We start from the raw sequence: 57,671 nt of genomic DNA on the forward strand, positions 1-57,671 counted from the left end.
ATTTTATCTCTAAAGAAGAAAACGATAGGAATATCTTCGTTTTTCAGCAGCTTCCCTAATTTGAAAGTAGTTTTTTATAACTGGGCTAGCTGGATTCGAACCAACGATGACGGAGTCAAAGTCCGTTGCCTTACCGCTTGGCTATAGCCCAATATTAAAAATGGAGGAGAGTGGATTCGAACCACTGAACCCTAAGGAACGGATTTACAGTCCGTCGCGTTTAGCCACTTCGCTACTCCTCCAAGACAGGTTGTTTTAACCCGACTTCAATATAATAACCAATTTCCAAGAAAATTTCAAGTGTTATTTGCTATTTTTTTTATTTTTTTCAAAATTTAGTGAATTTTTTCAAAATAACAACACTTTTATTTCCCCAACAAATCGCTGTATCCCTTCTACTGGAAGAGATTCCAGTGACTAATTAAGGTTTCATAACCTTCGTCAAAAGATTTCACATATTTAGGACCTTCACCCTCAATAGTCACCACAAACTTACCGGATTCTAATTTTTCTACTTCACCAATAACTTTTTTACCAATATTCAGCTCATGAACATCTGCAGCCTGTCCTTTTGCATTTTGTTTTTTTTCTGTCACTGATACTTCGATATCTTTATTTTTTTTCATGCAATCAACTCCTCTTTTCAATTAACTCGGATAAATGGGGATCGAAATACTCCCAATAAATTTTCCATCCTATACAAGATACCACATATCCACCAAATTGTTAACTATCTAGTTGCAGATTCTTCTCTTTAGGTTGATAATAGTTAATAGGAGGTTAATTATGTCTACTATTCTATTAAATGCGTTTGGCTTGTTTTTAATTATTTTAGTTGGTTTTTTTCTAAAAAAAATGGGACTCGTCTCGAAATCAGATGGCAAAGTTTTGTCCAATATTATTGTAACGATCACATTACCTGCTACTGTCATCATTGGTATGAATACCATGGCAATCACGTCTGATTTCATTTTACTAGCGACAATTGCTGTGGCTATGAATCTTATCTTAGTGTTAACGGCTAAGTTCCTTTGGCGAAAAGACAGTTATTTAGATAGGGTCTTTTTTATGTATTGTATTTCCGGTTATAATGTGGGAAATTTCACCCTCCCTTTTATTCAAAGTTTTTACCCCCTAGCCCTACCGTATTTATTTATGTTTGATGTGGGGAATTGTATTATGATTGCTGGTGGTTCCAAAATACTCGTAGAAAGCAGCCATCCAGATTTTGATAAAAAGCAAGCGACTCAGTTACTGTCTCAGGCCTTGTTGCGCTCCATTCCTTTTATGACTTATTTGATCATGGTGATTTTAAGAGTGTTCGCCATCAGTTTGCCTGATTTTTCAATTGATATTTTCCAACTATTTTCCACGGCCAATGGGTTTCTTTCATTGTTGATGATTGGTATTTATTTAGAGTTGCGATTGCCAAAAACAGCCATGATGAAAGTGGTTGAAATATTATCATGGCGATATGCCTTTGCGGCCCTGTTTGCGGCTCTCTTCTACTTTGTCCTGCCTTTTGATAACCCTTTAGTTAAAATCGTCTTAACCGTCCTAGCATTCGCTCCTATCCCGACCTTCGCGGTCATTAACAGCGTAGCTGCCGGCATCAAGGAAGAAGTCACAGGCTTTATCTCATCGGTCAGCATTCTCCTTAGTCTCGGGATTATGACCCTTGTTATGATTTTAATCACCTAAAAAAAGCGATTCTCACCTTAAGATGAGAATCGCTTTTTTAGACGGCTTCTGTTTTGATTGAAGATAGTACGTTATAGCCTTTTTCTTTTAGAATAGTTCCGATCGTTCCTTCTTCGGCATTAGCCAATTGAACCACAATAGTCGGCTGTTTCTCGTTGCGATATACCACAATTTGAATCACATTGATATTATTCTCAGCAAATGTTTGGGCCAAATCAGCTAAAATTCCCTGATGGTCGTCTTGAACTTCGATGACCAGACGAACGCCATCTTGGTTGTAACCGGTGATTTCTAGAAAAGCATCAAAAATATCGTTGTTAGTAATAATCCCAACGATTTTGCCATCGCCACCACAAACAGGCAAGACGCCAACATTTTTCTGACGCATTTTATAGATGGCGTCTTCAAGTAAGGCACCCGCTTCAATCGTCTCTACTTGTTTAATCATCACATCGGCAACCGTTGTTTTATTTAGTAAGTAAGTTGCTTCATAAACACTTAAACTAGTCGCTTTAGATGGCATGGCTTCCTGAATTGTGCCTTCCGTCAACAATCCAATCATCTTGCCATTTTCAATCACAGGTAAGCGATGGATCTGATGTTCGTTCATCAGTTCTACGGCATCATTGATCTTCGTTTCTTTTGTGACCGTAATTAAATTGGTCGACATGTAATTTTCAACAATCATTTTTTACCCTCCTAAGTATGCTTTCTGCACGTCTTCACTCGCCAATAATTCTTGCCCCGTTCCACTTAGTACGATTTTACCTGTTTCCAAGACATAGCCGCGATTGGCAATTGACAATGCCATATTGGCATTTTGCTCAATTAACAAAACGGTTGTTCCCTGTTTTTGGATATCTTGGATAATATTAAAGATCTCTTTAATAAAGATGGGCGCCAATCCCATTGAGGGCTCGTCTAAGAGGAGTAATTTAGGTTGTGACATTAATGCTCGTCCCATCGCTAGCATCTGTTGTTCGCCTCCTGAGAGGGTCGAGGCGTCTTGCCCTTTTCGTTCGGCTAAAATAGGGAAACGCTCGAATACTTCTTTCATCATCCGTTTGTTTTCTTCCTTATTTTTTCGCAGGAACGCCCCCATTTCCAAATTTTCCAAGACGGTTAGACCTGGAAAAATATGACGTCCTTCTGGCACTTGGGACAGACCAGCAGCCACAATTTTCTGTGGTGGCACTTTTTCAATGGCCGTTCCTTCAAACTCAACAGTTCCAGTCGTTGGGCGAATTAATCCTGAAATAGTTCGCAAAATAGTCGTTTTGCCAGCGCCATTAGCTCCAACTAACGACACTATTTCACCTTGATTCACTTCAAAATCAATTTGTCTGACAGCCTCAATGACGCCGTAATGAACGGAGATATCTTTTACTTTTAACATTATAACTCACCGCCTAAATACGCTTGAATAACTTTTGGATTATTTTTAACTTCATCTGGTGTTCCTTTAGCGATTAATCTGCCGTATTCTAAGACATACAGTCGTTCACACACATCCATCACTAAAGACATGTCATGCTCGATCAGCAAAATGGTAATGCCGAATTCCTGTTGAATTTTTCGAATTAATTTGGTCAACTCAGCTGTTTCCTGCGGATTCATTCCTGCTGCTGGTTCATCAAGAAACAAGACCTTTGGCTCAGTTGCCAAAGCTCGAACGATCTCCAATCGTCGTTGCTCACCGTATGGCAGATTTTTAGCCAAGGTATCAACCTTGTCTTCTAAATCAAAAATAGCTAATAATTCAATGACTTTCTTACGCATTTCGGCTTCTTTCGTATAAAAGGCCGGTAAACGTAGCATACTCGTAAAAAGTCCCACTTTATTTTTACCATTCATGGCAATCAGAACATTATCCATCACCGTTAAGTCTTTAAATAAACGAATATTTTGAAAGGTTCGACTTAGTCCTAAGGCCGCAATCACATAAGGCTTTTTACCATTTAAGACTTCCTCATGGCCATCGACCATTAACTTGACCGTTCCTTCAGAAGGCTCATAAACGCCCGTCAATAAATTAAACAGCGTTGTTTTTCCAGCGCCGTTAGGGCCGATCAAACCGACTAATTCATTTTCAGCCAGTTCAATATTCACATTGGAAACAGCCGCCAAACCACCAAAGTTTTTAGTTAAATTACTTACTTCCAGTAGTGACATGGTCATCGCCCCCATCCTTTTTACTCAATAATTTTTTTACAGAAAATTCCCAGGTCCCAAGTAAACCACCTGGCTTAAAAATCATAATAATAATCAGCAATAATGAATAGATAATCATCCGCAGCTCACCAATATCACGTAGGAAATAATTTAAAATTCCTAATAAAATTGCCGCAACAAAGGTTCCTGTCAGGCTGCCAATCCCACCAAAAACGACGATGATTAGGATATCAACTGATTTCATAAAACCAAAATCTTTTGGGATAATCATTTGGACGTAACTGGCGTGCAGTGAGCCAGCAATACTGGCCGTCATAGCACCAATAATGAAGGCTGTTACTTTGTACTTAGTCGTATTAACACCCATTGATTCAGCAGCAATCTCATCTTCGCGAATGGCCAAGGTCGCTCGACCTGGTCCACTGTGAATATAGTTGGCAATCACCACTGTCGTTATGACCATAAAGACAAAGACCATTTGCCAATCAGCAAAGGCAGGAATCCCAAAGATACCGGCCGCGCCTCCTGTGGCAAACACACCTCCGGCTGACTGATCATTACCGTTAACAATCACAATTCTGATAATCTCCGAAATTCCCAGCGTGGCAATCGCTAAATAATCGCCTTTTAGACGCAAGGTTGGCACGCCTACCATACCAGCGACAGCGCCAGCAATCAACATACCCACTAAGATACTGACAAAAAAACCTAGAAGTCCTGGCAGTTTATTAGCGACCATACCAGTTGCATAGGCACCAATTGCCATAAAACCAGCATGACCTAATGAAAACTGACCTGAAAACCCAATAATCAAGTTCAAACCACTAGCCAAAATTACGTTGATTCCAATTGTAATCAATAAATCTTGAATAACCGGATTGACTAAGCCTACTTGTTGAAAAATAAAGATAATCAAATAAACAGCAACCGCTAGGCCTAGCCAGACAATGTTATATTTTAAATTCTTTTTCATCTGTCATCACCTAAACTTTCTCTTTAACATTTTTACCGAGTAAGCCCGCAGGTTTAATCAATAAAATGACGATGAGGATGCCGTAAACAATCGCATCCTTATACTGTGCCATACCTTCAATCGGCGAGCCGCTAATAAAGGTTTCAATCACCCCAATAGCAAAGCCTCCCAGTGCGGCTCCCGGAATGATACCGATGCCTCCGAAGACAGCTGCGACGAATGCTTTTAATCCTGGTGTAACACCCATCAGTGGATCAATACTATTGTAATATAGCCCGATTAGAACACCCGCTGCTGCTGCAAGGGCTGAGCCAATGGCAAACGTAAAGGAAATCGTGCGATCGACATTGATCCCCATCAATTTGGCTGCATCGGGATCCACACTAACGGCTCGCATGGCTTTTCCCATCTTCGTTCCCTTAACAATGAATTGCAACAAGATCATCAAGACAATTGTCGTTACCAAAATAATGACTTGGATATTGCTGATTTGAAACAGACCTAAATCATAGTTTTTTGGCTTAATGGCCTGTGGAAAAGACCTCACTTCTGGTCCAACAAAATAAACCATGACATTTTGAATCAGAAACGAAACGCCAATTGCTGTTATTAGGGCCGCGATTCTCGTCGATCCCCGCAAAGGTCGGTAAGCCAAAAATTCGATTAAAACTCCAATGATGGCACAAATAATCATTGACAGTAAGAGGGCCGGTAAAAACGGCAGTCCTACTTTTGAAATTAAATAATAGCCAGTGAATGCTCCCAACATGTATATTTCACCATGAGCAAAGTTAATCAATTTAATAATTCCATAGACCATCGTATAGCCTAGGGCGATTAGAGCGTAAATACTCCCTAGTGACAGCCCGTTAATCAGCTGTTGAAAGAATATATCCATAATGCATCCCTTCCATTCTAAAGTTATAAAGAGGGAGAGACAGTCGTCTCACCCTCTCCTTTTTGCCCATCGTCAGACGAGCGATTCATTTAATTTGTGTTCGACTTGTTACCTATTAAGGTTCAACAATATCAGAACTTGTTTCTTTTCCTTCAGTCAAGCCAATGACTACAGCGGCTTTTTCTGGATTATGATCTTTGTCCATTGACATTTTACCTGTCACACCAACAAAGTCTTTTAGTTTAGCTAACTCATCTTTAATTTTTACGCTGTCAGCTTCGCCAGCAGCTTCAATTGCATCTTTCAACATGTAAACAGAATCATAAGCTAAGGCATTAAAGGAGCTTGGTGTTTTGCCTTTGTATTCAGCTTTAAAGTCTTTGACAAACCCTTCCACTTTATCAGTGGCTGGAGCATTTTCAGAGAAATGAGAGGTGTAGTAAACTTCATTCACATTTTCAGCTCCGGCAATTTCCACTAATTTCGGATCAGAAAAACCATCTGCGCCAAGAATTGGTTGGGTAATTCCCATTTCGCGAGCTTGTTTAATAATCAAGCCTGCTTCTGTGTAATAACCTGGAATATAGATAAAATCAAACTCTTTGTCTTTGATTTTAGTTAAGGTCGCTTTAAAGTCCTTGTCTTTTTCAACAAAGTTTTCGTTGGCGACAATTTCGCCTTTAAATGTATCTGTAAAAGCCTTCGTTAAACCTTTACCATAGTCGCTAGAATTATCCCCGATAATCACGGCTTTTTTACCTTCTAAGTTATCTGAAGCATACTTAGCCAAGATACTACCTTGGAACGAATCTTGATAGCAAGTTCTAAAAATGAACTCTTGAACTGTTTCATTAGCCACTGTGATGGCATCGTCAGTGCCTGAAGGCGTAATAGCTGGTACTTGTGCTTTCGTCAAGTTAGGAATAGTCGCTTTGGTTGCGCCAGAAGTAGCTGGTCCGATAATTGCCACGACGCCATCATTTGTCAAACTGGCTGCGACCGATACGGCTTCACCTGTTTCTGACTTATTATCTTTAATGACTAGTTTGATTTTTTTACCTAAAATTCCACCGTCATCGTTAATTTTCTTAACCGCTAGTTCAATCCCTTCTTTTTCTTGAATCCCGTAGGCTGAAACAGCACCTGATAATTCTAAGTTAACGCCAATTTTGATTTCTTTATCATCTTTGCCAGTAGTATTGCCGCCACTTGCTGAGCCACTGCCGCCACCGCCACAAGCTGCCAATAGCAACATAGATGCTGCCATCAAAAATCCAAATTTTTTCTTCATAATAAAACCCCCGTGTATTAGTATCTCTTTTAAAATAAATTTAAGATGTATCTTAATATAAGGGATATTGCATCCAATGTCAAGAATTTTCTGACAATTCAATTTTGTTTATGCTTATCTGCATTTATTTATGACAAGCTTCTTTGTGCAGTTAATCTCAAAAAACACACTTGTGATGGGCGATTTGGGCCAGCTCTTCGTTTGACTCAAGGAAACCCACTGTTACTCTTTCACAAAATGACTAAAAAAGAGAGACTTTCTGTTCATCAAAAACTTGACAAATCAACAGATAGTCCCTCAATCGTTTCATATCACAATCGAAATTAGTTTGCTTGTTGGTAGAAATTTGCAACGGCACCAATTAGGTTGGCATCGTTTTTAAATTCGCAGGTTTTAATGACGGGTTTAAAATCAATAATCTCATGGTCAGCAAACAATTCCAGAACACGGCGATTAACTTCTTCTAACAAACCAGGTTTGGCAGATACGCCACCCCCAATTACAATACACTCTGGATCTAAGGTAAATTGTAAACTAAACACGCCTCTTGCTACATAGTTATAGAAGTTTTCAACTTCTTCTGCGGCAATCTCATCGCCCTCTGTGGCTAAGCGAAAGACATCCTTGCCCGAGAAACTCCCTTTTTCAACATGGTTCCGAAGGCAATAACGGTCAGCCATTTTTACAGCAGTCCCAACGCCACTAAAGGTTTGGTTCCCGTCTAGGTAAATTAACCCAAACTCGCCACCGTATAGATGGGCCCCTTTTTCAACTTTACCATTTTTAATAACCGCACCGCCTACTCCTGTTCCTAACACTAAAAACAAGACATCTTGATACTCACGTGCGGCGCCTCTCCAAACTTCCGCAATCCCTGCTGAATTGGCATCATTTTCAAAAGCCACAGGTAAACCGAAGTAATCTTCCAACTCTGCTTGAATTGGAAAGTGATGGATATAAGGAATCGCACTGATTCCTTCAATGACTCCTTTTTCACTATTGACTGCACCTGGTGCGCTAATAGCTACACCTTCTAGCAGCTCATCAGAAAAACGGTCTTTTACCGCTTTCATTTGCCTTTTAAGTTCCTGCCACGTATTGGGTGTCGGGAATTGATTTTGTTGCTCCAACCCCTCATTTTTCCACAATCCGTGCTTGATTCCTGTGCCACCCCAGTCGAATACTAAAACTGACATATTTTCCCCTCGCTTCATTATAATCTTTCAATTACGAGTATACCTTGTTTAAACTATTTTTTCTAGAATAAGTTGATTTTTTAGCAATTGGCCCTCTTCATAGATTGGCTCAGAATAATGATCGATAAAATAATTATTGACTACTTCTTTAACCGTGAATCCCAAGCTTTGATACAAGCCTAAGGCTGGACCAGAGATATCCCCTGTTTTGATAATAACTCGGACCGGGTTGGTCCCCTGACGAAGGTCTGCTATTCCGTAATTCAACAACTGACGACCGACGCCTTGCCCCTGGCTATCCTCATCAACAGCTAGATTCATTATTTCGTACTGATGGTCCCCTTGCTTTTGAATCGCCATTACCCCTATGACGGTTTCCTTCTCACGAAATAGAAACACCTTTGAAGAAGCAAGATAACGCTCCACTTTCCCCCGTTCAGGATCTGCTAAGAGCAGCAGCTCCCATGGGTATTCGTTAGTGTTTGTGATGACAGTGATGCTCATCTTTTAACCTCCGATCATAAGGGCCATGATATTCCTGATCTGGATTCCGTCGTACTGTAAATTTATAAGGCACATAATCGATCCCTCCACGAACGAAGGGATGACAGCGTAAGATTCTTCCTATCCCCATAACGAAGCCCTTAAAAGCACCATGAGTCCCGACTGCATCGACCATGTATTGAGAACAGGTAGGATGATAACGACAGCGACGAGGTAACCCTGGTGAAATTCGTTTTTGATAAAATCTAACGATGCTAATGATGACTCTTTTCATGGCTCTTCCCCTCGTTTATTATTCTTCTGACAGACTCACTTAACAGCTCTAAACTATTCTCTATTGAAATACTAATCCGTTACAAGCGATTTTAGTGGATATGCCTAGGGATTCAAACAATTCAGACAAAAAGCCATGAACAACTAATTGTCCACGGCCTTATTGCTTATTTAAAGAAATCAGTAATATGGGTCCAAGTCTCTTCTTTGAAGACATCCTTTGGTTTACCATCGCCGATAACGCCATAGCCAATCATCGTACCTGCTACAAATAAGCCGATGATCAATGCCATCACAATGATTATTTTCAATAATTGTTTTAGGACATATTTTGTCGAAGTACCCATCCCTAATCTCCTTGATTCTTTAGACTTTTTCTTTACTTGCTACTTTCGCGACTAAAACGTTACCTTCACTGTCATAACGCTCAATTTTAGCTCCAAGGCTTCTCAATTTCTCATGGAAATTGTAATAGCCACGGTCTAAATATTCTAAATGTGTCACTTTTGTTTGGTCTTCCGCCACTAATCCAACTAAGACAAGGGCCGCTGCGGCACGTAAATCAGTCGCAGCAACTTCTGCGCCATGCAAAGTTGAACGATTGTAAATGTAAGCCACATTATTATCAATTTTGAAATCTGCACCCATTTTAGCCATTTCAACCAAGTGTTGGTAACGGTTCTCAAAGACCGTTTCAGTTACCACACTGGTTCCTTCGGCTACGGTTTGCAACGCACTCATCTGCGCTTGCATGTCCGTTGGAAATCCAGGATGAGGCAACGTTTTAATATCCGTTGATTTTAAGGTTTTAGGTCCGATGACTCGAATCCCATCGCCTTGATCAATTACTTCAACACCCATTTCACGCAATTTTGATACTAAAGGACCATTGTGTTCAATCATCGCTTCTTCAATATAGACATCGCCTTCTGTCATGGCTGCCGCTACCATAAAGGTACCTGCTTCAATCCGATCTTGAACAATGCGATGAGAGACTGCCACTAAACGGTCAACACCCTCAATTTTCATCGTTTCTGTTCCTGCTCCACTGATTTTTGCCCCCATCTTATTCAAGACGTTTGCCAAATCAACAATTTCAGGTTCTCTTGCGACGTTTTCAATGGTCGTAGTGCCTTTTGCACGAACAGCCGCCATCATGATATTTTGTGTGGCGCCAACACTTGGGAAATCCAAGTAAATGCGAGCGCCGACTAGGCCATTCTCAGCATGAGCTTCAATATAACCGTCTTCTTGCTTGATTGTCGCTCCCAACGCTTGAAAACCTTTTAAATGCAAATCAATCGGACGTGAGCCAATGGCACAGCCTCCAGGCATTGCCACCCGAGCGTGATTGTTACGAGCCAAAAGTGGTCCCATCACAACAATTGACGCGCGCATTTGACTAACGTATTCATAAGGTGCCTCGTCCAATAGTGAACGACTTGCATCTATTGTCATCGTGTTGTTATCTTCATCAAAATTAATATCTGTATTTAAATGTTTAATTACTTCTTTCATCATAAAAACATCGGATAAGATCGGGACATTTTCTAACGTCGTCATTCCCTCTTCTGCCAATAGGCTGGCTGCTAAGATAGGCAAGACTGCGTTCTTCGCACCCTCAATTTTAACATTTCCTTTTAGCTGATTGCCGCCTTGAACAATAATATGATCCATCGTGTTCCCCCCAAGATATTTTCAAACAAACTCCGATTAGTATAACATACCTTGCGTATCATTTACAGTACAATCATCATATTTTAATATGACTGACTTATCTTTGTACCATTGTTAACATAAAATTACGCACTAATGTCATGCATTCCAAGAAGAAAGAGCTCGCTGCAAAACCAATTGCAAAGGATATCAGCAAGAATAGCATTCGAATTCGGGTCGTGTTTGTTTGTTTAAAGAAAGACTCTGTACGCAAGGATTGCATCGCCCAAAAAGTTAAATAGACAAATGCAAAATGACTGACTAATCTGACTAACGCATCAATTCCATAAGCTTGCATTACCAGGTCCATCCTTCCTTATTGAAAAGCTCTTTTTTATAAATCTCACTCTTAGAAAATTATCAGAACTTACTGTTCACCTAATTATCTCAGATGACTTATATCAAATAAAGCCGATCAGTATTTTTGAAACTGTTTATAGTTTAGCATAGTTACTGGAAAAAAAAAAGAAAGAGTACCTAAATAATAACCCTAAAGTAGCTAATTTACGCCATTCTTAACACTATACATACATTTAACGAACGAGTTATAAGTAGGATCTCTGATAAAAAAATGACAATACGTCTTTTAAAATAAAGATATATCGGCTCATATACCAAAAAACACCAGATAAGAATGAGCTCATTCATCTGGTGTTTTTTTTATTTACGCGATACGTTAATTCGGTTAATCGCGCGAGATAAAGCAACTTCAGCCCGGCGTAACTGATCAATATCGTGTTCTTTTTTAGCCTCTTCGATAATCTGTTCAGCTCGTTGTTTTGCACGCTCAGCCCTTGAGACATCGATATCACTTGGTTTCTCAGCACTATCAGCAATAATCGTCAGAATATTGTCACGTACTTCCATAATGCCGCCATTAATCGCCACGATATCTTGCTCTTTGCTGTCACGGTCATTTTTAATACGAACTTCATCAATCGATAATGGGACGATGATTGGGGCGTGGTTGGGTAAAATTCCCAACTCACCGTCAATCGTCCGAACCACTACTAATTGAGCTTCAGGATTCTCATAGCTAAGACCATCTGGAGTCACTATCTCTACTTTTAAGTGAGCCATAGTTCTACCTCCATTCCTAATAGCCTAATGTTTTGGCTTTTTCAACTACTTCTTCAATGCTACCAACACTACGGAAGGCTTCTTCTGGTAACTCATCGTACTTACCAGCCAGAATTTCTCTAAAGCCACGAACCGTTTCCTTAACAGGAACATAAGACCCTTTTTGGCCTGTAAATTGTTCTGCCACATGGAAGTTTTGCGATAAGAAGAACTGGATACGACGAGCGCGACCAACTAAGATTTTTTCTTCGTCAGACAACTCATCCATCCCTAAAATCGCAATAATATCTTGTAATTCACGGTAACGTTGTAAGATATGTTGCACTTCTGTTGCGGCTTTGTAATGTTCTTCCCCGACAATTTCAGGTGCTAAGGCACTTGAAGTTGAAGCAAGCGGGTCAACTGCAGGATAAATCCCCATCTCTGTTAAACGACGTTCTAAGTTTGTCGTCGCATCTAAATGGGCGAAAGCAGTGGCTGGTGCCGGATCGGTATAGTCATCGGCTGGCACATAAATCGCTTGAATCGAGGTGATAGACCCTTTTTGCGTAGAGGTAATTCGCTCTTGTAATTGCCCCATTTCTGTAGCAAGCGTTGGTTGGTACCCAACGGCTGAAGGCATCCGACCTAAAAGGGCAGATACTTCTGAGCCCGCTTGGGTGAAACGGAAAATATTATCGATAAACAATAACACGTCTTGACCTTCTACATCACGGAAATATTCCGCAATCGTCAAACCAGTTAGTGCAACACGCATCCGTGCACCTGGTGGCTCGTTCATCTGACCAAAGACCATGGCAGTCTTTTCAATAACACCAGATTCTTTCATCTCGTAATAAAGGTCATTTCCTTCACGAGTTCGCTCACCAACGCCGGTAAATACAGAAATCCCACCATGTTCCTGGGCGATATTATTAATTAGTTCTTGGATTAAAACGGTTTTACCAACACCGGCACCACCGAAGAGTCCGACTTTACCACCTTTTAAGTAAGGAGCAAGTAAATCGATGACTTTAATCCCTGTTTCCAACAGTTCAGAACTTGTTGCTAATTCAGAAAAAGTTGGTGCTTTTTTATGAATACTGCTTTTTTCAACATCATCGGCAAATGGTTTTTCCAAATCTATGGTTTCGCCTAATACGTTAAAGACACGACCTAACGTCTCTTTACCGACAGGGACAGAAATAGACGCACCTGTGTCAAGTACTTCCATTCCTCTTTGTAAGCCATCTGTTGATTCCATGGCGATTGAGCGAATAACCCCATCACCAAGTTCAAGAGCGACCTCTAAGACAACCTTTTGTTTCGAATTTGCTTTGTAGACAATTAACGCATTGTTAATGTCTGGTAAGGATTGATCTAATGGAAACTCCACGTCGACAACGGGACCGATTACTTGAACAATCTTGCCTGAATTCATTCCACATTTCCTCCCGTCACTACTCTAATGCCGCTGCTCCGCCAACGATTTCCGTAATTTCTTGGGTAATCGCCGTTTGGCGGGCACGGTTATATGAAATAGTTAAATCGTCAATAATATTTTTTGCATTATCTGTTGCGCTCTTCATCGCAGTCATCCGTGCGGCATGTTCAGCCGTTTTAGCATCTAAAATTGCGCCATAAATCAGACTTTCTGCATACTGAGGTAATAATTTGTCAAGAATCGCTTCTTCACTTGGCTCAAGAATATACTCAAGCTCATAATCTTTGACCTCACCTGCATCCAAATCAGAAATAGGTAGCATTTTTTCAGCTCGAAACTGTGAAGCCAGTGAGTTAATATGGTGATTGTAACACACATATAACTCATCAAAGACTTCATTTTCATACATTTGAACCGCTGCTTTTACAATCTTACGGACTTCTTCAAAGGTTGGATGATCGCTTAAACCACGAAGTTCATAGGCCATATTCATGCCGCGGCTCTTAAAAAATTCTGCCCCTGCACTGCCAATAGCCATCATGACATACTCTTGATCACTGTCATGGTCTTCCGCTAACATGTTCAACGTTTGTTTGATTACCGAGCTGTTGTAACCACCCGCTAAACCTTTATCCGCTGTAATCACGATATAACCTGTTTTTTTAATAGGTCGCGATACTAACATACTGTGATAGTCATCTGGATCTACATCTTCAAATAAATCGACTTCTGCATCCCCTTCAATGTATTCAAGCTGAGTAGCTGCCAAATGAGTGACAATTTCCCTGACTTTTTCTGAATACTTTTGAAAGTTTCGTGATGAGGCTTCGGACTTATTTAATTTTGAACCAGAAACCATCTGCATAGCACTCGTAATTTGGCTGGTTTTTTTGGTCGAGGTGATTTTTCGTTTAATTTCAATTAATGATTCAGCCACACTCATTCACCATCCTTCTATGCGTCAGCACTCTCCGCTACCTTATTGGTTGCCAGGAACATCCCTTGATATTCGCTGATAGCGGCATCAAGATCAACTGATTCAGGCAGATTTTTCGTTTCACGAATATGAGCAAATAAATCTGGGTAATTATCGTCAATAAAATCAAATAATTCCTTTTCAAAACGTAAAATATCATCTACTGGAATACTGTCTAGGAACCCATGAGTTAAGGCGTATAAGATTGTCACCTGTTTCTCAACGGCAATCGGACTGTGAATGTCTTGTTTTAAGATTTCAACGGTTCGACGGCCACGGTTTAATTTAGCTTGTGTTGCCGCATCTAAGTCAGAACCAAATTGGGTAAAGGCTTCTAACTCACGATAACTGGCCAAATCAAGACGTAATGTCCCCGCTACTTTTTTCATTGCTTTAATTTGAGCAGACCCACCAACCCGCGACACGGATAAACCAGCATCAACGGCCGGGCGTACACCGGAATAAAACAAATCATTTTGCAAATAAATTTGCCCATCAGTGATCGAAATCACGTTTGTTGGGATATAAGCTGAAATATCGCCAGCCTGAGTTTCCACAAATGGTAAAGCAGTCATTGAACCGCCACCTAAATCATCACTTAACTTGGCAGCCCGTTCCAATAAACGTGAGTGCAAGTAGAACACATCTCCGGGGTAAGCTTCCCGACCTGGAGGTCGACGTAAAAGCAAGGACAGTTCACGATAAGCGGCGGCTTGTTTAGATAAATCATCGTAAACAACCAACACGTGCTTACCTTGATACATAAATTCTTCACCGATCGCTGCACCAGCATATGGGGCGATATAGAGAAGTGGTGCTGGCTGTGAAGCACTGGCAGTGACGACAATCGTATAATCCATGGCGCCATAACGTTTTAAGGTTTCTACCTGAGCTCTGACCGTTGATTCCTTTTGGCCAATGGCCACATAAATACAGATCATATCCTGACCTTTTTGATTAATAATCGTATCAATCGCAATGGTTGTTTTCCCTGTTTTACGGTCACCGATAATCAGTTCACGTTGGCCACGACCTACTGGCACTAACGCATCAATGGCTTTTAGGCCTGTCTGCAGGGGTTGATCAACGGACTGACGCTGCATGACACCTGGTGCTGTTGCTTCAATTGGGCGAGTCTTCGTGGTTTTAATATCACCAAGACCATCAACTGGCAGCCCAAGAGCGTTAATCACGCGGCCAATCATGGCTTCACCAACCGGCACTTCCATAATCCGGCCTGTCCGTTTGACTTTATCGCCTTCGCGAATGGTTTCAAAATCTCCTAGAATAATAATCCCAACATCATTTGACTCCAAGTTTTGAGCCATTCCAAATGAGCCATTTGAAAATTCTAATAGTTCACCACTCATGGCATTCTCTAAACCGTAGGCACGGGCAATTCCGTCACCAACATAGGTCACGACACCGACTTCGTCCACGGCTAAAGCATCTGCGTAGTTGGCAATCTGCTGTTTAATGAGCGCACTAATTTCTTTTGCTTTGATGCTCATTGATTTTCACCTCTTTTTTCTCATTTCACTAAAACTACTTCAACAGCTCTTTGTGCATCGCATCTAATTGTTTTCTAACACTATTATCAATTACTTTGTGATTGGCACTGACGATTAAACCGCCTAAAATATCGGGATCGATTTTTTTCTTTAATTTTACTTTTTTATAGTCATAACGTTTGGCAATCTCTTCTTCGATCCGCTTCTCTTGTTCGTCTGTTATTTCAACAGCAGACGTGACTTCAGCAATCAGGATCCCTTTGTTATCATAATAAAAGTGTTCGAATTCATCGATGATCTGAGGAATTTCCGCCATTCGACCATACTCATAAATCACTCGTAAAAATTTAGAAACAGTCTCACCAAAATCTTTATCAAGTTCATGCAAAATATCCACTTTTTCAAAAGGTTCTAAACGGTCGTCACTTAAGATGCGACCTAGTTCAGGCACTTCTTCATAAATTTCTCGTAAGGCTACTAACTCTTCATGGATTTCATCTAAATGATGTTCTTCTTTAGATGTGTCATAAAGAACTTTCCCATAACGACGATCAATCGTTAAGTTCTCAGTCTTCATTTTGCAATCCCAGCCCTTCAATATAAGAATTAATTAATTCAGTATGAGTCTCTTTATTTAATTCTTTCTTCAATATCTTACTGGCTACTTGAATGGATAAATCTGCTACTTCTCGACGGGCAGATTCGATTAGCTGTTCTCTTTCTATCGCGATGTCTTTATGTGCTTTATCACGATAATTTTGTGCTTCACGTCTTCCATCTGCCACGATTGTATCAGCACTGTGTTCGGCATTTTCTTTCGCGCGTTTAATGATAGCAGCAGCTTCCGCTTTTGCTTGATTTAACTCGCTTTCACTTTTCTTAGCAAACTCATCAGCTTCTAGTTTGGCTTGTTCAGCCCCATCAATTTCATTGGCGATTTTGGTTGCTCGGTCCTCGAGCATCTTCGTAATCGGCCCCCACGCAAACTTTTTTATTAGCAGCATCAGGAGTAAAAATGACAAACTTACAAAAAGCATCGTAGTGAACGTAGTAGTTGGAACACTACCTACGACTAAATGGTTGATCATAATCGCTCGCACTTCCTCTCTCACTTATATAGAAAGAAAGCAGAGACGGTTGTCCGAAAGTTCGGCGTCCTGCCTTCGTGTGTGTATTAACCTAAGAATACTAATAATAACGCTACAACAATCCCTAAAATTGGCACAGCTTCAATTAAACCAGCACCGATAAACATCGTACTTCTTAATTCACCAGACATTTCTGGTTGGCGAGCCATACATTCCAATGTTTTAGATATAACTTTTCCGTTACCATAAGCGGCCGCGATTGCTGACCCGAAAACTGCGATAGATGCTGCGATGTAATTCATAATAAATTTCCTCCTAAAAATAACTTTATATTATTTTTTTTTTGTAATTTAGTGTTCTGCTACCACTTTATGTGAGAGATACACCATTGATAATGTGACGAAAATAAACGCTTGGATCGCGCCGATAAAGACTGAGAATCCTATCCAAATCATCTGTAAGGGCAGGGCTGGGATAAAGGTAAAGAACCCCTTGCTGTCTGCAAGACTTGAAATCAACGTCAATAGGACTTCCCCAGCATAAATGTTTCCATAAAGACGGAGGCCTAATGTTAAAACGTTGGTAAATTCTTCCATCAATTTTATTGGCATTAAGAATTTAGCTGGTTCTGCAAAACTGTTGTGGAAATATTGTTTAATGCCGAATTTTTTCATTCCGAAATAATTCGTTAATAGAATCACGATTGCCGCAAGCGTTAAGGTAACTAACGGATCCGCAGTTGGACTCTTCCAATAAACGATTTCTTCTCCCTGTGGGTTATGCATACCAATTTTTGTCACCAAACCTAGAATGTTGGACACAAGAATAAATAGAAATAAGGTAAACGCCAGTAAATGATAATTATTTACTTCTTTACTCGGCAAGTTATCAGACAATATCTTGCGAACAAAATCGATGACCATTTCCAAAAAGTTCTGTTTCCCAGTTGGTTTCAGTTGTAGATTTCGAGAACAGAAATAAACGACGCCGAAAATAAGCGCACATGTCAGCAAAATCATCAAACATACTGTGACATCGACATCTAGTCCTGACCCAAAAACATCTCTAACAATCCAGGATGATTCTTCCATATTACTTCACCTCTTTTCCAAAGAGAAGATTATAAAAATAACAAAGTTAATAGAGAAAAAGTTTGTATAAGTTTTAACTTATCGGACTATTACTTATTGCTATTCAACATTGCTTATGATACCACCATTGTGATTAAAAGACAAAGCTTTTTCATGAAAATTATCATTTTTTCATAAACAAAATGTCAAGGCAATCATTTGTTACTCTTTTTAATCAATCTCCTTAGGTTTTTGCATTTTTTATTCACTTGTTCAATTCACTATTCCCTAACCTTATGTACTCATTTCTCCTCTCGCATAAAAAGTCACCTACGCTTCTATCGTAACAAATATTTAGCGCTTTTAAAAGAAATATGTGAATTTATCTCACTAAAACTTGCTAAACTGACGCTAGTTGATAGAAGGAAAGTAAAATAACTGGTTTTAGTTACTTAATTAGCGTGATATTCACAACTAGTTGACCCAAAGAAACGAACATCCGCTTCTTTAGTTTACCATTAAAACAAGGGACAGGGTAATTTTCGGCTTAAAAATAGAGCCAGGAAATCACCTGACTCTCATTATTTTTATCATTTGTTCCAAAATCAAGTTACCACTCACTACCGGGCAATCAGTCTAATAGTAGTTATCGGTCATATTGACCGATAGTTAAGGACAATTTAGTATCTATTTTTTAATGTCCGATCTATTTCACGGTTAATATCTTTACGTTTTAGATCTTCCCGCTTATCGTATTGTTTTTTCCCTTTTGCAATGCCAATTAGTACTTTGGCAAATCCGTTTTTAATATAAATCTTTAAAGGAATTAAGGTGACGCCGGTATTCTTAGTTTCGCCAATTAAACGGTCGATTTGTTTGCGGTGCATCAATAATTTGCGTGTTCGTAACGGGTCATGATTAAAAAGATTGCCTTGTTCATAGGGACTGATATGGACATTTGATAAGTAGACCTCCCCATTTCGGACACGAGCAAAGCCGTCTTTTAAATTGATACGAGCGGCACGAATCGCTTTGATTTCCGTTCCTTTGAGAACGATTCCTGCTTCGATCGTGTCGATAATGGTAAAGTCATGACGCGCTTTTCGATTTTGAGCAATTAACTGCCCCTCTCCTTTTGGCATTATGCCACCTCCTGATTAAAGGCTTAGTAACCTTATAAGTTGATTCCCTGAAACCGCCTTATTAAGGGGCTCACAAGACTCATTTTAACATATAGAAAACCACGTTTCATTCTCTATATGTTAATCACTGTCCAAATTAGCTACTTAGCTTTCTTTTTTTTACCTTTTTTCTTTTTTGCAACTTCCTTATAAAAAGGCTTTTTACCTGTTGCTTTTTTCTTGCCATCTTTTTGTTTTGATCGATAATCCTGTGATTTGCCAGGTCCATTACCATTTCGTTGTTTACGGCGATCAGTCTCCGTTTTAGGCTGACGACGACCTCGTTGTTGTTGTTTTGGTACAATAATTTTCTCCTGATCAGAGGTATCTTCTGTTGACACTAACTCAAAATCAATTTCACGGGTGGTCGGATCTGCTTTGGTCACCTTGATAACTACTTTTTGACCAATCCGATAAGTTACACCTGTCCGCTCGCCAACTAAAGCTAAATGGCTTTCCACGTAATGGAAATAATCGTCCAGTTTATTAATATGAATTAACCCTTCAACAGTATTGGCCAATTCAATAAACATGCCGAATTTCGTGATCGAGCCAATCACACCTGGAAACTCTTCACCAACCTTATCCTGCATGAACTCGGCTTTTTTCAAGCTATCCGTGTCTCGCTCTGCTTCAACAGCCCGGCGCTCCATCTGTGAGCTGTGAACAGCAATATCTGGTAAGTGCTCCTGCCACTTCTCCTTTGTTTCTTCCGTCACTGGCTGACTGGTGTAAGCCTTAATCAAACGATGGACAATCAAATCTGGGTAGCGGCGAATTGGTGACGTAAAATGAGTGTAATCATCAGCTGCAAGACCATAATGACCAACAGGATCTTCACTGTAGCGAGCCTGTTGCATACTGCGTAGCAACATCTTGTTAATCACCGGTTCTTCTGGTCGCCCCTTAACTTGTTCCAACACCCGTTGCAAGTCCTTAGGTGTAATATCTTCTTTAGTTCCTTTAATAAGAATACCAAAACTCGTGGCAAATTCAAAGAATCGTTGCATTTTATCTTCTTTTGGCTGTTCATGAATTCGGTAAATAAAAGGTAATTTGGCTTGTTGATAATGTCTGGCAATCGTTTCATTGGCGATTAACATAAAGGACTCAATCAAACGCTCACCGACGCCACGACTTCTCAGGACGATTTCTTCTGGATGACCCACTTCATCAACAATAATGCTGGCTTCACGATCCTCAAAGGAAATAGCACCACGCTCTAAACGCATCGTTTCTAAGATGTGATGTAAGTCGCCCATGTCTCTGAACATCGGAATTAGTTCCTGATAACGAGCCATGGTATCAGGATTCTCATCTTCTAAAATGTCATTAACTGAGCTGTAAGTCATTCGTTCAGTCGTTTGAATCACACTTTCGAAGATATCATACTTAACGACATGACCAGAGTCATCAATTTCCATCTCACAACTCATAGCTAAACGAGGGACATGGGGGTTCAATGAACAAATCCCATTTGATAGGCGATGAGGAATCATCGGTATCACTCGATCGGTTAAATAGACACTGGTTGCTCGCTCATATGCCTCAATATCCATCGGGCTGCCTTCGGTCACATAATGAGAAACATCTGCAATATGAACCCCTAAAAAATAATGGCCATTTGGCAACTTTTTGACTGTCACGGCATCATCCAAATCTTTAGCATCGGCGCCATCGATTGTGACGATCACTTGATTACGCAAATCACGGCGCCCTTTTATCTCCTCTTCTGTAATGTCATCTGGAATTCGATCCGCATGAGCCAAGACATCATCAGGAAATTTAGTCGGAATGCCATGTTGTAGCACAATCGACATAATATCCATTCCTGGGTCATTTTTATGGCCTACCGATTGTTTAATCAACCCTTCCAGTGAATTTGGGTAATCAGGCTCAGGATAATGAGTCACTTCCACCACACAGATCATCCCATCAACAGGCTGAATCCCTTCTGCCGCAATAAATATTTTATAGTTGCTTAGCTTTTTATCTTGTGGGACGACAAATCCATAAAGATCACTTTCCTGACGCTCTTCTTCATCGTATGCCACAAATTCACCAACGACCTGAGTCATTGAGCGTTCGATGATCTCCACTACTTTTCCTTCGGCTGTTTTCCCTTCCAAATGGTCGGCAGGGTAAATGATACTAATTTTGACTGTATCGCCGTTCAAAGCAAAGTTCGTGTTCTCTTTAGCCACGTAAATATCAGCCTCTTCAGGATCAATCGTCACAAACCCAAATCCCCGCTCATTAGCTCGAAAAGTTCCTTCTATTAAAATGTCTTTTAAAGGTAATTTTATCTTACCTTTATTAGTGAAAGTAACACTCTTGTCTCTTTCCATACTGGCAATGGTTTGAACAAGTAATTTAAAATCCTCACCTTTACTTAGACCAAGACCTTCGCCTATTTGTTCCATGGAAAAACTCTTTTTTGCGCTACTTTCCATAAAACTTATTATTTTATCTTTAATCGTTTCTTTCATTAGTTCTCCTTTTTTCTGAGGTTGTTACCTCTCGATCATTTCTATTTTATCATGTGACTAAGACCACGCTAATGTTTCAACGTAAGCCGATACATCTACTTGCAATTGCTGACGAGCGGGCCCTACGGTGATGACATGACCACTTTCCGGGTACCACTTTAGTTCTGTCTTAGAGTTAACCAAGGCTTTTTCCATAATGTAAACATCTTGTGGATTAATCATCTGATCTTTTCCAGCTTGCACTAATAAGGTTGGTTGTCTCACACTTGCCAATTGGTCAAAAACCGTCGTCGTTAATTCTTTAATGTCACTTAATTGTTTTTTTAATCCTGTATTTATGTCAATTAGTCGCTGAGTTATTTCCAGCTCACTAGCGCCTGCTTGTTTCATTAGTTTTTTTGCAAAAAATTGAAAAGATGGCACAATATTGGTTTGAGAGTCGGGAACAATCGGCGAACACATAGGGCCGCCACCAATAATCAAATCTGGGTAACGCTCCAATGCGCTCATGGCAAAAATCCCACCCAGAGACAGGCCAAATACAGCTAGTTGTGAGCACCCTTGTTCTTGCATAAATAAGACACTTTTCTCCAGATCCTCTAGCCATAAATCAGGGCTTGCGGCTAAGATATCTTCTGGGCGAGCGGTACCGTGTCCTGAAAATAAGGGCAGTAACACCGAATACCCTTGATTATTTAATGAGCGTCCTAATGAACGAACATCATTCGGACTTCCCGTATAGGCGTGAAACAGAATAATTCCTCGTGAATCACCTTTAAAAAATGTTGTTTCTGGCATTACCTCATTCATTTTCACTACTCAATTCCCTCCAGATTAATCCATCATGTTAATTTGTTTAATTGACTCCCATACTTATACCTAAAAAAGCCTCCTGCTTTGATTACAGGAGGCTTTTATCTCTTACTTAGATGATAAAAAGGCTAAAATTAAGGCAACAGCGCCCCAGCTAACGCCTAATATGGCGGTCAACTTTTGCATGACTGCTTCAAAACCACGAGCTTTCTGTTTACCAAATAATTGGTCAGCTCCACCTGTAAATGCACTAGCAGCACTATTTTGCTTGCTTGGTTGCATCATTACAGCAATTATAATCAAAAATGAAATAACAATCATCAGACCTAAGAAAAAATTATACACGGGTGACTCCTCCTTGCTCTTTACTAATTGACATCTTCATAAGTTTATCATAAACACAGTTGAAATACTAGTTTTTCTAATGATTTTGTCCACTCTATTTCTGAACGTATGGCACCAAGAAGGATAGATTCTCCAGTAAGTCACAACGGAGGCATAGGACATCTTTCGCTACCTTGGGCCCCACACTCATCCTAAATAAACCTCGATTTAAATCCTTCCAGACCTTATCCCAATAACTTTATACCCATTATATAATGATATGACTATTAATACTACTGAAAAGCTCTTAACTATCCGCTCCCATCTGCCCCCTATGGACTAATTAAATGACCTCTCTTTTATCACAAAGGCCTCAAAAGCTAGATAAACTTTTTCAGCTAGTACGAGATTTTTTAATGTTTTAGTCCAAAAATAATCTTCCAATTCATCGCTTCCCACAGAGACTGTCAATGCCGAATCCTCAAAAATCTTTGTCAAAGTCTCAGGAATATAAAGTGTCGATGGTCGCTGATGATTGGGATGATTAAAGTAAGATTGCACACTGGCTAACTGTTGATTAACAGATAAAACACCTGGAACTGTCCACCAGTTTGTCGCTGACACAATCCCATTTCTGATATGAGACACTTGAAAGAGACAAAATTGAGACACTTGCTTAATTCCCAAATAATCACAATTGGGTTCTAAAACAATCGGCGCCGGCTGACGATTATGTTGTTTTTCCAGCAAACTGATTAATAGTTGGACTTCTTGGGCTCGTTCAAAAGACTGCTGGCGACTTTGACGTTCCCGTTCTTCAACGAGTAGCCGAATCATTTCCTCCAAAGGTAACTGAAGAAACTCCCTGATATTAGTTTGCTGAAAGCTATATAGAGCTGGATCAACTTCCCGGTAACAACCTCCTAAACACATCCCCAAATCAACATAAAGACAAGGGCGCCCCTTATTGTGCTGACATTTTGACAAGGGGTATTCACGTTCCAAGAAATTATAAAGCAATTGGGCCAATTGCTTAGAGCTATACGGTCCAAAAAATTCGCCCGTCTCAGTAATGGTTTCAGTCAGCAAGAGCTGTGGATTTCGTTCAGCGGTTATTTCAATATATGTGTATTGTCGCTCTTCTTTCAGTGCCCGATTGTAATAGGGTTTAAACTGTGCAATGAGCAACGCTTCCAAGGCTAAGGCTTCTTCATCAGAACCCAAATGGATGACCTCTAGAAAGGTCATTTCGTGCATCAATCGTTGCGTTTTTTCATGGTCAAGTTTATTGAAATAGCTACTGACGCGCCTCTTTAAATTAACTGCCTTGCCAATATAGATAATTTCCTGACGTTTATTGCGCATAATATAACAGCCTGGAGTAGTCGGTAAGCCCAATGCTTGCTCTTTTAATGACATAAGACAGCTCCTTTCGTAAAACATCTTCACCCTTAATTTAACACTTTTTAAGACGACAACGCAACTTTTGGACTAGTTGGATATACAAAAAGACCGTTTCACTTGTTCTGTGAAATGGTCTTTTTCTTTTATAAAAATGCAGCTTTCACTAAATTTTCTTTGGACTGATTTATTTTTTCTTCATTAACTAAGACAATTGGTCCTGTGCATCCCATACCACTTTCTGCATAGATTCCCTCTTTCCAAAGGCTCTTTACCGCATTATCCAGCTCCATCACATCAATTCCGTTGATTTCAGCTGTCACCACTTCTTTCTCTGGGGTGGGAATAGCCTGGGACTCTCCCGATGGTTTAGGGTAAAGAGATTGGCAGATATCCGTTAATTTCGCCTTTTTAGCCAAAGTGTACTCCCGTCTGCTAACATCACCCAACTTGCCTCGGGCTAATTGATAGCCATAAACCAAGGCATTGGCAATAACCGCCGCACCGCTTGCCCTAGAGATTATCAAAATAGTCTGTTGATAATCTTGCCCTATCCCCGGACCATAACCGTAACCTGTTGCTTCATAGTTACCGCCCGTATTAAATGCTGAAAACATCTTCATTAAAAGGTTGCCGGTTAAGCTGTCACAGACCATCACATCTACACTCCCATACAGTAAATCATTTCCCCGCATTACCACGCCACCATCACTCCGTTGGCTTTCAGCAAAATGAATCGGGTAACCATTATTCGCCAAGGTCTTTAAGGCCCGTTCGACAGTATGAGCACCGTCCACGTTTAGAATTCCTAGCGTTGGTTGTTCAATTCCTGATGCTTTGGCTGCAATGATCCCGTTAATTGCATTTAATAACATGGCTTCACTGCGATGAGAACTTGCTGTGCCCGTCGTCGTGGAGATAAACATCTCTTTACCTAAAGCAGGTGTCACTACTCGGCCAACTGTTGACACACCGATTGGGAAGGTATAGTGCAAGGTCACACAGGCTTGAATATAGCCAGTAGCCAAAAGCTCTTCCATCTTGGCAGCATTATCTGCTTCACAGGTCGTCGTAACTACTTCGACACCCTTCCAATTAACATCAGTTCCAATTACCACAATATCGAAAAGTTGATGAGCTTGAGCGAGTTTGATGGCTTGATGCATGTTATCAAGGCCGTGTTCACTGCCGTCAATTGTTAGACCAATCTTTAATTTAGGACCTAGGTTACTTGTTTCCAATGCATCCGCCATCTCATTAAAGACATCTTTTATCGTTCCTTCTAGTCGATTCGACATCACCAGCCTCCTATTCTTCAGCCCAGTTAGCTGCAAATTCTCGCAGTGCATTTGCCACCGCGGACTTAACTTCCACCTTTAAATCAGCGGTCTCAGAATGACTCAACTCTCCACTATTACGTTCAATAATAATCGACATACCGTCAAACAGATTAGTCATTCGCCCAAGGAATAAGGACCCTTTCCCGACAATCATAGCTCTGTTTTTATCCCCTGTCATTAAATCATCTACAGCAAACCCAAGATAAGGGACGCCACTTGGGATATGCCCCTGTGTTGGTGCCCAGCCTGGCAAAGCTTTTTCGGCTACAAAATCCGATATCTGACTTCGTTCTAATTCATTGCGAATCACACCTATGGCAGCAATCATCTTCAAGTTGGCCACAGGTACATCGCCTGCTCCTGCCGGTTTCGTAATGTCTGGGTTTTGCATTTCCAAGGAATAGGCATCGATATCATTGACTGTATAGCCAGCTATATCCAGTGGTTCTGCTACAAGAGCAGTCGTGACTGCCTGCGGACTGGAACCGCTGGATACTTTATGTCGACCGATTAAATCAGACCGTAAAATCGGATGCTCACCATCATTTTCACTAATCAAGGCGGCAAAGCCACCAAGTACATCTTCCAGAATTGGCAATCCTTTTTCTACGTGAGACTTGCCATTCATACCTAATTTAGCTGTCGCTCCTCCAGCAACGATAACAACATGCCTAAATGTTTGCGAGCGAACCAATGAAGCCGCGCTGATTAAAGCGTGAGTCGGTGCAGCACAAAAACCACGAATATCAGAACCAGTAGCGTTCACACACCCCGCTAGTTCGGCAATTGATTTAGCAAAATTGCCTCCTCCTCGCTGATTCATATCACCACAAGCCTCTTCGCTACATTCAATCACATAATCAACCTCTTCTGGATCAATCCCTTCCTGCCTTAAAAGATGACGTAAGGACATGACACCGCTTGCCTTTACCACGAGATTTTCTAACATGACGTGAGCGTTTAAATTCACATCAATTTCATGAGCTTGTTGAACACAGCCGACGAGTTCATCATTGTCATATAGCCCTTCAGCGTGATGGTCTGCTACTTGAGACTCAATCCAATCACCGCTTTGGCCTTCTTTGATTTTTTCTAGATCCGCCTTGAATAAGGGATGGTCTCTAAGAGCCTCTTTTACTGATTTCGCATAACTATCTTCTAGATGAACTAATTCAAAGACATCACACATCTGTATAATCCCATAAAATTCATTTTGAGGCATGATCTCCCCTAGTTTACTATAGCGCTTACCTTTAATTGTTTGCTCGAACCAGGGTTGCGGCAAGTCCTTTAACTCCCCATAACTTAGATTGCCAATATACGTTTGATTCGGTGCATAGTGCACCACCTCTTCATAAGAACGTAAGTGATTCCTGAGTTTTTTTAAATAGTCGCTATCAGGATTAACAATTCGTTCCGTTGTTTGGGTGGTACCATTTTTAACGACCATGTCAGGCGTGTGTATCAACACATAACTGGCCGCTCTTAATGTTGCATAATCCATTATTAGCCTCCTTCCATAACAGTCTCTATATTATAAGTCGAACCGCTCGTTCCGCTGAATTAATTAACAGGACCTAACTAATTAATACGTTGAGAATTCCTTGCGAATACCTGAGACTTCTTCAACAATTTCATCTACCTCTAACACCATTTCCATCATACCGATTTGTTCGTCGTAGACAGTGCTATCGACAAACCCTTTAAATTCAGGTTCAAAAATGTGATAAACAGCTAGACCTAGCTGAACATTTGTCAATGGCCCCGCATACGTCGGGTCACCGTTTGTAACGGTTTCAGCAGCCAAACCAGCTGCTTCATATTCAGCACCACCTAAAAGCACAAAGACATTCTCTGCCCCATACTTCTCAACGGCTTCTTTTACTCTTTTTTGGTTTTCCAAGTCCATGGCCCCTGCGGCCGTTCACACAAAACACTCAGTGGAAGAGAAAACCACTTCTGCTGTTGTGCCTTTTAAACATTCTTCAATAGCTAACCCGGGAATCCCATCGCGGTCTCCCAAAACAATAATTTTTTTATGATCTAATGACATTAACATTACCTCCACTTAACTATATTTTTTAATCATTTCTTCCAAACTCTCTTTTGATATTTCTTCTTTCCCTAGTTCTGCAACTTTTTCACCTTGTTGATAAATAGAAATTACGGGCAACCCCATAATCTTATGTTTGATGCAAAAACGGCGCACACCTTTTTGTGAGGTATTAAATTTAGTGAATTTTAATTTATCCCCATAAGTCTCGGCCAACGCTGTAATCGTCGGCATCAACGCCAAACAACTTTCGCAGGTCTCTCCCCACCAATCAATTAGAACAGGTTGCTCACAGTTGGTAATTTCCTCATCAAAATTGTCTAATGTTAATTCAATCATTCTGTCACCTCATTTCTCTTTATTTTTTCGCTTCGATGTAACGCTGCACAGCAAAGGCTGCTGTAGCCCCATCACCTGTTGCGGTTACCACTTGTCGCAAAAGCTTGGGCCGGATATCTCCTGCCGCAAATATCCCAGGAACATTGGTTGCCATCGCTTCGGTTGTTTCGATATAACCCCACTCGTTCAAGTCAAGCTCTCTTTGATAAAGGGCCGTACTTGGCTGATAACCGATAAAGACAAAGACACCAAAGGTCCCATCCTCTTCATCTGCCTTAATCACCAGACGCTCTTCCGTCTCGGTATTCCGAATAATCATCGATTCAACCAAACCATCTCCAATGATTTCTTCCACAACCGAATGGTAAATCACCTCAATTTTGCCAGTCTTCTCAGCTTGTTCAATTGCAATGGCATCTGCTGTCAAGTACCCTAAATTTTGAATAATTGTCACTTTTCTGGCAAAACTCGTTAGAAAAGTTGCTTCCTCCACGGCAGAATTCCCGCCACCAATGACATAAACTTCCAACTCTTCAAAAAATGCACCATCACAAGTTGCACAATAGGAGACACCTTTCCCTTGTAGCTCAGCCTCTCCTGGACAGCCAATTTTCCGAGGAACAGCACCATTAGCTGCTATAATCGCTGTACTTTGATACACGGACCCGTCTTTGCACGTCAAGACTTTACCGCTATCAGATACCTCAATCCCTACCACTTCTTTGCCGACTTCAATTGTCGCCCCATATTTTTGGGCCTGCTCGATCATCCGAGCGATTAATTCTGACCCCGATGGTTCGCCTGCCTTTCCCAGGATGGAGCCTGGGAAGTTGGCAATTTCGTGTGTCGACATAATTTGCCCGCCTAACTTCTCACGTTCCAAAACCAAGGTCTTCAATCTGGCTCTAGAATTGTAGAGAGCGGCTGTTAGCCCAGCGGGTCCGCCACCAATAATAATCACATCATAGACAACTGTCATTTTTTCACCTTCCTTATTGTTGGTTATTTTGTGTCTCTGCTAAGACACGACTATCTTCTAATCGCTTAGTCACCCGTAAATCATCTAAATGTTCTAAAAAAATTTTAGAATACTTTCTCGTTGTATGCATCATATCGCGAAACTCACCAAGGGTCATGGTCCCATTCACCTTGAGAAAGGATTTAACTTGAGAAACAGCTGATTGATAGACAGCTAAATGAATCACCGTATTCTGATTCAAATAATACACGCTCTCCCCGATCAACGTGTCTAAAACTCCTTGAGCTTCTGGATCATTTCCCAACAAATCAGGTAAACTTGGAGGTGTCAGACCAGCCTCCAAGAGGGTATTCTCGATCCTTTTTTTTATTGCCTGTTGGTGCTCCGAAAAGGCAACTGAAAAATTAGCTAGTCTAAGAGTGGAATTGGTTTGTTTTATCACCTTTTGTGTCATTAATGAAGCCAAAATAGCCTCTATCTCTCGTTGGCGCAAATCCCCCAATCGAGAGCGAACTTCTTCTATGGACATCCCAGATTTTAATGGAAACTTTTGATGATAAGCTTCCAACAACTCATAGATCTCTAAACTAATTTCTTTCAGTCGAGAACTGCCAATAAAGGTCTGATTGATTGGCATAACCTTCTTCTCAGCGCATAGTTCAACCAATGTCTGGTTAACTTTAGCCAGGTTGACATTCAAATAATCTGCCATCCCTTTGGCCGTCATGAATCCCCTTTGCTTGTTTAGATAGTCCAACAGCACCGCTGAGAAATCACCTGACTCTTTGACTGCTAAACTATCTAAAATCACTTGGTTGTAACGTCGATGTTTTTCCGCATTAGCTTCAAGAACAATCCCACCAGCAATTGTCACTATCGGGGAATAAGAGCGCAGAATTAAACGGTCTCCTTGTTTAACTGCCACTTGCTCTTCTAAACGTAATTGAACATATCCCTCACTTCCTGGTCGTACTTCCTCAAGACCTAATGGGACTACACGACCTAAGACTTCATTCGTTCCTAGATGAACATGAACTCGTTCCCAAAGACCTATAGGCCGATCGGCAGTAGAAAGAACTGATAAATTAACATCAATCATCCAGGTTGGTTCAACATTTCCTCTAAGGGTTATGACATCTCCTCGCTTAATTTCTGATAAGCTAATTTTTGTCAAATTAAGAGCCGTTCGTTGTCCAGGATACGCTTGCATTTGTGTGGTCTCATGAACTTGAATACGACGGATTTTAGTTTTTTTATTGCTAGGATAGACCATCACCTCATCGCCAACAGTTAAAGCACCATCGATTAACGTCCCCGTCACAATCGTTCCGTGGCCTTTAATGGAAAATACTCGATCAACATTCAGGCGAGGTTCGCTTTCGTTTAGTATCGGTTTAATACAGGCGACTTTCCGCTGAATTTCCGCTTTAAGCTCCTCTAATCCCAAACCTGATAATGCATCTGTTTCAATAATCGACGCTTCAGCCAAAGAAGTCCCATCTAAATTTTCACGAATATCATCTAACACTAATTGACGTAATTCCGAATCTACCGTCCTCAACTTAGTCAGCACGATAATAAATGCTTTAAGCCCTAAGAGAGTTAAAATATCCAGATGCTCCCGGGTTTGAGGCATAATCCCTTCATTAACGTCAATCACTAATAAAACTAGGTTGATACCCACTACTCCAGCCAACATGTTTTTAACAAAACGTTCATGTCCCGGAACATCCACAATCCCAATTCGCTCACCATTAGGTAAATCGAGGTAGGCAAATCCAAGATTTATTGACAATCCGCGCTGCTGCTCCTCATGGGTCGTATCCGTCTCGATGCCTGTCAGCGATTTAATTAAAGTGGTTTTGCCATGATCAATGTGACCAGCCGTTCCAATCACAATATTTTTGGTTGACATGATGGTACACTCCTAACATTCCTTGATCCTTATTTCTATGCCACTAAACTGGCAAGAATAACGGTCTTCCCTTTATTAAATCAGTTGGAAAGCCGACCGTTTGGCTTTAGTTTAATCGTCACTCATTCTCTCACTGCTTATTCAAAAACAGTTTGTCCATCAACCTCCGTCTCTAAAGCTGATAGAGCTTTGTCCACAATCCCTCTTCGCAATTTTTTCTCATCTTCGGGACTTAAACTTGGATTCCCTAAAGGATGAGGAATAGCGATGGCAGGTACGATTCGGTTTGCACCAACTGTCAAAGATATCGGCACAACTGTGCAGATATGGACAACAGGCAAACCTGTTTTTTCAATTTCTTTTACCATGGTTGCTCCGCAACGAGTACAGGTTCCTCAGGTGGAGGTAAGTATCACTGCTTGAACACCATCCGAAATTAACTTTTGAGCAAACTCGGCAGCAAAACTCTTGGCATTCGCAACAGATGTGCCGTTACCAGTGGTCGTATAAAATTTGTTATGTAACGCTCCAATTCGGCCTTCTTTTTCCAAGTCCCGCATGACATCTACCGGTAACACCCGATCAGCATCCTGATTAGCATACATGGGATCATAACCACCATGAGCGGTCTCATAAGTCGCCTCCGTTAAATCCATCACGCCTGTAATATCGTATTCACCATATTTCGAGGCACTAGATGATTCGATATGATCTGGATTGCCTTTTGGAACAATCCCACCTGAAGTGACGAGGGCTACTTTAGCTTGGGCCATATCCGAAATAGCTTTTCCAGGTTCCACATTATCAAATTCCGGCATTGGAAACTCTGTCTGAAATGCTTCATTGTTTAATTTTTTAATCAGCATCTCAACCGCCCGAGCAGCGCCTCGTTGATCTGCTTCAAAATTTGTTCGATGACGGACCACATATTGATCCACTAGTGGATCCACGTCTTCACCTGCTAACAGTTTTTTTACTAAGCCAGCCATTAAAGGGACCGCTTGACGCATGGCGGCAGCTGATTTCCCAACTGCTACGATATAAGCGTCTTTTTTATACAGATCAACCCCTGGGTTTTCTTCATACATCCCAGTGACAACAGGGATGTTCAATTGCTGTGTGACCGCTTGAGCAACGGCTCCGCATGCCACGCCATAACGACCGGCATTAAAAGCGGGTCCAGCAATTACCAAATCCGGTTTAAAGGACTGAATCATCTCAAGGATTTGCGCTTCAGCTGCAGCCATGTTTTCACCAAAATAACTATCCCCACAAACCACCGTTCCGACAATTTCAATCGCCTCGCCAAACACACCTGCAAAGGCGATGCCAGGACCGACAATTTCCGCTTTTTTAAAGGGTTCGGTACCAGCAAACTCTTCCCCACCAATCCCAGCATAGAACTGGTTGATGTAATGCACTACTCTATACTTAGCCATGTTTACCTCCTTATATCTCATTTTTTTTGAATCTTAATTTAACTAACAAAAGAGACTCCTTCTATCACTAATTTCCTTTAGCAGACATTTTATTGAAGCCAAGCTCGTTAGTAGCGCCTGTTATCGCTTGGATTTCCACTTCAATACTGCCATCTTTTCGGAGACTACCATCAAATCCACCAGCAATCACGTCCACATAGTCCCTTTGACCAATTAAACGCACCATTGGTGGTAGAACAATTGTTTCATTCGCATTGCCACCGGTTACCACTGCAGTGGCCAATTTGTCCGCATCAGCCAAGGATTGACTGGCTCCGTCACGGCCGGCATACTCATCGGTTACAATCACCGTTTTAATTCCTTTTTGTTCGATTTTCTTACAATTCATAATCAAATCCGTATCTGGATTCCCAAAACCTTCTTGTGTGATGATTACACCGTCCAGCCCCATATAATCAGCCAATTTTGCCGTCCAATCACTCGAGCGTTCTTTGTCTGCTAAATAAACGGTTTCGTTGGTAATAATCACCCCAACAAAATTAACCTCTGTCCCATGCTTGTCATATAATTCTTCTATGACAGGATTATTTAAGTGATGATAGGTTGTATTTTTGTCGCATGCCGACACGCAATTCCCACTAATAATTGCACCATCCATAATTTCTGTTGGGTACAAAATCGTTGGCACCAAATGCTTGGCATCAGCCCCATAAACGTAGGTATCATGAAGCAAGCCTTGGGTTTGTAGCATGTAAACATAACCGATTTTAGGTAAATCTGGATATTGAGCTACTTGTTCAAACAGCGGCAGGGTTTCATACTCAAACAGTTCATCCGGTTCAACCTCTTGACCTAACTTTCCTAAATACTCTGCCACTTTTAAACCAGCAAAGCGAGCTGCTTCCTCGTAACTATGAGGTTCTAGCTCTGGAGCTGGTTCTAACACTAAACAAATATTGATGATCTTTGAAAAAGGGGTTTTGTCCGCTCCAGGACCGCTCATATCAATAATGCCCTCTTGAAACCCGACAATCTTGCCGACAGTTGTCACACCACACCCCTTTAATACATGAGTTCGACCAGAACCAACGATGTTGACCTTATTCACTACCCCTGGAAACATACCGCCACCACCAGAGACCTTACAGCGAGGCTCAATCACATCTTTAACAGGCGTAATTCGAGTCTTTTCACCAGGTCTGGCAATTTCAATTTCACAAGATTTAATACGGTCATCACCTAATACTAGTACCTTGATTTCTGCTTCATTAAGGTAAAGTATTCCTGCTGCTACTTTTGCTGTATCAGCACTTACAACATCCTTAATATTAATCTTTCCTAACTCAAGTTTCATCTCTTCACCTCAATTCTATTTTTTACAAACCTTCAGTACAGTTGAGCTACCTTTTCCGTCACCTCCTTGACCTTCGCCATCAAAATTTGAGTGCTACCGATTCAGTTTAATGAATAAGCATTCGCTCAAATGTACTTTCCATCAAATAATAATCCACATAAGCAAAATCCTTTAACACAGATGCCGTCCAGTTAGGTCGTTGCTTATTTTTGATAAACGAGTTGTAAACGTCTATAGCTTGTTCAATATAGCCCAAACTACTTAAGTCAATAGTCCCATCTTCACCCTTGTCTAGAACAATTGACTTGTAATAGGTTTCATTAGGTTTAATACTTCCACTTAAGGGATGGGTCAGCAAAATCATTTGCTGATCAATGATATAGGTTTTGACAGTTTGTAAGACTTCACCATAATCGCCTGTCAATGCTTCCACCGGAAATTTAACGTGGGCTTGAATCAGCATCGGATTATTCGTTACAAGTAACATAGCATTTCCTCCATGGAAAATAGGACTATTTCCTCGTTAACTTTTATCCTTTCATAAGAAGACTTATGAAGACGAATAAAAGGCTGAGTAAGATAGCCCTTGATTTGATCATATAACCAAATAGAAGATACAATAGACATGGAGCGCAACCGCTCACAAGCTAATTTTTGTCAGAGTTGAAATCCAATCCGTTTGACTGTTACGCCCATAATGAACACCCTTTCATAATCAAATTAAGTATATCACAAAGAAAAATAATAGATAGGAAAATTAGGTCTATCACTAATTTTTATCTTATTATCAGCTGTCTCTATTTGAAAGCATACTAACCCTTTCAATGATAAATTAATTGTTATTTTACAGTTGCTCTCAATCAAAGGACGTCACACTGTCACCCTACATACAGAAGAACTTAATTCTTTTTCCAAAAGTATTTGAATTCTCATTAATTGTTTCTTTTAAAAGATAATGGAACTTTTCCGTCATGAAAAATACTGTATTTAGCCAGATTAAAGTTTCATCCAATGTCCCCAAGACTCTATAAATACAATATTGTTTATAAATGCTACCGAAATAGAGGTCATTCGTTTCTATCTAAGCTTTTCTTAGAAAATACCGTCAAAAAAACCAAGCTAGCGTGACGCTAACTCGGTTCCTCCCTTCCATCAGGGAACTTGATCAACTGCTTTTCCTTACGGTAATGAAGAACGTTTAATAGAATGATTTTAGCAATAACATAGGTTGGTAATGCTAAAATCATCCCTGGTAAACCAGCTAGTTTACCCGCTACCAATAATGCTAGAATAATCGTTAAAGGATGCATGTTGAGACTCTTTCCCATGACAAACGGGTACACTAAGTACGATTCACCAAGTTGAATCAAGATGATACTGATGGCTAAAATAACAGCTTTTTGTGGTGCCATGCTAAAGGCAATAATGAAGGCGGGCGTCACTCCAATCCAAGGCCCGACATAAGGAATTACATCCATCATTCCTGCAATACAAGCTAATAAAAAAGCGTAAGGAATCCCCAACAATTTAAAGGTGATATACGCCCCAACTGCCACATACAAACAAACCAGTGCCTGACCACTAATATAAGCAGATAAGGCCGTGTTGACTCGTTCTAGAAGTCCATCTACTGGCTGACGATAAGCTTTTGGCACAAATAACCTAACAGCCTTCGGAAACCGCTGTCCATCTTTAAACATATAAAACAAGATAATCGGCACTGTAATAATCAGCAAAACAGAACGGGAAAGAACACTAATGACCGTGCCAAGGCTTGTTGTAATACCGTTAACAGCTATGTTTAGCAATTGATTGGACGAAAGGGATAACTCGCTCCAATAACGTTGCACATCAACATTGACATAATCCAATTGATTTATCCAGTCTGATACATTTCCTTGCTGGCGACTAATAAACCTAGGCATCGACTTACTTAATGCCGCGAACTGGCTGACTAGATTAGGAAAAACCGTGCCAATTAATAGCCCAAAACCAATGGCAATAGTCACGAATAAGAGCGCAATCGCATAGCCTCGCTTCTTCGTCAGTTTCTCAAATAAGGCAACCACTGGACTTAACACATAGTATAAAAAACCAGCAATCATGATCGGGGTAAATAAGGTGGTTATAAATACCCCGATTGGTCTAAAAATAAAACTGATTGTCGTACATAACAAGATTAACAGCGCCATACCAATCAGGTGAAACAAGACATCCAGAAATTTTGATGGTCGCCATGTTTTCATAACGTCCTCCTTATCCAATCCAACCAGCGATAATACTGGTCACTAGCACAGACGTAATAGTGACTGTTGAAAAGCCCGCAATAATCATTTTCGGTAAAATCTGACCTTCAATCGCCGCGATTTCCGCCTCATTTTCACCTACACTCTTAGCTGCTTCTTGACTTAAAATCATTGTTCCTGGAAAGCCATAAAGTGATGTGAGTCCAACAGCAATTGACATCGGCAAACTATAACCCAGTATTTTACCGGCAATCACTGAGAACAGGACGCTACCACTAACGCCGACTAAGAAGGATAAACTAATTGGTACAATTAGATCAAATAAATCTTGAGGTTGAATCGTTGCCAAGGGACCAAAAATGATGATGAGTATTCCCAGCATCATCAAGCCGTACGCATCAATTCCTGTTAAAATATTTGGTTTGACAATGCCTAATGCTCTTAAGGTTACGCCCAACAGTAAGGCCACAATAAAGGTATTCAGAATACCATTAGTAATGTTGCTAATAAATGTCGAAATTAAGACCACTACCCCAACAACAAAAAGTGTTCCAGCTGTCGTTTGAAACATAGCAGGCAACTTGCCTGTTTCTACTTCGTGATCAGCTTTTTTCTCAACTGCTTTTAGGGTACCTGCGCGATACTCAGCTTGTAGACGTTTCGCTTCTTTTCGTAAAATAAGGGAAGTAAAGGGAAAGCCTATCAATCCTTGCAAAGCAGAAATCAAGACCGGTAAAACTGCTACGGAAACGAGTCCGGCTGCTAATGCTGCCTCCTGTACAATGATAATTGAAATGGTCCCACCACTGACAGCCCCAATGGCCGCAATCGCATAGTTCATACTTTCAAACAATGGGCCAACCAATAACAATGCGGCTGTTATTCCGAGAATCGCAGCAACACCAATCACCACTGTTTTCCATTGTTGCTTTAATTCATCTATGCTGATCATCGTCCCAATATGAACAATGATAAATCCGACAACTGTCGTTCCTAAAGGTAACAATGAGGAACTGGTTAAAATATCTTCTGGTAAAATACTTGTTTTAAAACCAATTAAAAAAATTAATGATGCCACTAACAACGAGGAAATTAAAGACTTGGTTTTTTTTGAAACAAAGTCACTAATTGTCCATACCAACATAATTATCGTAAACGCCAACACTGGATTCATCTAAATCACTCCCAAATTTTATTAGCCTAAAGGTAAGTAAGTAAAACCCAACCCATGAACTTCTGACACATTGTAAGCAATCACAAAGGACTTATTATCGATTTCATCAATTACCTTTAAAATCGCTGGGTATTCCTGATTGCTTAGAATAATCATCAACATATTTTTTTCACGTCCAGTATAACCACCTTCTACTGAAAAGACCGTGATACCACGATTAATTTCTGCGAACAAAGCAGCTTTGATCTCGTCCACGTGATGCTCACTCATAATCATGACGGCTTTGCGACGTTTCATCCCGGTTTCAATATAGCTCATGACAATCGATGTAATCACCAATGAAAATATCGCTAAAAGGAACTCTTCAAATCCAAAGACCACAATATTGAATAACACAATAACTGAATCGGTCGCTAATAAACCAATGGACGTACTCAAGCCGAAGTATTTCTTGAAAATCAATGGAGGAATGGTAGTTCCGCCACTTGAAGCCCCAATTTTGTATAAAATCGCCACACCTGTCGCAAAAATCGCACTACCAAAAATAACAGACAACAGGCGATCGCTAGTTACCATGATCTCAGGGACAATCGCCAAGGAAATCGGCAACATAATACTACCTATGACCGTATGAACGAAATGATTTTTTCCTAAAAAGAGATAGGTAATAATCAACATAAGACCATTTAAGATCAACACGACTAAGGCCCGGTTAATCCCGAAAAACTGTTCGGCCAAAATACCAATACCACTAACACCACCTGCCGCTATATGGTGAGGACCTAAGAACATATTAATACTGATACCAATTAACGCAATTGCGAATGCCACGATGGGCACTTGTTTTAGTAGACTTTTCATTTGTCACCACCTCTTTTCTTGCCTCTTCTAATGAGTGTTTTTAACCAACTGAACAGCCAATTCAACTGCTTTCACTAGCTCTTTAATCGGAATATACTCATGTAAAGTGTGGATTTCTTCGTATCCAATCGATAGATTTAACGCTTTTTTGCCTTTGGCATTAAAGACATTAGCATCACTACCGCCTCCACTGACTTCATAACTTGCCGCTCTGCCTATTGATTCAATCGCTGTTGCCGCCAATTGTACCACTGAATCTTCTTCAACAAATCGATAGCCAATCGATTTAATATCTGTCGAGTAATTCACCTTTCCTCCTAATTGACGGGCACTGTCTTCAAAGGCTGACACCATCGCCATCATTTGATCCTCACAGACTTTGCGAGAAATTGAACGGGCTTCTGCAGTAACAATCACATTATCCGCCACAATATTAGTGGCTGTTCCACCATTAATCGTCCCGATATTGGCAGTTGTCTCTTCATCCAGGCGTCCTAATGTCATTTTGGCGATAGCTTGGGCTGCAATTTCGATTGCGGACACCCCTTTTTCCGGCTCCAGACCAGCATGAGCCGTTTCACCTACTATTTCAACTTCAAGTCCCATTAAGGTGGGGCTGGCCATAGTAATACTGCCTACAGGGCCGCCATTGTCCAAAACAAACCCATAGTCAGACTGTAACTGACTGACATCGAAGGCACTAACTCCGACTAACCCAATTTCCTCACCAGGTGTTAGTACAAATTCGATTAAACCATGTGGGATGTTTTCTTCCTGAATCACCTTAATCAACTCTAGCATAACGGCTATCCCCGCTTTATCATCAGCTGCCAGAATAGTTGTCCCATCTGAATAAATAACGCCATCTCGAATTTCTGGTTTGATACCCACTCCTGGTGTTACCGTATCGACATGAGCGGAGAAAAAAATCGGTGCCACTTCTAATTCACCAGGTAACTGACATAATAGATTATTAGCCCCTAATCCTGTTTTTCCCATTGTGTCATCCTCAATCACCGTTAATCCTAATTCTTCAAATTGTTCTTTTAAAAAAGCTTGAAATTTCCCTTCATTTTTTGCTTCTGAATCAATTTTTACTAGCTCAATAAACGTCTCCACAATTCTTTCCATTTTTTCTACATCCTCCCTATATCAAAACTATTGTCCGCTTGTTCACATGATGCTCTTGTCGAAAACAAACCAACAATGTTATACTACCTAATCATTTGGCAAACAACCCGTTCACTTTAAACATAAATTGAACAACCAATAAAAAATAATAAAAATTACGTCTCATAGATCAAACGGAATTGTCTAAAAAAGTATTCTAATCTAACGCCTATTAGCGAATGATTCTAAAGAGTTTTATTTCCAGATAATGTCTCTTTACCTTATAATACTTTTTACACATTATGACAAATAAATAAAAATAAAGCTAGTATTATACCTCAAAAAATAATATTTTTTTAGTTATTTATTTTCTATTGTTTATCTAAACATAAACTTACTGTTATATGAACGTCGCTATAAATCAAATACAAATAAGTAAAATAATAACTACACAAATAAATCCAATTAACGTTATTAAACCATCGTTATTAATTGTGAACACATTTTAATTAATCGCTTGATAAAAGTCCAAAGGTTTTAAACACAAAAATCGAGAATTAGTTAAATAACCAATTCTCGATTCCTTTACAATAATTTACCTGGGTTCAGACGATTATCGGGATCAAAGACTTGCTTAACTTGTTGTAAGTACTTCAGATAAACGGGATTTCCTTCCCTCAAAAAGTACGTTTTCTTCAACAAACCAATGCCGTGTTCCGCTGAAGGTAAGCCCTTTTGTTTGGCAATATAGCTATACAACTCCCTGAGCATATCAGACAAACGAATTTCCCATTCTTGGATGGTTAAGGTTTGCCGCAAAATACACGCATGGATATTGCCGTCTCCAGCATGACCAAAACAAATTGTCGGCAAATTATAGCGCTGACCTAATGACTTCATATAGACAATCGTCTCAGTAATCTTATTAACAGGCACCACAACGTCCAAGGGTTCTTGCTGGCTGGTCTCTTCAATAGCTGCCACAATAGCCCCTCTTAACTGCCAGACTTCCCCAGATAATTCAGAAGTCAGAACTAAGCTGTCGATACTGCCATTCTCTTCGGCCAGTTGAATAGCAGTCTCAAAACGTCTCACCAAATCTCCCTTCTCTTGTCCGTCTACTGTTAATAATAAGTAGGCAGTACCTGTACTCAAGGGTAAAGTTAATTTCAGTTTCTTTTCACTAGGAAGAATGCCGTCTTTTTCAAAAAATTCCAAAGCCGTTGGGTCAACATGACTGGCTAAGATCGCCAATACGGTGGCGGAAATTTCCTCTAAGTGATTAAAACTAATTAGGACTGATTGAGTGAGTGTCGGTGGTACAATGACTTTTAATTGAATTTCCGTTGTAATTCCTAACGTCCCTTCTGATCCGATAAATAAGTCCTTTAAATCATAACCTGAACTATTTTTTTCGGTGACACTTCCTACAGGCAATACTTCGCCACTCAACAAGACTATTTCCAAAGATCGGATATAGTCACGCGTCACACCGTATTTAACAGCTCGCATGCCTCCAGCATTTGTGGCAACAGTCCCACCAATTGTAGCGGCTTTCGAACCAGGATCTGGCGGATAAAAATACCCTCTCTCGGCCACATAGGCTTGAATATTTTCTAAGGTTGCTCCTGGTTGAACTTTTAAGGTCAAGGTATCCTGATCAAATTCCAAAATTTGATTCATCTGAGAAAAATCCAGAATCAACTCAGAACGAACCGGCAATGTCGCACCGGTTAGACCCGTTCCAGCGCCTCTGGCAATGATACTTAAGTCTGCTAATTGAGCATATACCACTAATTCAACGACTTCTTCTCTAGTTAATGGAAAGACTAACCCGTATGCCTCACCACGCCTTCCAGTTACCGAGTCTTCCAAATAGACTTCTGGAATTTTTTCAGGTCCGATCACCCGTTGACTCCCACAAATTTCTATCAGTCGTTTCATGTTCTTCTCTTCCTTTCCACTTCTAAAAAGGCTTTCCATCAACAATCCTAGGACCATCAATAGAAAGCTCATCCACTTTCAAATTTTATCTCTTCAAGGCCCTTTTGGCAAAAAAATCGCCAATCCATTGAATCAACTGAACAATAATAACTAACAAGATAATAACTACCACTAAAACGCCGGTTTCATAGCGATAATAACCATACTGAATGGCTAAATCCCCTATTCCACCAGCCCCGATTGTGCCGACCATTGCAGAATAGCCAATCAAACTAATAATCGTTAACACCACGCCTCTAATTAAACTGGGCAGACTTTCTGGTAATATGACTTCTCTAAATATCAGTGACTTACTGGCTCCTGTTGCAATGGCTGCTTCCAATACACCATGATCCACTTCGGCAAAAGCGCCTTCTGCAATTCTAGCAAAAAATGGAATAGCCGCAATTGTTAGGGAAACAGTTCCACCAGCTGGTGTATAAGGATCACCGACGACTAAAGTCGCTAACGGAATCAACACCACCATCAGTATCAGAAACGGTAATGACCGAACAGCATTGACGATAAAACTCATAATCGAATAAAAAATACCTTGTTTCATAAAAAGAGGATGACTTGTATAGTAAAGTAAGAGCCCTAGGGAACCGCCGATTACTAGTGCAATCAAGGTTGCCAGTACCACCATTTGGGTTGTTTGCCACAAAGCTTTAGGTAATTCTTGCTGAATAATCTGCCATGTCTCAGTCATCAAATTCCCCCCTTTCCAAGGAGTGTTAACGTGTCAACTTGATTAGTAATCATCTCGATGGCTCGTTTTATTTCTGCTGGCTCACCATCTACATGAATGATTAACCGACCGATGGCCTTCCCTTGAATATATTCTATTTTACCGTGGGTGATACTTAACAGGACTGGAATCTGTCGTGAGACATTCGCAATTAAGGGTTCTAATGCGTGGTCATCTAAGTAAGTCAGTTCCAACAAGACGCCTGTTGCAAATTTCTGTTCCAGTTCCACGGGAACCACTAAATTCATATGACGCCCCACCAATTTTTGAGTGAAGGCATGTTGTGGTTTGCCAAAGATTTCAAAAGTCTCATTTTCCTCGACAATCTCGCCATTTTCCATGACTGCCACACGATGAAAGAGTCGTTTCGCCACCTCCATCTGATGGGTGATAAAAACAATTGTCAGCTTCAAATCGCGATTGATCTTTTCCAGTAAATTGATGATTTCTTCGGTTGTTTCAACATCCAAAGCGCTAGTGGCCTCATCACATAATAAGATATCTGGGTTGTTAGCCAACGCTCTAGCTATCCCCACACGCTGTTTTTGACCGCCAGACAAATTTGCTGGATAATCGCCAACCTTGTCGCTTAAATCAACTAAATCAAGAAGTTCAGTGACACGATCCTGACGGTTATTTTTAGGATAGTTAGCGGCTTTTAACGCGAAAAGAATGTTATCACCAATGGTTCTATTACTAATAAGATTAAAATGCTGGAAAATCATGCCTATTTTTTTTCGGATATTCCCCAGTGATTGCCCCTTCGCATGAGTAATGTCCTGACCATCAATTAGCACGTGTCCACTTGTGGGAACTTGCAGCAAATTCATCGTCCGCACAACTGTACTTTTCCCCGCACCACTCAGCCCCACAATACCAAAGATTTCCCCTTCTTCAATTTTCAGTGAAACATGGTTTACTGCTGTAATTTGCCGTCTTTTTTGATTGAATTGAACGGAAACATTTTTTAACTCAATTTTAGTCATCATTTCACTCCTCTTGCGATTACTTCCACGATTCAGGTTGATCGAAGTCTTTAAATTCAGATTTGGCAATGGACGCTTTGAAATCTTCGCTTGTCAACACCTCTTCAAAGGCTTTACCTAAATCAGAGTCTTTGTCTTCAGTCCTAACGGCTACAATGTTTTTATATTTTTCTTGCAATTTTTCCAAAGCTAATGCATCCGACGGTTTTAATTCAGCTGCCCAAGAGAAGTTTCCAGGTATTAAAGCAATATCCACATTATCAAGAGAACGAGCTAGTTGAGCTGCGTCTAATGGTTTAAATTCTAACTGATGATCATTTTTATCAATATCATTGACTGTTGCTTTGGTTTCGTCAATGTCTGCCTTAATCGTAATCAAGTCATTGGCCTGGAGTAGCTGTAAAGTTCTAGCTAGGTTAGAAGCATCATTGGCAATTGATACTTTCCCACCATCTGGTAAATCACTTAATGACGTTAATTCCTTCGAATATATTCCCATACCTAAAGTCGGCACTTGACCAACTGCCGTTAAGTCTAAATCGTTATCTCCAGCAAACTTTTCCAAATAAGCTGTATGTTGAAATAAGTTGGCATCGATTTGTTTAGACGCCAGTGCTTTATTCGGTTGAACGTAATCGTTAAATAATTTAGTTGTGACGGTAAATCCTTTTTCTTTCATTAAAGGCCCAATAACATCTGTGACCATGTCTCCATAAGGGCCAGGTGCAACACCAACAACGATTTCCTTTGCTTCATCTGATGTCTTTGACTTAGTTCCCTCTTCTTTTTTACAAGCCGTCAATCCTACCGCCAAAATGCCTACTACAGTAACTAATGTCAGTTTTTTCCAATTTTTCATGATTTATTCCTCCAATTTTTTGTATAAAAATAGCCTTCGCCCATAGTGAATTCACTATAAGGACGAAAGCGTGTCTTAAACGATTCGTGATACCACCTTAATTTGTTAAACTCTCACAAGTTCAACCTCAAACAGTCCATGACTGCTTCGCGTTAACGGGCGCGCCGTAATTAGTTCACAGTTTGCTTACTAATTATGCTCAAAGTCCATCAGTCAGACTACCTTGGCTTTATCTCTTTTCAGCTACCGAGACTCTCTTTAAAACCATCATGTCTAACGTCTTCTTATCAGTGCATTTCATTATTAATCAAATTCTCATTAAATACTAATATATATAATAAAAGAGAGAAAGTCAAGAATTTTCAGAAAATCAAACTAATGGCCAATGTCTATTTAATTTTTTTAACACTCTAGCGAATGATATGGTCATTATTAATAAATTAATCAACTAAGTAAGTGCTTGTGATTGCTTTTGTTTGATACCCCTTATATAATCGAATTAATAGGAAGTGATTGTGATGTTAATTAAGAAAAAAGAGTTTCGGAAACTTATTCGTTCAATGAAGCATCTCGAACACCATTGGGCACAATATAAGAAACGTTTTCCCAATCAGACTTGGGGATTCAGGTACCGAATTAACATTGAATCCTACAGTTACCGTGACAAAAAAAACCTATTCCGCTCAATTGTTGACATACCGTTCACAAATCGAGTGTACCTCTCAAAGAAAAAACACCAACAATTAAAACAATATGTCAAAATAAGCCGACTTTTACGAACAAGCCTAAAAAAGAATAAACCACAAAAGCAGCATCAAGATAAAACATACCAAACACGACCTTAATAAGGCTAGCAATCATTTTTTCAGTAAAGCTACCAAGACTCCCGGGCTGTAAGAGCTTTCTCACAACACGGACATGAAAAAGAACCAGGGTCAACCCTCTTGGGGTCTCACTGGTTTCTATTTTTATTTCTTTTTAATCTCTCGCTTAAAACTAAAATTAGGCAGAACCTGCTCACCAACAGTTATGTTGGTACTTGAAAACTCCTTAAAACCATTTTTTAAATAAAATTGACGATTCGGTTCCGTATTGGTCACTAAAGTCAACAATCCCCCTTCGTTCTCTTCAATATAAGGAATGATACATTCATTGATGATTTTACTACCTAATTGTTTTCCTTGTTGTTGACTGTCGACTGCCAAGGAATCCAAATACCAAGAAGATTCATCCAACAATTGACAAGATTTACCCATCTCTTCATTAACTTTTAAAAAGGTCAGTAAATTCGCTAGACCTAGAAACTTGAGTAAACGCCAACCACCTGAAACAGCGTAGTCAATAAAACCAATTCCTGAGGTATTTTTCTTTTTCAACAATGCGACTGATACCACTTTGCCATCTAATTCGCCAATAAAACAAAGGTGTTTTCTATAATGGACCTTCGTATTCACCTTGTATAATTCAGCCACAAAGGGATAATTGTCACCTTCTTTCGAACTAAATAAGGTCATTAAGGGATAGTCCCTAAAGGATTCTGAAAACAACTTAACCATATTTGGTAGGTCTCTTTTATCCGCCAAATGAAATTTCATCGACATGCCTCCACTCTTTTTACTCGCTATTCTCTAGCCCTTATGTTTGATTTTACCATAAAAACACTTCGTTATTTGACTAACAAACATTCTTTTCTATTCTAAGCTAACCGTGGGATCATTTAACAAAGAGGCTTTCCTAGAAGTTTAGAATCCTTCTCTTTCACCTAACAGTTAATCCAATACCGCCTGGTTAAGTTTCCTTCGTGGGGATCCCATCGCTTATCTTCCATTATTCCCTGATTATTTAAGATAACAGTCGCAGATGCAATATTATCATCCTGGCAAGTGAGTAACAGATTGCTTAATCCTTGATTCTTAGCTTCCAAAAGTGCCAACTTCAGCATCTCAGATCCATACCCCTTGCTTCGTTGGCTAGGTCGAACAGAATAACCGATATGCCCCCCGTAATTAAGTAAATAATCGTTTAGTGTTAATCGCAAGTTTAACATCCCAACCACGATTTCCTCTTGATTAACTGCCACATATTGAATACCAGGGACCCAGCCGTCGCGAATAGACTCCCAATGCTTGTTCCTTTCGATTTGATCGAGCCAGTCCTCAACTTTTGGAATAAAGGCAAGTTGCGACGTACCTTCAATGCCGTTCGGACTAATAGGGAACTCTTTTTTAAACGAGATAATCGTTTTTTTGTGACTGATCGTCGGTTCAACTAATCTAATCCCCAACATAATCCCCTCATTTCTTCTAAATTTCCTTGATAAATCAATGTTTTCTAAAAAAACGACACTTTACAAACTATAGTTAATAAAACCCTTATTCATATACGCGAACAGAGCCTTGCCTTCAAGAATTGCCTGTATCAAATTAGCCTTATCTTCTACTAATACACCTTTCTTTTCAAAATAAGAGACTGCTTGTGGAAGATAACTAACAAAGTCCCTTGATAGTGGCAAGTCAACCTTCTCACCATCCACCCCTAAGCGAATACACAGATAATCAGGATTACTATCAAAAGGACTTAACCGTTGTCTCTTATGGCAAACTAAGTCAATCTGCTCAATTTCATTGTATAGAACTTGTTTTCCATCCAGCTGTTTTCCAAAAAGCACTTCAATGACTATCAGCAATTTCTTGGTAGGTGCATCAGAATAACTATAGATTTTTAAACCTGGCGTATCCATAGCCCAATAAGCCTTTACCCCAACCGGAAAACTATCACTATCCCTAAAATAAAAATGACACCAAACAACCACCAAGGTTCATAGCCAAAATCGGTTAAAAACAAACTTAGAAACAACCAAAGTAGCACTATCCAAACTATTTTCTTGCTGCTTAGCGGTTTCCCAACTATAAAGGGTTTCCAAAAAAAAGACTCCCTCTAATTAATTCATCCAAAGACAGATTATACAACTCACTTAATTGGATTAAGTTATCACTACTCGAAACGTTAACCCCCTGTTCCCACTTAGATATCGATTGATGGGTGACAAATAATTTTTCGGCTAATTGTTCCTGAGTACAATGATGTTTGGTTCGATACGTTTTTAACAGTTCACTAATTTTCATCTGGCTGATCTCCTTCCAACTGATACCTAAGATATACCACAACATTCAGAAAAAGACTTGCACTTATTAGGTGCAGAACTGACCACACTAGTCGAATTAAAGGTTGATTCTTATTGTCTCAGTAATATTGTGATAGCCATCTCCATACTCTCATGTTACCATTAAATAAATAATATGCCTTAAGAAAAGGAGTTCATATGATAGCTAACCAATCGCAACGAGCCCAACAATTTATTGATTTGCATCATCAATCGCTATTCGTTTTACCCAATATTTGGAATGGTGGCAGTGCTAAAGTGTTTGAAAAAAACGGCTTTCCAGCTCTGGCCACGACCAGTGCCGGCATTGCCTATGCTCTAGGTTATGATGATGGGGAAGAGTTACCCTTCGACAGTTTGCTCTGGGTTGTGAAGCAAATAACCTCGCGAATTGAACTACCATTATCAGTGGACTTTGAAAGAGGGTATAACGAATCCCCAAAAGAAGTCAAAGATAACGCTAGGCAGTTACTTCAAGCCGGCGCAGTTGGCTTGAATATAGAGGACGGTTTAGCCAATAGAACAATTGATCCTCCTCACCTCATTAAAGAAAAACTGCAAGCAATCCACTCACTAAAAAGTGAATTAAACATTAATTTTGTGATCAATGCCCGAACTGATATTTATTGGCATAACCTCGAAGATGATCAAAAAAAGCTTAAAATAGCTATCGAACGAGGCAATCAATTCGCCGAATGGGGAGCGGATTGCGTATTTATTCCAGGACAGTTGTCTTACGATACGATTGCAACATTAGTAAAAGAAATTCCCCTTCCGCTCAATGTCATCTTGTCTGATACCAGCGATGACTATCAGCGTTTGAATGAGATAGGTGTCAAACGTTTGAGCACTGGTTCATCAATAGCAAGGCAGGTCTTAACCAATCTAATAAAATTGGCAAATAAAACACAATCCAATCAATTCGACTCTCTTCTACATCATAATTTGTCCTACAAGGAGGCTAATGATTATTTTTTGTAATCTCTTTTCTTTAGCTGACACTCAATAGACTCCGAAAAAATACCTGTCTTTTTTCGGAATAACACAGCTTCTAACTTGTCAGATATTCGTTCAATCTCTTGCATACTTCCCAATCAAAGGGCGTTAACACGCCCTGTTTATAGAGCTTGCTGATTGACTCGAAGGAATAATACATCACATCCACTACTTCGTCTTCTTGCAATATCAAGAGGTTGAGGTTCACATTAGCATGGATGATAAAAACATCTATCAGTAAGTTTAAATTATCGTACCGGATTGTCGCCTCAATTTCCATGGCTTCGTCAATCCAGTAACCAATCTCCTCATGAATTTCACGTTTGGCTGCCTCATGGCTTGATTCATCAGTTTCAACAGCACCTCCTGGTAATTCCCACATCAATCCCATTTGTTTGGTTTGATGTCTTTTAGTCAGCAAATACTCCCCTTCTTTATTAATAAAGGCCACACTGGCTGCCAGTTGATACTCATCCTGAGCTAACTTATCGCCTCTCGTAAAATATCTGCCTGTTTTTTCTTTGGACTTCGTATAAATATCGAGCATATTCCCTCCAATTTTCTAACTACGCTGAGGTCTTCATTTAGACATCTATTCTTATAAAGCTAATACACTAACTATATTACCTTGGGCTTTGACAAAATGTTCCACATCTTCCAATGATAAAAAGATTGTGGCTGTGTTGTCATTGGGGTGAAAACCAATGGCAGAGGCCTCTTTCAAGGTTTTATCGATGTAGACTTTTACATTGTTATCGCTGTCATTAACAACGCCAAAAGGAGTGACAGCCCCTTTTTTCAAACCAAGGTACTTAAACAATCGATCTTCCGATGCAAAAGACAATTGGGAAGAATCAATTGTCTTTCGTATCTCTTTTAAATTAACTTGCTTATCTCCAGGTAAGGACAAAAGAAAATGATTTTTACCACGAGCATCTCGAATAAAGAGATTTTTTGCGATAACTTCGCCTTCATTTAAGTGAATATCTGCCATGTCTTCAAGGGTGTAAACGGCTTGGTGTGTTTCCTCACGATAAGTAATTCCCATTTCATTCAATTTGGCTAAAATACTTGCTTTATTGGTCATTATTGCCTCCTTCTAAGCTTTATTATTTAATAAACCTCCCATTAAACGTTTAGTTTAAATACAACTATTAATGCCTCAATACTTTGGTAAAATTCTCATATTAATTAATTATGTTTTTCTAAAGGTGACGCAATCTTCCCCCTAGCTACAATTAATTACAATACGTTACTCGCTCTCTAGAAAGTCAGATCCGTTAATCGACTAATTACTTTTTCTACAATATCGTCCACAGCGGCTAGAGCTCCGATGCCTACATCTCCACAAGCCAGTTTTTGAGAAACTGGTTTGATTTCTTCGTAACCATAGCTAATTAATTTCTTTAGATTTTCTTGAACAACCAATTGCTGATACATCTTGGTATTCATTGCTGGCGCAATCAACTTTGGAACATCTGGTGGCACAGCTAGGCAAACCGTCGACAACATCTCATCCCCAATGCCGTGAGCTAATTTTCCTATGATATTTGCTGTTGCTGGCGCTATTAAAACCAGATCACAACTTTGAGCTAAATCAATGTGATTGATTTTCCCCGCAATAGGTTCTGCCATGACATCAAGGTGGACCGGTTGTTCGGATTGAATTTGCATGGTTAACGGTGTGATAAAGTGAGTACTGCTTTCCGTCATCACCACGTGAACTTCAATCCCACGCTTCTTTAAACCACTAGCAATACTAGCCGCTTTAAAGGCTGCTATGCTACCAGTAACACCTAATAAAACACATTTCATTTGTCCACTTCCTTTCATTAGTCAAATTACTCTTTTCACAATACCAACTAAGTGAGAGTCTTTGATTTATTCATTTTACCACTTTCCACTTCAAATTAGTATTGAAAGATACTTCATTTATCTAACGCCTGCTTTTGGAACTATAGCTATTCCATCTGGCAAGGTTAACGATGGCCCCTATCAATTGCTGCGGAGTTTATGTTAAAATAAAGCCACTAAAGAACTAGAGGTGAACCTTATGAAATATTCAATCATTCAACAAATAAAAGTCTTGACTGATCAGCAGCGATTGCTCATTCGTCAACTAGCTAAGGAACAACAAGAAAAGAACCACTTACAATTTAAACTGGATCCTAATGTTATTGAAGCCACTCAGGAAGGGAACATTTCACACTTCTTATTGATGGACGGTAACCAACTACAAGCCTATATGCTAACAAATTTTTACAATACAACTGAACTTGAAGTTACAATGATTGCTGTGACTCCCAATCAATTTAAGGAATTCCTTCAATTAGCCATCACTGAAGCTCAGGCTCACCAGCTAATACACTTGCTTTTAGCTATTGACCCGATGGATCATTCAACAGTAGTACTAGCTAAGGATAGTGGCTTGACTTTTGATGCTGCTGAATATCGTTTAGTCTTCAATGGAAAAATACCAATTTCCAAGCAGTTAGAACTTAACATGAGGCCAGCTGTCCATGCTGACAAACAACTGATTGACGAAATGGATACGGAAGCATTTGGAGAACATGGTAATCTATCGCTCAGTGATTTACTGCTTTTCCAACTTGCAGAAGTCAACGGGCAAGTTATCGGTAAAGTAAGGTTGGAAGAAACCCGAGATACTGTTGGTATTTTTGCTTTTGTCGTGATTCCTAGCCAGCGTGGCAAAGGATACGGCACCGAAATTCTTACTCGTGTCATTCAAGAGAAGCAGCAAGCACGTATCGATTATATCTACTTAGAAGTCTCTCTAGATAATCCATCGGCTTTGAAATTATACGAAGCGTGCGGATTCGAAAAAGAAGCTACCTTTGATTATTATCAACTTCAAATATAAGAGTTTAAGCTAAGAGAAACGCTACTACTTAACTAGTGAGCGTTTCTTTTATTTCCTACATGCTCTGGTCAACTGCTAGCTAGACTTCGGGCGCTGTTCCCTATTTCTGCTATTTTTTCCGCTTAGATTCTTTAATAATTTTTAATGCTCGCTTTCGTGTTTTGATATTAGGACTTTTTAAACGGCGATAGGCACTTGAGATGTCTGTTTTTTCCATATTTTCACTCCTTGTTTATTATTTTTAAATTCTTACCAACTAGCCTTTCGAACTCCTGGTAGGTACCCCTGATGAACTAATTCACGAAAATTAATCCGTGATAAACCAAATTTACTCATATAACCTCGAGGGCGACCATCAATTCTATCCCGTTCTCTTAAACGATTTGGGTGTGAGTCTTTAGGTAATTTCGCTAGTGCTTGATAGTCCCCACTTTCTTTTAACTTTTGGCGCAAGCTAGCATATTGAGCTACCATTGCCCTTTGGCGTTGGTCTCTTGCTAATTTTGATTTTTTTGCCAACTTAATCCCTCCTTTAATATGTAAAACGTAATAATTACGTTTTACAAAAGATAATATATCATCTTTTTTTATTTTTAGCAAGAGGGAAACAAAAAAGAATAGTACCTTACCAAAACTCTTTACCTAAAATACCTGTAAAATTCACTTCTAAGCTTGCTTCTGTTGTGTCATCAAAGGTTGCTGGTTACGCCACATGCCTTATTAAGAAAGGTTAATGAGAGCCATCTGATAAACAAGTACGGTATAAATAATAGTAAGTATACTTTAATCAGTCTGCTAAAAACTTACTTTCCAACATAAAGATACATTCGTGACCTAAATCAATTAATAATAAATTCATTTTTCCCGATTTCTCCCCTGTCAGATTTTATAAGATTCGTTGAAAGAGCTTTTCAATCTAAAGAGCCTTGATGTATCAACCTTCAACAAGATTTCACCATAACAAAATATGGGTTTATCTTGTCAGGCGTAGCCTGACATCACTGCTTTTTAGCTAATCGCAGAATAACAACTTCCCCACTTTAAAACAGGCTCTGAAAGATGGCTATCACGAGATCTTTTACCAACAAAAAAAGACGCTCGGTATACAAGACCAAGCATCCTTCCATGAACCCTATATTTATAAATAATCTGTCTTAGGAACTGCAACAAAGGTAGCGAAAAATAACAGCAAATACCTGACCAGACTGGAAATTCCATAAGCAAAAATGAAGCCTGTGAATTGCCAGTTTAAGATAAACAGAACCGAAATGGTGACATAGAGAGTACAATAGACTACTTGAATAATCATCTGCAAGTTCATAGTAAAATAGAATAAATAGAACGTGTTTAATAAACTAGAAACCGACAAGAGTAATGTGCCAAAAACGACCACAGCAATTAGTAAATCAATGTTTTCAGATAATAAGAAGTACTTATTATATAGATAATACATAGCAAACTTGCTAATGAAAAACAATGGGAAACTTAAAAGAACCGACCCTATAAAACCTGCCATTTGCAGCTTAACAATCGTGCTTTTTGAATACATTTTTTTACTGGCAACAATTTGAGAAAGTAGCACATGGCCTAAAGGTGTCGTGATAAAATTAAGTATTTTTGAAACAGAGCTTGCAGCAAAAAAGATTGCCGTCGATATTGGCCCAAGTAAGGGCAATAAAAGAAATCGATCTAGATTGTTAATTAACGATCCTAGCAAGGTTGAGCAAAATACAGGAATATATTCCTTGATAATCCTCGCGTAATTTTGATTTACCACTCTTTTTTCCTTAAGTATAGACGTAAATTGAAACAAATACCCCAAATAAAGCAATTCTCCCAATAAAAAAATAACTACCCAGGAAACGAAATTAAATGAAAATAATAAAGCTCCTAATAAATAACCTAAACACGTGCAAAGATTAGCCATAAAATCTTTATTAAATTGCAAGTTTAATCTAAAAATCGCATTTGAATAATTACGATAACTTGCTAACCCAGTTGTCAGGACATAGATAATAATATCGATTTTAGATAAGTTATGTCCATAAAAAATGAATAAGGGCAAGGCCATTAAGACTGTGAGCCCAGTGGTCGTCATAGCTAATTGGACAAAGTTTTCCCCTTTATAATTTTTTTCCACAATTCTTAGTGTCCCTAGGCTCCCACCGAATGATAAAAATAGCACCGTATTAATACTGTACAAAGCTGAAATTTCACCAAAACTTGTCGGATTCACGCTTCTTCCGATTAAAGGCATGATAAGCAATTGTAATGAAGCCAGTAAAAAGAAATTCGACAGCGTGCTGTATATCATATTAGTCAAAGGCCGAACATGTTTAGAAATTTTTGAAGTGAGAGTCATAAACATCTTTTTCCTCCTGATTATCTCTAGCTTTCTGTTGGAATTTAAGGGCAATTTCGTAAACCATAAAATAATTCATGATACACGGTAGATAAAAGAAACTCATATCGATTAAAAAAGCGATAAATATTCCGATTAGGGCATAAGAAACAATTCTCGTTTTTTTTTCTTTGTAAAGGCCAATGATTGGATACATTAAAACAGCCAAAAAAGATAATTGAGCAATTACGCCCTTCATTGCCAAAAACCTCAACATACCATCAAGTTGAAATAAGTCATTTGCCACTCCTATGAATAAAAATCTAAGGACTCTATAGGGCGATAGCACAGAGATTTGCTCACCAATGACCTTCCATTGTGCAAATCGGTCCGAAGAAGGATTTTGAATCGTTTGAGTGATTACCCTGTCGTAAAAAGTTGTTAGAGCCTCCTGTCCAAAGAAGTTAAAATAGGCACTGACCGCAATAATCCCCCCTCCAAAAACTATCCAAACTATTTTCCGCTGTTCCTTTTCATACTGTTTATATAAATCCAGACCGATCATAATAAATAACGGAATCATGGGAAATAAAATACTTCTTGATCCACAAAGAAACACCCCTATGAGACAAGCTAGGATACCGCCATACTTCAAGCAGCGAGTCCCAATCCTTTCTGGCTGCCAAATGAGTAGTAGCGTTAAGGACGACACTAAAAACAAGCCACTGCTATTACCATTTTGATAGGTAGAAGGCATTTTATGGGACAAATTTTCAGCTGTCGCATAACCAATTGGCTTAGTCGTTAGATCTTGCCCTAAGGTATACGTTACACCAGCAACTGCTGTCTTAGTGATTCCCATAGTTTTTTGAACAATCATATATCCTCCCACAATGATGGCACTGACACAAGTGATGGTCATGGATTTATGGAGTGATAAACGACTGATAGGCACAGAGGCTAAAGGGCTTAATATGACCACCATTGTCATGGCGATATCAAGGGAAGTGGACTGTTGCTCGGCTATATTAATGAGTAAGCTCGCGGTCGAAAAAAAGAAAAACAGATAGTACCCTATTAAAAAGCCCCCCCAATTATTGAGAAAGGCTGGCAAATGTTTTAAATTGGCTAGCATGACAACGCCAAAGAGGATCATGTTTAATGTCAAAGGCAAGCCACCAACTTGAATACCAGCTTTTGGAAATGCCATTGTAATAAATTCAAATATACCGTTCATAAGTCCCCCCTATTCAAGAATTTTGATGAACTCTTTATACATGGTTGTTGTAGAAAAAGTATCTGCTAAGCTTAAGCCTGCCTTTTGTAAAAGTTCTCTTTGAGATGAATCAGTGTATAAAAGTCTCATAGTCTCCGCTAATTCACTTAAGAAATCAGGACTGTCTTTATCCAAAATTACCGCACTTCCTGCCGGAATGTATTCTGGGATTCCACCAGAATTAGTCGTAATTAAGGCTTTCCCAATAGATAAGGCCTCAATCATTGTTAGCCCTGCTGGTTCATCCCAAATAGAAGGCAACACACAAACATCTGCAATTTCATAATACATCCCTAGAAGATTATTAGGAATGAACCCCACCATGATCACACGATCCTTCAATTTGGTCGCCAAGTCATCTATTGCCAGATGATACTGACTTTTAATAGTGGTCATAAAAAAAGTACTACCCACCACAATAAACTTGGCATTAGCTAAATCGGCTTTCTCAAAGGCAAGCAACGCTTCCAACAGCCCCTTTTCAGCTGCAATTCTCCCTGAAAACATAAAAACAATATCTGAATCTAAAATACTATATTGTTTGCGTAGCTTATTTTTTTCTAAAGTTGTCAGCCTTGCCGTAAATCGTGCCTGATTGATGCCATTTTTTAAGACAACAAATTGCTCGGTTTTCATTTCTGGAAATTTTTGTTCCATGGTTGAATTAATATATTGGCTCACTCCTATGATTTTTTTTGCGTTTCGAATGTCCTCACCATAGCCAAAATCATTGGTTACTTCGTTATGCATGTGGAAATAATACTTACCACAATACTTTTGCCTGTTTTTCTTCGCTTTAAGTATCCCAAATAAGGTTGCACTATTCTCAATAATCACTCGGTCAAACTCATGACTCGCGAGAAATAGTCCCACTTTTTTTATGTAACTTAGTCGTTGGAAAATATAACGATAAGAAGTTGGATTAGCCCTTTTGAATACATTTCGACTAAACCAGTAAACCATTTTGTCCACTCCTTTTATTAAGCTTAAGGTCTTAACAAAATGTATTGAGCTCTGGTTGTACTTTTTTGAAGCAATCTCAGCTTCTGCATCGAATGAACTGAACACTGTCACAGCAAGCTCTTGTTCCGTTTCATTTTCATTTATCAGATAATCCATCAGCGTCTCCACCCCACCCCCGTTAACTGCTGGTATGGGCAAATAGCCTGAAGTTATGATGGCTACTTTTAGTTTACTCACTTACCTATCTCCGTTCTCATAAAATTGCAAATAATAATTAGCTAATTGGCTGGCTTCTTCAGATATTTCGTAACCATTTTTGATAATGACCTCTCTTTGTTCCTTTCGTTCATAATGTCTATTTTCTTTGATCATTTCAACCCAATTTTCAAGTGGTTCTATTAAATCCAATGACTGGTATTGACTGGTTAATTCAACATCTTTAGGAAGTTGTGATGATCCTAAAACAAATAAACCCGACACTTGCGCTTCAATCGCAGTCATTCCCAAGCCTTCATAGTGGGAAGGAAATAAAAACATATCCATAGCTTGAAAATAATCTTCCACTTTGTTCGTATAGGGGATAAATGAAACTTTTCCTGTTAAATTAAGATCATTGACCAACTGAACTAATTCATCCTTTAACTGACCTTCACCAATGATTAGTAACTTAGCCTCTGGTATCTCAAGGATCACTCTTGCAAATACTTGAATAACAAATGCTTGGTTTTTCTGCCAGACCATACGGCCAATATTTCCAATCACAAAGTCACTTGCAGAATAGCCTAATTTATCTCGGTACTCCTTTCGAATCGCTGAGTTAAAAAGAAATCGCTCCGTTTCAATCGCATTTTTCAAGATAAATAATTGGTTATTTGCAATGACTTTACCAAATAACCATTGCCCAGCATATTTCGTAGGACTGATAAAATCAGTTGGATAAATTGTGGATAATGGTTTTAAACAGGATTTAATCACATTACTAACGTGCTCCCCTGAAGCAGAAGTACTGTGATTGTGGGCAATACGCACAGGGACACCACATTTTTTGGCGATTCTTAATGGAAAAACACTGAGTGAATTCAAGTGAGAGTGGACTATTTCATAATCATTTTGCTTTAGTAAAACCTTCAATTGTTTGGAGTAACTAAACAGATGCTGGTATGGCGGTAGACGAAATACTCTGCCTCCTAATGAAATGATTTCCTTTTCAGGAACAATCGTTGAATCTTCGTCAATAAAAAAATCAAACTGAACTTTTTGTCGATTAATGTATCGATAATAATTCAATACAACTGATTCAACCCCCCCACCAACCATCTTTCCCATAATCATTGCAACACGAATTGTTTCCTTCATAGCTTATTTCACCTTCAACGTTTATTTGTTAGTAAAATTCAACAACGATAAAAAGACTAATCGAGCATTTTTAATATACGATAGTTATAACGAAGAGTATTCATACTTTTATTTATTTCATTCTCTTTCCATTTATAGTGAATAACAACCATACCTATTGATATCATAAAACCCAATATTAACCCAATTAGTATATTTAATGCGTTGTTTGGAAAAAATGGAATATTATTTTGTTTTGCCTCTGATGTGAGGATAATTTCGTTAGAATTGATCATCTCTCGGACTGTCTCCTGAAAAACCCTTGTAATTATTCTAGCGATTTGTTCAGCTATCTTGGGATCAGTGTATGTGGCTTTAATATTTAACAACATCGAGTTTTCATCTTGAGTGATGCTGAGAGACTCTAAAAGTTCCTTGGTAGTTACTTTTGTCTTTGTTTCACTTTGTAAATTTTCAAGTGTTTTACTCAAAACTAAATCACCTAAAATTAAGGATTTATAGGTATCCACCATTTGCAAATTAACATTAACATCTTCGATTTGGACACTTGACTCAGTCTTTTCCGGCAAAGCGATTAGCACTTGCGTTCTCGAAGAATATTTGGGTGCCAACAGATAAAACGTAACAGCACCTGCAATTATCCCTCCCAAAAGAGTTAAACTTAAAACAAAGATGATGTACCTCCTCACTAGCAACATAATTTTATCAAATCCCTGACTTTTCTGCATTCCCTACCAACCTCACAATTAATAAAATTTGCCCCCTAATATAATGCTCCGTTTTATGATCGTTATTAATAGGCATTATTGGGGAAAAGAACAACTTTGACTGTTTTAACTAAAATCAACAGGTCTTTTTTTAACGATAAATTGTTAATATACAATAGATCCAATTCCAACATCCCGCGAAAACTCGTGGAATTTCGCAAACTAACTTGCCACAACCCAGTAATCCCCGGTTTAATTTCCAATCGTTTAAAATCATCTCCCTTGTATTCAAGAACTTCCCACTCTAACGGTGGTCGCGGACCAACTAATGACATATCTCCTTTTATCACATTAATGAATTGGGGAAACTCATCCAGACTAAATTTCCGTAAATACTTGCCAATTTTAGTAATTCTAGGGTCTTCTTTCATTTTAAACATCGGCCCACTAATCTCATTTTCTCTTTTGATTTCTGCTAATTGTGCCTCTGCATTGGTGCACATCGAACGAAATTTATACATT

The 57,671-nt window shown here is 39.5% G+C and carries 61 protein-coding genes and 2 tRNA genes (1 of these 63 running past the window's edge); 3 read left to right on the top strand and 60 right to left on the bottom strand.

What is annotated here, in order from left to right:
* Window positions 1-80 precede the first annotated feature (80 nt).
* From RWN13_RS17605 to RWN13_RS17615, 3 genes are all read right to left on the bottom strand, one after another.
* Window positions 81-151: transfer RNA gene (locus tag RWN13_RS17605), tRNA-Gln, on the bottom strand.
* 10 nt (window positions 152-161) lie between these two features.
* A tRNA-Tyr gene (locus RWN13_RS17610) sits at window positions 162-242 on the bottom strand.
* Between the two features lie 153 nt (window positions 243-395).
* Complete coding sequence (locus RWN13_RS17615; RefSeq protein ID WP_314066291.1) at window positions 396-626, bottom strand: DUF2969 family protein; 231 nt, start codon at window positions 624-626, stop codon at window positions 396-398.
* A gap of 160 nt (window positions 627-786) precedes the next feature.
* Between RWN13_RS17615 and RWN13_RS17620 the strand changes: the two genes are divergently transcribed.
* Entirely contained in the window at window positions 787-1,701 is a 915-nt protein-coding gene (locus RWN13_RS17620; RefSeq protein ID WP_314066295.1) for a transporter, read from the top strand.
* Between the two features lie 37 nt (window positions 1,702-1,738).
* On the opposite strand, the gene RWN13_RS17625 is transcribed toward RWN13_RS17620, so the two are convergent.
* The 46 genes from RWN13_RS17625 to RWN13_RS17850 all read right to left on the bottom strand — a co-directional run bounded on the left by RWN13_RS17625 (window position 1,739) and on the right by RWN13_RS17850 (window position 46,591).
* Complete coding sequence (locus RWN13_RS17625) at window positions 1,739-2,389, bottom strand: CBS and ACT domain-containing protein (protein WP_314066297.1); 651 nt, start codon at window positions 2,387-2,389, stop codon at window positions 1,739-1,741.
* A 3-nt stretch (window positions 2,390-2,392) separates the two neighbouring features.
* Complete coding sequence (locus RWN13_RS17630; RefSeq protein WP_314066300.1) at window positions 2,393-3,097, bottom strand: ABC transporter ATP-binding protein; 705 nt, start codon at window positions 3,095-3,097, stop codon at window positions 2,393-2,395.
* Entirely contained in the window at window positions 3,097-3,873 is a 777-nt protein-coding gene (locus RWN13_RS17635) for an ABC transporter ATP-binding protein (RefSeq protein ID WP_314066446.1), read from the bottom strand. Before RWN13_RS17635 ends, RWN13_RS17630 begins: the two co-directional genes overlap by 1 nt.
* Window positions 3,851-4,846: a branched-chain amino acid ABC transporter permease gene (locus tag RWN13_RS17640; protein ID WP_314066303.1), complete on the bottom strand. Its 996-nt coding sequence runs from the start codon at window positions 4,844-4,846 to the stop codon at window positions 3,851-3,853. The genes RWN13_RS17635 and RWN13_RS17640 overlap by 23 nt, the downstream gene beginning before the upstream one ends.
* A gap of 10 nt (window positions 4,847-4,856) precedes the next feature.
* Entirely contained in the window at window positions 4,857-5,744 is an 888-nt protein-coding gene (locus RWN13_RS17645; protein ID WP_314066305.1) for a branched-chain amino acid ABC transporter permease, read from the bottom strand.
* A gap of 115 nt (window positions 5,745-5,859) precedes the next feature.
* Window positions 5,860-7,035 carry an ABC transporter substrate-binding protein gene (locus RWN13_RS17650; RefSeq protein WP_314066307.1) on the bottom strand — a complete coding sequence of 392 codons (1,176 nt, stop codon included), beginning with the start codon at window positions 7,033-7,035 and terminating at the stop codon, window positions 5,860-5,862.
* Between the two features lie 323 nt (window positions 7,036-7,358).
* Window positions 7,359-8,231 (bottom strand): ROK family protein, encoded by an 873-nt coding sequence (locus RWN13_RS17655; RefSeq protein WP_314066310.1) that lies wholly within the window; start codon window positions 8,229-8,231, stop codon window positions 7,359-7,361.
* A gap of 48 nt (window positions 8,232-8,279) precedes the next feature.
* The gene (locus tag RWN13_RS17660) at window positions 8,280-8,735 is read right to left on the bottom strand and encodes a GNAT family N-acetyltransferase (RefSeq protein WP_314066311.1); all 456 of its coding nucleotides are present in this window, start codon (window positions 8,733-8,735) and stop codon (window positions 8,280-8,282) included.
* Window positions 8,707-9,009: a membrane protein insertion efficiency factor YidD gene (gene yidD / locus RWN13_RS17665; protein WP_314066313.1), complete on the bottom strand. Its 303-nt coding sequence runs from the start codon at window positions 9,007-9,009 to the stop codon at window positions 8,707-8,709. The genes RWN13_RS17660 and yidD overlap by 29 nt, the downstream gene beginning before the upstream one ends.
* 166 nt (window positions 9,010-9,175) lie before the next feature.
* The gene (locus RWN13_RS17670; RefSeq protein ID WP_314066316.1) at window positions 9,176-9,355 is read right to left on the bottom strand and encodes a DNA-directed RNA polymerase subunit beta; all 180 of its coding nucleotides are present in this window, start codon (window positions 9,353-9,355) and stop codon (window positions 9,176-9,178) included.
* Window positions 9,356-9,374: 19 nt separating this feature from the next.
* On the bottom strand, window positions 9,375-10,685 hold the full coding sequence (gene murA, locus RWN13_RS17675) for a UDP-N-acetylglucosamine 1-carboxyvinyltransferase (RefSeq protein WP_314066319.1): 1,311 nt from the start codon (window positions 10,683-10,685) through the stop codon (window positions 9,375-9,377).
* 97 nt (window positions 10,686-10,782) lie between these two features.
* A complete protein-coding gene (locus tag RWN13_RS17680; protein ID WP_314066320.1) occupies window positions 10,783-11,022 on the bottom strand; it encodes a DUF1146 family protein in 240 nt (79 codons plus the stop codon).
* A gap of 362 nt (window positions 11,023-11,384) precedes the next feature.
* On the bottom strand, window positions 11,385-11,804 hold the full coding sequence (locus tag RWN13_RS17685) for a F0F1 ATP synthase subunit epsilon (protein ID WP_314066322.1): 420 nt from the start codon (window positions 11,802-11,804) through the stop codon (window positions 11,385-11,387).
* A 16-nt stretch (window positions 11,805-11,820) separates the two neighbouring features.
* Window positions 11,821-13,224 (bottom strand): F0F1 ATP synthase subunit beta, encoded by a 1,404-nt coding sequence (gene atpD, locus RWN13_RS17690; protein WP_314066325.1) that lies wholly within the window; start codon window positions 13,222-13,224, stop codon window positions 11,821-11,823.
* Between the two features lie 19 nt (window positions 13,225-13,243).
* Window positions 13,244-14,164 (bottom strand): F0F1 ATP synthase subunit gamma, encoded by a 921-nt coding sequence (locus tag RWN13_RS17695; RefSeq protein ID WP_314066448.1) that lies wholly within the window; start codon window positions 14,162-14,164, stop codon window positions 13,244-13,246.
* 17 nt (window positions 14,165-14,181) lie between these two features.
* The gene (gene atpA, locus RWN13_RS17700; RefSeq protein ID WP_314066326.1) at window positions 14,182-15,714 is read right to left on the bottom strand and encodes a F0F1 ATP synthase subunit alpha; all 1,533 of its coding nucleotides are present in this window, start codon (window positions 15,712-15,714) and stop codon (window positions 14,182-14,184) included.
* A 34-nt stretch (window positions 15,715-15,748) separates the two neighbouring features.
* Entirely contained in the window at window positions 15,749-16,291 is a 543-nt protein-coding gene (gene atpH / locus RWN13_RS17705) for an ATP synthase F1 subunit delta (RefSeq protein ID WP_314066328.1), read from the bottom strand.
* Window positions 16,281-16,802 carry a F0F1 ATP synthase subunit B gene (gene atpF / locus RWN13_RS17710; protein ID WP_314066329.1) on the bottom strand — a complete coding sequence of 174 codons (522 nt, stop codon included), beginning with the start codon at window positions 16,800-16,802 and terminating at the stop codon, window positions 16,281-16,283. The genes atpH and atpF overlap by 11 nt, the downstream gene beginning before the upstream one ends.
* Before the next feature lie 86 nt (window positions 16,803-16,888).
* Window positions 16,889-17,104, bottom strand: coding sequence for a F0F1 ATP synthase subunit C (atpE, locus tag RWN13_RS17715; protein ID WP_314066330.1), 216 nt, complete (start codon window positions 17,102-17,104; stop codon window positions 16,889-16,891).
* Between the two features lie 48 nt (window positions 17,105-17,152).
* Entirely contained in the window at window positions 17,153-17,893 is a 741-nt protein-coding gene (gene atpB / locus RWN13_RS17720) for a F0F1 ATP synthase subunit A (protein WP_314066331.1), read from the bottom strand.
* Window positions 17,894-18,552: 659 nt separating this feature from the next.
* Window positions 18,553-19,014 (bottom strand): SsrA-binding protein SmpB, encoded by a 462-nt coding sequence (smpB, locus tag RWN13_RS17725; protein WP_314066332.1) that lies wholly within the window; start codon window positions 19,012-19,014, stop codon window positions 18,553-18,555.
* Between the two features lie 140 nt (window positions 19,015-19,154).
* The gene (gene rnr, locus RWN13_RS17730) at window positions 19,155-21,542 is read right to left on the bottom strand and encodes a ribonuclease R (RefSeq protein WP_314066334.1); all 2,388 of its coding nucleotides are present in this window, start codon (window positions 21,540-21,542) and stop codon (window positions 19,155-19,157) included.
* Between the two features lie 57 nt (window positions 21,543-21,599).
* Window positions 21,600-22,352, bottom strand: a complete 753-nt coding sequence (locus RWN13_RS17735; protein WP_314066450.1) for an alpha/beta fold hydrolase — start codon at window positions 22,350-22,352, stop codon at window positions 21,600-21,602.
* A gap of 111 nt (window positions 22,353-22,463) precedes the next feature.
* On the bottom strand, window positions 22,464-22,700 hold the full coding sequence (gene secG, locus RWN13_RS17740; protein WP_314066336.1) for a preprotein translocase subunit SecG: 237 nt from the start codon (window positions 22,698-22,700) through the stop codon (window positions 22,464-22,466).
* 318 nt (window positions 22,701-23,018) lie between these two features.
* Window positions 23,019-24,098 carry a GIY-YIG nuclease family protein gene (locus RWN13_RS17745; RefSeq protein ID WP_314066338.1) on the bottom strand — a complete coding sequence of 360 codons (1,080 nt, stop codon included), beginning with the start codon at window positions 24,096-24,098 and terminating at the stop codon, window positions 23,019-23,021.
* 128 nt (window positions 24,099-24,226) lie between these two features.
* Window positions 24,227-25,378, bottom strand: coding sequence for a glycine/sarcosine/betaine reductase complex component C subunit alpha (gene grdD, locus RWN13_RS17750; protein WP_314066341.1), 1,152 nt, complete (start codon window positions 25,376-25,378; stop codon window positions 24,227-24,229).
* Window positions 25,379-25,388: 10 nt separating this feature from the next.
* Window positions 25,389-26,924, bottom strand: coding sequence for a glycine/sarcosine/betaine reductase complex component C subunit beta (grdC, locus tag RWN13_RS17755; RefSeq protein WP_314066342.1), 1,536 nt, complete (start codon window positions 26,922-26,924; stop codon window positions 25,389-25,391).
* 81 nt (window positions 26,925-27,005) lie between these two features.
* Window positions 27,006-27,473, bottom strand: a complete 468-nt coding sequence (gene grdA, locus RWN13_RS17760; RefSeq protein ID WP_314066345.1) for a glycine/sarcosine/betaine reductase complex selenoprotein A — start codon at window positions 27,471-27,473, stop codon at window positions 27,006-27,008.
* Between the two features lie 15 nt (window positions 27,474-27,488).
* On the bottom strand, window positions 27,489-27,812 hold the full coding sequence (locus RWN13_RS17765) for a thioredoxin TrxA (protein ID WP_314066347.1): 324 nt from the start codon (window positions 27,810-27,812) through the stop codon (window positions 27,489-27,491).
* A 19-nt stretch (window positions 27,813-27,831) separates the two neighbouring features.
* The gene (locus tag RWN13_RS17770) at window positions 27,832-28,791 is read right to left on the bottom strand and encodes an FAD-dependent oxidoreductase (RefSeq protein ID WP_314066349.1); all 960 of its coding nucleotides are present in this window, start codon (window positions 28,789-28,791) and stop codon (window positions 27,832-27,834) included.
* A gap of 13 nt (window positions 28,792-28,804) precedes the next feature.
* Entirely contained in the window at window positions 28,805-30,706 is a 1,902-nt protein-coding gene (gene selB / locus RWN13_RS17775; RefSeq protein ID WP_314066352.1) for a selenocysteine-specific translation elongation factor, read from the bottom strand.
* A gap of 137 nt (window positions 30,707-30,843) precedes the next feature.
* Window positions 30,844-32,145, bottom strand: a complete 1,302-nt coding sequence (gene grdB, locus RWN13_RS17780) for a glycine reductase complex selenoprotein B (protein ID WP_314066354.1) — start codon at window positions 32,143-32,145, stop codon at window positions 30,844-30,846.
* Between the two features lie 67 nt (window positions 32,146-32,212).
* Window positions 32,213-33,499 carry a glycine/sarcosine/betaine reductase component B subunit gene (locus tag RWN13_RS17785; RefSeq protein ID WP_314066356.1) on the bottom strand — a complete coding sequence of 429 codons (1,287 nt, stop codon included), beginning with the start codon at window positions 33,497-33,499 and terminating at the stop codon, window positions 32,213-32,215.
* A 106-nt stretch (window positions 33,500-33,605) separates the two neighbouring features.
* Window positions 33,606-33,986 carry a GrdX family protein gene (locus RWN13_RS17790; protein ID WP_314066358.1) on the bottom strand — a complete coding sequence of 127 codons (381 nt, stop codon included), beginning with the start codon at window positions 33,984-33,986 and terminating at the stop codon, window positions 33,606-33,608.
* 643 nt (window positions 33,987-34,629) lie between these two features.
* Entirely contained in the window at window positions 34,630-35,745 is a 1,116-nt protein-coding gene (locus tag RWN13_RS17795; RefSeq protein WP_314066360.1) for an AI-2E family transporter, read from the bottom strand.
* A gap of 10 nt (window positions 35,746-35,755) precedes the next feature.
* Window positions 35,756-36,919, bottom strand: a complete 1,164-nt coding sequence (locus tag RWN13_RS17800; RefSeq protein ID WP_314066362.1) for a hypothetical protein — start codon at window positions 36,917-36,919, stop codon at window positions 35,756-35,758.
* Between the two features lie 21 nt (window positions 36,920-36,940).
* Window positions 36,941-37,780: a YitT family protein gene (locus tag RWN13_RS17805; protein ID WP_314066364.1), complete on the bottom strand. Its 840-nt coding sequence runs from the start codon at window positions 37,778-37,780 to the stop codon at window positions 36,941-36,943.
* Between the two features lie 27 nt (window positions 37,781-37,807).
* Window positions 37,808-38,911 carry a M20/M25/M40 family metallo-hydrolase gene (locus tag RWN13_RS17810; protein WP_314066365.1) on the bottom strand — a complete coding sequence of 368 codons (1,104 nt, stop codon included), beginning with the start codon at window positions 38,909-38,911 and terminating at the stop codon, window positions 37,808-37,810.
* Between the two features lie 564 nt (window positions 38,912-39,475).
* Window positions 39,476-40,834, bottom strand: coding sequence for an FAD-binding oxidoreductase (locus tag RWN13_RS17815; protein WP_314066368.1), 1,359 nt, complete (start codon window positions 40,832-40,834; stop codon window positions 39,476-39,478).
* Window positions 40,835-40,919: 85 nt separating this feature from the next.
* Window positions 40,920-41,582 carry a methionine ABC transporter permease gene (locus tag RWN13_RS17820; protein WP_314066371.1) on the bottom strand — a complete coding sequence of 221 codons (663 nt, stop codon included), beginning with the start codon at window positions 41,580-41,582 and terminating at the stop codon, window positions 40,920-40,922.
* Window positions 41,582-42,607, bottom strand: a complete 1,026-nt coding sequence (locus tag RWN13_RS17825; RefSeq protein WP_399553698.1) for a methionine ABC transporter ATP-binding protein — start codon at window positions 42,605-42,607, stop codon at window positions 41,582-41,584. Before RWN13_RS17825 ends, RWN13_RS17820 begins: the two co-directional genes overlap by 1 nt.
* Before the next feature lie 19 nt (window positions 42,608-42,626).
* Window positions 42,627-43,466: a MetQ/NlpA family ABC transporter substrate-binding protein gene (locus RWN13_RS17830; RefSeq protein ID WP_314066376.1), complete on the bottom strand. Its 840-nt coding sequence runs from the start codon at window positions 43,464-43,466 to the stop codon at window positions 42,627-42,629.
* A gap of 968 nt (window positions 43,467-44,434) precedes the next feature.
* Window positions 44,435-45,061, bottom strand: coding sequence for a GNAT family N-acetyltransferase (locus tag RWN13_RS17835; protein ID WP_314066378.1), 627 nt, complete (start codon window positions 45,059-45,061; stop codon window positions 44,435-44,437).
* 167 nt (window positions 45,062-45,228) lie between these two features.
* On the bottom strand, window positions 45,229-45,753 hold the full coding sequence (locus tag RWN13_RS17840; protein ID WP_314066381.1) for a GNAT family N-acetyltransferase: 525 nt from the start codon (window positions 45,751-45,753) through the stop codon (window positions 45,229-45,231).
* 60 nt (window positions 45,754-45,813) lie between these two features.
* On the bottom strand, window positions 45,814-46,206 hold the full coding sequence (locus RWN13_RS17845; protein ID WP_314066385.1) for a hypothetical protein: 393 nt from the start codon (window positions 46,204-46,206) through the stop codon (window positions 45,814-45,816).
* A 166-nt stretch (window positions 46,207-46,372) separates the two neighbouring features.
* Window positions 46,373-46,591, bottom strand: coding sequence for a helix-turn-helix transcriptional regulator (locus tag RWN13_RS17850; RefSeq protein WP_314066388.1), 219 nt, complete (start codon window positions 46,589-46,591; stop codon window positions 46,373-46,375).
* A 197-nt stretch (window positions 46,592-46,788) separates the two neighbouring features.
* Between RWN13_RS17850 and RWN13_RS17855 the strand changes: the two genes are divergently transcribed.
* On the top strand, window positions 46,789-47,610 hold the full coding sequence (locus tag RWN13_RS17855) for an isocitrate lyase/phosphoenolpyruvate mutase family protein (protein WP_314066389.1): 822 nt from the start codon (window positions 46,789-46,791) through the stop codon (window positions 47,608-47,610).
* 70 nt (window positions 47,611-47,680) lie between these two features.
* Here the strand turns inward: RWN13_RS17855 and RWN13_RS17860 are convergent, their stop codons facing one another.
* The 3 genes from RWN13_RS17860 to RWN13_RS17870 form a co-directional block, all read right to left on the bottom strand.
* Window positions 47,681-48,172 carry an NUDIX domain-containing protein gene (locus tag RWN13_RS17860; protein WP_314066391.1) on the bottom strand — a complete coding sequence of 164 codons (492 nt, stop codon included), beginning with the start codon at window positions 48,170-48,172 and terminating at the stop codon, window positions 47,681-47,683.
* A gap of 51 nt (window positions 48,173-48,223) precedes the next feature.
* Window positions 48,224-48,712 (bottom strand): prolyl-tRNA synthetase associated domain-containing protein, encoded by a 489-nt coding sequence (locus RWN13_RS17865; RefSeq protein WP_314066395.1) that lies wholly within the window; start codon window positions 48,710-48,712, stop codon window positions 48,224-48,226.
* 176 nt (window positions 48,713-48,888) lie between these two features.
* Window positions 48,889-49,440: a flavoprotein gene (locus RWN13_RS17870; protein WP_314066398.1), complete on the bottom strand. Its 552-nt coding sequence runs from the start codon at window positions 49,438-49,440 to the stop codon at window positions 48,889-48,891.
* A 238-nt stretch (window positions 49,441-49,678) separates the two neighbouring features.
* Here RWN13_RS17870 and RWN13_RS17875 point away from each other — a divergent pair, with 238 nt between their 5' ends.
* A complete protein-coding gene (locus RWN13_RS17875) occupies window positions 49,679-50,506 on the top strand; it encodes a GNAT family N-acetyltransferase (RefSeq protein WP_314066400.1) in 828 nt (275 codons plus the stop codon).
* Window positions 50,507-50,615: 109 nt separating this feature from the next.
* On the opposite strand, the gene RWN13_RS17880 is transcribed toward RWN13_RS17875, so the two are convergent.
* From RWN13_RS17880 to RWN13_RS17915, 8 genes are all read right to left on the bottom strand, one after another.
* Window positions 50,616-50,723, bottom strand: a complete 108-nt coding sequence (locus tag RWN13_RS17880) for a putative metal homeostasis protein (RefSeq protein WP_314066402.1) — start codon at window positions 50,721-50,723, stop codon at window positions 50,616-50,618.
* A gap of 32 nt (window positions 50,724-50,755) precedes the next feature.
* Window positions 50,756-51,025: a 30S ribosomal protein S14 gene (rpsN, locus tag RWN13_RS17885; RefSeq protein WP_314066403.1), complete on the bottom strand. Its 270-nt coding sequence runs from the start codon at window positions 51,023-51,025 to the stop codon at window positions 50,756-50,758.
* A 619-nt stretch (window positions 51,026-51,644) separates the two neighbouring features.
* On the bottom strand, window positions 51,645-52,874 hold the full coding sequence (locus RWN13_RS17890; protein ID WP_314066406.1) for a hypothetical protein: 1,230 nt from the start codon (window positions 52,872-52,874) through the stop codon (window positions 51,645-51,647).
* The gene (locus RWN13_RS17895) at window positions 52,843-54,084 is read right to left on the bottom strand and encodes a hypothetical protein (protein ID WP_314066409.1); all 1,242 of its coding nucleotides are present in this window, start codon (window positions 54,082-54,084) and stop codon (window positions 52,843-52,845) included. Before RWN13_RS17895 ends, RWN13_RS17890 begins: the two co-directional genes overlap by 32 nt.
* A gap of 9 nt (window positions 54,085-54,093) precedes the next feature.
* Window positions 54,094-55,323, bottom strand: a complete 1,230-nt coding sequence (locus tag RWN13_RS17900) for a glycosyltransferase family 4 protein (RefSeq protein WP_314066411.1) — start codon at window positions 55,321-55,323, stop codon at window positions 54,094-54,096.
* A complete protein-coding gene (locus RWN13_RS17905) occupies window positions 55,324-56,442 on the bottom strand; it encodes a glycosyltransferase (protein ID WP_314066413.1) in 1,119 nt (372 codons plus the stop codon). It lies immediately after the preceding gene.
* A 56-nt stretch (window positions 56,443-56,498) separates the two neighbouring features.
* Complete coding sequence (locus RWN13_RS17910; protein WP_314066415.1) at window positions 56,499-57,170, bottom strand: Wzz/FepE/Etk N-terminal domain-containing protein; 672 nt, start codon at window positions 57,168-57,170, stop codon at window positions 56,499-56,501.
* Window positions 57,171-57,235: 65 nt separating this feature from the next.
* Window positions 57,236-57,671, bottom strand: partial view of a sugar transferase gene (locus RWN13_RS17915; RefSeq protein WP_314066452.1) — the 3' portion only. The gene runs 143 nt beyond the window's last position; only the last 436 of its 579 coding nucleotides appear in the window; the start codon falls outside the window, past its right edge — the gene reads right to left on this strand; its stop codon occupies window positions 57,236-57,238.

The sequence above is a fragment of the uncultured Vagococcus sp. genome (assembly GCF_963518325.1).
Taxonomy (GTDB): domain Bacteria; phylum Bacillota; class Bacilli; order Lactobacillales; family Vagococcaceae; genus Vagococcus_D.

Coding starts and splice junctions, on each gene's coding strand:
- grdC (WP_314066342.1), bottom strand. CDS start 26,924: ATGGATTATGCAACATTAAGAGCGGCCAGTTATGTGTTGATACACACG.
- RWN13_RS17845 (WP_314066385.1), bottom strand. CDS start 46,206: ATGGATACGCCAGGTTTAAAAATCTATAGTTATTCTGATGCACCTACC.
- RWN13_RS17805 (WP_314066364.1), bottom strand. CDS start 37,780: ATGAAAAGTCTACTAAAACAAGTGCCCATCGTGGCATTCGCAATTGCG.
- RWN13_RS17745 (WP_314066338.1), bottom strand. CDS start 24,098: ATGTCATTAAAAGAGCAAGCATTGGGCTTACCGACTACTCCAGGCTGT.
- RWN13_RS17765 (WP_314066347.1), bottom strand. CDS start 27,812: ATGATTGAATTAACATTAGACAATTTTGATGAGGAAATTACCAACTGT.
- RWN13_RS17620 (WP_314066295.1), top strand. CDS start 787: ATGTCTACTATTCTATTAAATGCGTTTGGCTTGTTTTTAATTATTTTA.
- RWN13_RS17860 (WP_314066391.1), bottom strand. CDS start 48,172: ATGCTCGATATTTATACGAAGTCCAAAGAAAAAACAGGCAGATATTTT.
- RWN13_RS17815 (WP_314066368.1), bottom strand. CDS start 40,834: ATGAAACGACTGATAGAAATTTGTGGGAGTCAACGGGTGATCGGACCT.
- murA (WP_314066319.1), bottom strand. CDS start 10,685: ATGGATCATATTATTGTTCAAGGCGGCAATCAGCTAAAAGGAAATGTT.
- atpA (WP_314066326.1), bottom strand. CDS start 15,714: ATGAGCATCAAAGCAAAAGAAATTAGTGCGCTCATTAAACAGCAGATT.
- RWN13_RS17850 (WP_314066388.1), bottom strand. CDS start 46,591: ATGAAAATTAGTGAACTGTTAAAAACGTATCGAACCAAACATCATTGT.
- RWN13_RS17825 (WP_399553698.1), bottom strand. CDS start 42,607: ATGACTAAAATTGAGTTAAAAAATGTTTCCGTTCAATTCAATCAAAAA.
- RWN13_RS17625 (WP_314066297.1), bottom strand. CDS start 2,389: ATGATTGTTGAAAATTACATGTCGACCAATTTAATTACGGTCACAAAA.
- RWN13_RS17660 (WP_314066311.1), bottom strand. CDS start 8,735: ATGAGCATCACTGTCATCACAAACACTAACGAATACCCATGGGAGCTG.
- RWN13_RS17905 (WP_314066413.1), bottom strand. CDS start 56,442: ATGAAGGAAACAATTCGTGTTGCAATGATTATGGGAAAGATGGTTGGT.
- rnr (WP_314066334.1), bottom strand. CDS start 21,542: ATGAAAGAAACGATTAAAGATAAAATAATAAGTTTTATGGAAAGTAGC.
- RWN13_RS17840 (WP_314066381.1), bottom strand. CDS start 45,753: ATGTTGGGGATTAGATTAGTTGAACCGACGATCAGTCACAAAAAAACG.
- RWN13_RS17810 (WP_314066365.1), bottom strand. CDS start 38,911: ATGGAAAGAATTGTGGAGACGTTTATTGAGCTAGTAAAAATTGATTCA.
- grdD (WP_314066341.1), bottom strand. CDS start 25,378: ATGTCGAATCGACTAGAAGGAACGATAAAAGATGTCTTTAATGAGATG.
- RWN13_RS17865 (WP_314066395.1), bottom strand. CDS start 48,712: ATGACCAATAAAGCAAGTATTTTAGCCAAATTGAATGAAATGGGAATT.
- atpE (WP_314066330.1), bottom strand. CDS start 17,104: ATGAATTACATCGCAGCATCTATCGCAGTTTTCGGGTCAGCAATCGCG.
- RWN13_RS17800 (WP_314066362.1), bottom strand. CDS start 36,919: ATGAATCCAGTGTTGGCGTTTACGATAATTATGTTGGTATGGACAATT.
- RWN13_RS17870 (WP_314066398.1), bottom strand. CDS start 49,440: ATGAAATGTGTTTTATTAGGTGTTACTGGTAGCATAGCAGCCTTTAAA.
- yidD (WP_314066313.1), bottom strand. CDS start 9,009: ATGAAAAGAGTCATCATTAGCATCGTTAGATTTTATCAAAAACGAATT.
- RWN13_RS17890 (WP_314066406.1), bottom strand. CDS start 52,874: ATGTTTATGACTCTCACTTCAAAAATTTCTAAACATGTTCGGCCTTTG.
- smpB (WP_314066332.1), bottom strand. CDS start 19,014: ATGCCAAAAGGAGAGGGGCAGTTAATTGCTCAAAATCGAAAAGCGCGT.
- RWN13_RS17795 (WP_314066360.1), bottom strand. CDS start 35,745: ATGAAAACATGGCGACCATCAAAATTTCTGGATGTCTTGTTTCACCTG.
- atpB (WP_314066331.1), bottom strand. CDS start 17,893: ATGGAAGAATCATCCTGGATTGTTAGAGATGTTTTTGGGTCAGGACTA.
- atpH (WP_314066328.1), bottom strand. CDS start 16,291: ATGAAGACTGAGAACTTAACGATTGATCGTCGTTATGGGAAAGTTCTT.
- RWN13_RS17880 (WP_314066402.1), bottom strand. CDS start 50,723: ATGGAAAAAACAGACATCTCAAGTGCCTATCGCCGTTTAAAAAGTCCT.
- RWN13_RS17630 (WP_314066300.1), bottom strand. CDS start 3,097: ATGTTAAAAGTAAAAGATATCTCCGTTCATTACGGCGTCATTGAGGCT.
- RWN13_RS17680 (WP_314066320.1), bottom strand. CDS start 11,022: ATGCAAGCTTATGGAATTGATGCGTTAGTCAGATTAGTCAGTCATTTT.
- RWN13_RS17830 (WP_314066376.1), bottom strand. CDS start 43,466: ATGAAAAATTGGAAAAAACTGACATTAGTTACTGTAGTAGGCATTTTG.
- RWN13_RS17655 (WP_314066310.1), bottom strand. CDS start 8,231: ATGTCAGTTTTAGTATTCGACTGGGGTGGCACAGGAATCAAGCACGGA.
- RWN13_RS17855 (WP_314066389.1), top strand. CDS start 46,789: ATGATAGCTAACCAATCGCAACGAGCCCAACAATTTATTGATTTGCAT.
- RWN13_RS17835 (WP_314066378.1), bottom strand. CDS start 45,061: ATGAAATTTCATTTGGCGGATAAAAGAGACCTACCAAATATGGTTAAG.
- RWN13_RS17910 (WP_314066415.1), bottom strand. CDS start 57,170: ATGCAGAAAAGTCAGGGATTTGATAAAATTATGTTGCTAGTGAGGAGG.
- RWN13_RS17640 (WP_314066303.1), bottom strand. CDS start 4,846: ATGAAAAAGAATTTAAAATATAACATTGTCTGGCTAGGCCTAGCGGTT.
- RWN13_RS17685 (WP_314066322.1), bottom strand. CDS start 11,804: ATGGCTCACTTAAAAGTAGAGATAGTGACTCCAGATGGTCTTAGCTAT.
- RWN13_RS17820 (WP_314066371.1), bottom strand. CDS start 41,582: ATGACTGAGACATGGCAGATTATTCAGCAAGAATTACCTAAAGCTTTG.
- RWN13_RS17670 (WP_314066316.1), bottom strand. CDS start 9,355: ATGGGTACTTCGACAAAATATGTCCTAAAACAATTATTGAAAATAATC.
- RWN13_RS17635 (WP_314066446.1), bottom strand. CDS start 3,873: ATGTCACTACTGGAAGTAAGTAATTTAACTAAAAACTTTGGTGGTTTG.
- atpF (WP_314066329.1), bottom strand. CDS start 16,802: ATGATCAACCATTTAGTCGTAGGTAGTGTTCCAACTACTACGTTCACT.
- RWN13_RS17650 (WP_314066307.1), bottom strand. CDS start 7,035: ATGAAGAAAAAATTTGGATTTTTGATGGCAGCATCTATGTTGCTATTG.
- RWN13_RS17735 (WP_314066450.1), bottom strand. CDS start 22,352: ATGAATGAGGTAATGCCAGAAACAACATTTTTTAAAGGTGATTCACGA.
- atpD (WP_314066325.1), bottom strand. CDS start 13,224: ATGAATTCAGGCAAGATTGTTCAAGTAATCGGTCCCGTTGTCGACGTG.
- RWN13_RS17645 (WP_314066305.1), bottom strand. CDS start 5,744: ATGGATATATTCTTTCAACAGCTGATTAACGGGCTGTCACTAGGGAGT.
- RWN13_RS17895 (WP_314066409.1), bottom strand. CDS start 54,084: ATGAACGGTATATTTGAATTTATTACAATGGCATTTCCAAAAGCTGGT.
- RWN13_RS17770 (WP_314066349.1), bottom strand. CDS start 28,791: ATGACAGTTGTCTATGATGTGATTATTATTGGTGGCGGACCCGCTGGG.
- selB (WP_314066352.1), bottom strand. CDS start 30,706: ATGTCAACCAAAAATATTGTGATTGGAACGGCTGGTCACATTGATCAT.
- RWN13_RS17790 (WP_314066358.1), bottom strand. CDS start 33,986: ATGTTACTTGTAACGAATAATCCGATGCTGATTCAAGCCCACGTTAAA.
- RWN13_RS17875 (WP_314066400.1), top strand. CDS start 49,679: ATGAAATATTCAATCATTCAACAAATAAAAGTCTTGACTGATCAGCAG.
- RWN13_RS17615 (WP_314066291.1), bottom strand. CDS start 626: ATGAAAAAAAATAAAGATATCGAAGTATCAGTGACAGAAAAAAAACAA.
- RWN13_RS17785 (WP_314066356.1), bottom strand. CDS start 33,499: ATGAAACTTGAGTTAGGAAAGATTAATATTAAGGATGTTGTAAGTGCT.